The following is a 40,536-nucleotide window of genomic DNA, read 5'->3' as shown; positions in this document are numbered from 1 at the left end:
CAAGCGTAAACGGCTGAAGCCGACCTCTGGCGGCCAAGCTTTCGTTTCGCGTAGAAATATAGAGAAAGTGGGCGAAATGCTATACTCTCCTATATTTCAAGCGTAAACGGCTGAAGCCATCCTCTGGCGGCCAAGCTTTCGTTTCGCGTAGAAATATAGAGAAAGTGGGCGAAATGCTATACTCTCCTATATTTCAAGCGTAAACGGCTGAAGCCTACCTCTGTGGCAAAAGCAGTGGTTTCGCGGAGATAGATAAGCACATTTATATGTGAAACATATAAATGCTTATATATCCAAAAAGCCGAGCAGCCCCGTATCGGGGCTCTCGGCCTTTAAGCTGGGTAATGGCAGGCAACCCAGTGTTCGTTTTCGATTTCCTTCAGCTCTGGCGGCTCGCTCCTGCATAGGGCTGTAGCCGCAGGGCAGCGCGTATGAAAGCGGCAGCCCGAGGGGGGCTTGGCAGGCGAGGGAATCTCGCCGCTAATCGCTTGAATCTCACGTTTCCGGCTTGGATCAGGCCAAGGAATAGATGCGATTAGCGCTTTTGTGTAATGATGCGCCGGATGGGTAAACAGCTCCTCGCTGTCTGCAATCTCGACAAGCTGCCCCAAATACATCACGCCGATTCGGTTCGAAATATGCCTCACGACATGCAGCCCATGCGCTATAAATAGATACGTGAGTCCAAGATTTTGCTGCAAATCCTGCATTAAATTCACGATTTGTGCCTGAACGGACACGTCCAGCGCGGAAACGGCCTCATCGGCAAGCACGAAGGACGGGTTCAGCGCAATTGCTCTCGCAATGCCGATTCGCTGCCGCTGCCCGCCGGAAAACTCATGCGGATACCGTTCATGCCAAGACGGATTTAATCCGACTACGGCCAGAAGCTCCTCGATCCGCGTCTTCTTCTCCGCCGCGCTTAGCGAGGTATGGATAGCCAGCGGCTCCGCGATGATATCGCCTACCCGCCAGCGCGGATTCATTGAGCCGTATGGATCCTGGAAAATCATCTGCATATCCTTGCGTGCTTCATGCAGCTCCGATGGACGGATATCCGTCAGGCTTTGTCCCGCAAACCGCACCTTGCCTGAGGTCGCCTTCTCCAGCTGCATAATGACGCGACCCAGCGTCGACTTGCCGCTGCCCGATTCTCCGACAAGCCCGAAGGTTTCTCCTTTTCGGATCTGAAAGGATACGTCATCTACTGCGCGAATGACGGTATTGTGACGAGAAAGCAAGCTTTTGCCGAGCGGATAGTATTTGTGAAGGCCTTCGATCTCAAACAAATGGGTGATGGCGCCCCCTTCCAGGCGGTCTGCGCCAGGCGCCTCCTTTTCCTCTGCCGCTATGGCGCTTGTTTGCGGCGTTATGGGTTTTTCCCAGCTATCTGCTATCCGCTCGGCGTACCAGCAAGCTGCCTCACGTTGATTAACGGATAAGAGCGGCGGGCTTTCCTTCGCGCACTTGTCCGTGGCGTGCGCACAGCGCGGGTGAAAGCGGCAGCCTGCGGGAAGCTCGAACAAATTCGGAATACTGCCATCGATAGAGTACAGCCTGCTGCCCCGTTCGCTATCAAGCGTCGTTACGGAACGCAGCAGCCCCTGCGTATAGGGGTGATGAGGAAGCTCGAACAGCTGTGCTGCCGTTGCTTGCTCCACCACCTGCCCCGCGTACATGACGATAATGCGATCTGCCATTTCCGCCGCTATGCCCATATCATGCGTAATGAGCAGGATCGACATGTTGAACTCCGTCTTCAGCTCCTGCAGCAGCTGCAAAATCTGCGCTTGAATGGTCATATCGAGAGCGGTTGTCGGCTCATCCGCAATGAGAAGCTCGGGCCCGCAGGCGAGAGCCATCGCAATCATAGCCCGCTGCAGCATGCCGCCGGACAGCTCGCCAGGGTATTGCTTCATGCGAAGCTCCGGCTCGGGTATGCCGACGCGCGCAAGGAGATGAATAGCCCGCTCGCGCGCCTTTTCCCGATTGCCTAGCTTGTGGCCGAGCATGACTTCAATAATCTGGCTTCCGATTGTGAATACAGGATCGAAGGCCGACATCGGCTCCTGGAAAATCATCGCAATTTTTTTGCCGCGCAGCGTGCGCATGTTATTTTGGGAAGAGCGTGCCAGATCAATGCCATCCAGCTTCATCTCGCCGCTGGCAATAACGCCGTTCTCGTAATCGATCAGCCGCATGACCGACTTGGACGTAATCGTCTTGCCGCTGCCGGATTCTCCGACCAGGCATACCGTCTCGCCCGGCTTCATCGTGAGGGAGACGTCCGAGATTGCGGTCAGCCAGCCCTTCGGCGTTGCGAACTTAACCGTGAGCCGCTCGATTTCAAGCAATGATTCCAACGTATTTGCCACCTCCTTAAACCCTGCTTTTCTTCGGATCGATATGGTCCCTTAGCTTGTCGCCCATCAGATTAACGGATAATACGAGCAGTGTAATCGCTAGGCCAGGAAAGGTAGACATCCACCATGCGACAGTCAAATAACCTCTGCCTTGCGACAGGAGCGTTCCCCAGTCCGGAATTTCTTTGATAACGCCTAGCCCCAGAAAGCTAAGTCCGGAACCAACCAGTATGGATGTGCCTAGTCCGATGGTGGCCATAACGAGCAGCGGCGACCAAGCGTTCGGAAGCACATGCCGGAAAAAAATGCGCAGGCTGCCCGCTCCAACCGACCTTGCTGCCGTTATGAACGGCCTACCCTTCACGCTTATAATTTGGCCCCGAAATACTCTGGCATAACCCGGTACCGAGGATAATGCGACCGCCAGCACCACATTGAATAAGCTAGGTCCCATCGCGGCTGCAATGGCAAGGGCAAACAAGATACCCGGGATCGTCATCAAAACCTCGATAAAACCCATAATAACCGTATCGAAAATACCCCCGAGAAAGCCGGACAACGCGCCTATCGCGGCGCCGAGCACGCCTCCGACCAGAACGGATGCCAGCCCGATCAAAAGTGAATCGCGGCTGCCGTATACGACAACGCTGAACACGTCGCGGCCGTAATAATCGGTGCCGAATAAATGCGTAAAGCTAGGCGGCAGCATAATGTCGGTCATGACCATCTCCGTTGGCGAATAAGGGGCAATCTGCCCTGGGAACAATGCGCTTAAGACGATGAATAGGACAATTAATCCAGCCCCATATACGAGCAAATTGGACATATTTAGCTTGGCGTAGCTGGGTGAGAGGCGCTTTGCGGCCCTAAAACGGGGCCATGCCGTCTTGGTAAGCGCGGTTTCCTTCATTCTGCACTCTCCTTTGCTATTGTGAACGCCTGACTCTCGGATCAATGATCCGATAAGAAAGATCCACAATTAAATTGATCATGACATACATAATCGCCGAGAAAAAAACGACACCTTGCACGACCGGCAAATCCTTGGACATTAACGCGTCCGATATGACTCTGCCGATGCCTTGCCGGGAAAATACCGTCTCGATCACAACCGTTCCGGCCAACAGCTCGCCGCTCAGCACCCCGATCATCGTCAATGCCGGAATCAACGCATTGCGCAGCGCATGACGGTACATAACGAGCTTCTCCGATACGCCCTTTGCCCGCAGCGTCACGATGAACGGCTCGTTAATGACCTCCAGCATGCTGTTTCGCACGAGCCTGACCACAAAGCCGGCCCCGACTATGCCGAGTCCGACAGCCGGAAGCACGAGCGTCTTCCAGCCCTCGGAGCCCATTGCGGGAAACCAGTCCAGCGTAATGGAGAAAATAAGGATAAGTAGAATGCCCGACCAGAACGTCGGCATCGAAATGCCGAACAAACCGACAACCCTTGCCGTAATATCGATCCACCGGTCTTTGTGTATGGCGGACAAGACGCCAAGCCAAATGCCGACCGCTGCGGCAATGAAGCAGCTTGCTGCAGTCAAAGCGAGCGTTGCGGGCAAATGCTCGATGATTTTGGGCAGCACCGGCTCGTCATTTACAATGGATTTGCCGAAATCGCCATGCAGCACCTTCCAAGCATAAGAGGCAAACTGCTCGTAAAGCGGCCGATCCACGCCAAGCTGCGCCCGAAGGTTAGCGAGCACCTCCGGCGAGACGGTGCTCGGATCAACCATCGACATGACCGGATCGCCCGGCAGCAAGTATACGATAACAAATACGAGCACGAGCGAGCCGAGTATAACGAGCAAGGAGGTAAACAAACGAATACTAACCGTCTTAAGCATCACTGGCCTCCTGAACGTTATTTGCGGCTGGAGTAAAGTTGCTCTTATGAGAGCAGCAGCTTACTTCTGAATGAAAGTATCGTTGAACAGCGGGTACGCCAGCGAATCGAACTTAATGCCTTGGACCGACTTGGACGCCGCTATCGTGTAAGGGAATACGTAGACCGGAATGATGACCGCCTGATCAATAATCGCTTTCTGTACGTTTGCATACAGCTCTTGGCGCTTGGCAGCATCCTTTTCGATCAAGCCTTGATCAATCCAGCCGTCAACCTCCGCGTTTTTGAAAGCAGGCAAATTCTGTTTGCCTCCGACGCTCGCAGCTCCGGAATGGTAGAAGGAGCGAAGCGCCTCCGGATCGGAGTTCACTTGGCTATTCCCGTAGATGTCGTAGTCTGCATTCTCGAAAACAACCGTACGGACATCCTTCGTGATTTCAACCTCGACTGCGACGCCGATTTGCTTTAATTGCTGCTGGATAATGGCCGCAATATCGTTTCGTTTCTCACGGTTCGGCGAACCGTCGACATAGTGCAGGGTCAGCTGTTTGCCATCCTTCGTACGAATGCCGTCCGAGCCTTTCGCATAGCCGAGTTCATCCAGCAGCGCGTTTGCCTTGTCTAGATCCGGCTTTACGCCGCCTTCAAGCGACTTGTCATACCCAAAGGTCCCTGGGGTAAGCGGCGACCACGCCCGATCATATGTGCCCAGATATAATGTTTTGACAATGGCATCCACATCAATAGCTGCTTGCAGCGCCTGCCTTGCCTTCAATTCGTTCCACGGTGCCTTATTCTGGTTAATGAACAGGGTATACGGCAATCCCTGCGTATTCGATTTGTACAATTGGAGCTTCTCGTCCTTCTCTAACGCGAGAATATTTTGTGGAGGAATCGTTTCGCCGGCTAGAACCTGGCCGCTCTGCACGCTGCCGATCCGAGTTGCCTCCTCAGGCGCGATTTTGAACACTAATTTATCGAGATACGGCGCTTCTTGATTGGTTACCAAAGGAGGCGCCCATTTATAATCAGGATTGCGTTCTACCGTAATCTGCGAATTTTCTTCCCAGCTCACGAATTTGAACGGGCCCGTACCAACCGGATTTTTGCCAAGCTGGTCGCCGTACTTCTGCGCTGCCGCTGGAGATACGATGCTGACGAGCGCTTGGCTCAGATTGCCGAGAAAAGCATTCGAAGGCGTTTCAAGATTGAGCTTGATTGTAAATTCGTCTATGATCTCAGAGGATTGATAAGGTCTGATCAAAGCGACCGAATTGGCGGCTTTCGTCTCTGGATTAATAATGCGGTCGTAGTTGAATTTCACAGCCTCGGCATTGAATGGCGTTCCATCATGAAACTTGACGTCCTGCCGCAGCTTAAAGGTGTAGCTCTTGCCATCCTCCGAAACTACCCATTCCGTGGCGAGCCAAGGCGCTATCGTGCCGTCTGGCAGCTGCGCGACTAAATTGTCATGGATCGTCCGGATCGCGCGCACTGCCACCGCCAAGCCGCTGCGATGAGGATCAAGCGTATCCGGCGAGGTTGCAAGCGCATAGGAGAGCTCCCCTCCCTTAATGGGCGCTGCCGGCGCAGCGGTCTCCGAATTAGCCGATGGCGCAGAAGCATTCGTGTTGCCTGCTGGTTTATTCGTGCCCGCGCATCCGCTCAGTACGAGTGCCGTTATAGCGATAAGAGCAACAATCGATTTCAAGCCCGCTTTTTTTCTTTTCATTGCGATTTCTCCCCATTCTCCCTGTTTGGTTATACCGTTCCGCTTGCCTGAGCTGCCGCCGCTTCGGACGCCGCTTGCTCTTCTGATCCTGCCTGCTTGCTTCGCTGCTCCGTATATCGGTTAGCCGGAATGGGGAGTCCTAAATTGCCGCGCAGCGTATCCGACTCATATTGTTCCCGGAACAAGCCGCGCTGCTGAAGAACCGGAATGACGTGCTCGACGAACTCATCAAGACCCGTCGGTACGCCCGCTCCTATGATAAAGCCGTCGATCGCGCCCTTCTCGAACCATTCTTGAATCAAATCAGCTACCCGCTCCGGCGTTCCGATGAACGGCGTCCTAGGGGTTGCCGAGCGCAAAGCCACTTGACGCAAGGTCAGCTTCTGCTCCCGTGCTTCCCGCTTGATTTTGTCCGTCGTGCTTTGGAAACTGTTTTTGCCCAGCTCCCCAAGATCGGGAAACGCCTCGTCTAGCGGATATTGCTTGAAATCATGGTGCTCGAAAAACCTGCCCAGATTATCCAGCGCATTATCGATGCTGATGAGGTTTGCGACCGCCTCGTATTTGCGCTCCGCTTCCTCCTCCGTCTGCCCGATAATGACACCGATACCTGGGAATATAAGAATTTCGTCCGGTGATCGCCCATGCTCAGCAGCTCTTCGCTTCACGTCCTCATAGAAGGCCTTTGCCTCCTCCAACGTTTCGTGATTCGTAAATACGGCATCGGCCGAAGCACCTGCCAAATCCCTTCCGCTTTCCGAGGAGCCTGCTTGGAATACGACAGGCTGCCCCTGCCGTGACCGTCCGATGTTAAGCGGGCCTTTAACCGCAAAAAATTCGCCTTCGTGGTTCAATGCGTGCAGCTTATCCGCGTCAAAAAATTGACCTGTTTCCTTGTTGCGGACAAACGCTTCTTCCTCCCACGAATCCCATAGGCCGCGAGCTACCTTCAAATATTCAGAAGCGATTCGGTAACGTTTGCTATGGTCAGGGTGCTCTTCAAGCGTTAGTCCGTAGTTGAGCGCGGTGCCTTCCAGCGGAGATGTCACAACGTTCCAGCCGGCGCGCCCGCCGCTAATATGATCGAGAGACGAGAATTGCCTGGATACCGTGAAGGGCTGACTGTACGAGGTTGACAGCGTTCCTACTAAACCGATGTTTGAAGTAACGGCTCCTAGCGCTGACAGAATCGTAATCGGCTCAAAACGGTTCAAGAAGTGGGGATTTGATTTCTCGTTTATGAACAATCCGTCCGCTATGAACAGAAAATCGAACTTGCCTTCCTCCGCTTTTATCGCCTGCTGCTTATAAAATTGAAAATTCACACTTGCATCCGCTACAGCATCCGGATGCCTCCAGCCTGCCAGATTGCCTCCAGCCCCGTGAAGTACCGCGCCCAATCTTAATTTCTTACGCTCCGTCATCGTTTATCCGCCCCTCGTTTTGTGATTGAGACGACAAGCAAACGCGCTGCCTGCCCGCTCCATTCCATACATAATAATTCAAATAGGTTTTGTCGGTATTATGTTGAGAAGAGTCTATCATCCGCGCTCAAAGCCAGTCAATCTGCAGCGTAATAGATATATTCTATAGCAGGATACAATAATTCAATGCGCGCGTTTGCAGGGATAAGCAGGCATAGCCAAACAAGGGAACGGGCGGAGCCGTCCCCTTGCAGAGGTGCTTGCATGAAAGGATTAATGCAGCGCTTTGCGGAGCACCCATTCGATGACGCGCCATGGGAGCAGCTTTTTCATAAGAAAGATCATTCTGGCATCCGTACCGCACCTATAGCGCAGCTTAGGGTTCCGCGCTCCGCATATATGCACCACCGTGTTCGCCACATGCATAGGATTCGGAGCGTTCTTCTCCGATTTGCTGTTGAATTGATTGAATCGCTCAATCATCCTGCGATAGGGAGAATTCGGCTGGCTGCGAAAAACATGCTTGGCTGATATGCCTGTATCGTAGGTGCCTGGCTGAACGAGAACAACCGGTATCGAGAATGGCAGCAGCTCCAGGCGCAAAGCCTCGCTAAAGCCCTCGAGCGCAAATTTGGATGCCGAATAAGGTCCCGTGTTGGAAAATCCGATGATGCCGGCTCCGCTGCTTATCGTGATGATTTTCCCCTTCCCGCGGACACGCATATGGGGCAGTACGGCTTTGGTCACCTCGACCGTTCCGAAAAAATTGGTGTCGAGCTGTGCTCTCCAATCCGCCATAGGCACCTCTTCAATGACGCCCATCACCGCGTATCCAGCGTTGTTCACAAGCACATCGATATATCCCCACCGGCTGATGACGGCTTGCACCGCTTCGGCAATGTTCCCCGAATCGGTAATATCAAGCTGCATCGGTTCCACATGCCCAGCGACGCCATACTCCTTCGCTTTAGCAAGCAGATTCCCTTTCTTGCCCATATCCCTCATCGTCGCGATCACTTGATAGCCTTCTTGCGCCAAGCGAAGCGAGGTTAACAGGCCGAAGCCGCTGGAAGCTCCCGTTATAAGCGCAATGGGCCGATTGGATAATTGCCGGTCTTCTGCCATTATAAGACCCCCTCTATAGGTTAGTAGATTCATGACTGCCTCATCGTTTGTTAAATAGAGTATAACGCATGTACACGCTAAGTGATCTTACATTGTCACACCTGGCTGCTGCCGGACAAACTTTCCGTTTCGTCATTCCCTTTGAACAAAATATGACCCTTGACGCAGCATCAAGGGTAGGCGGTAATTGCGAGGATCAAAAAATGTTTCATGTTTAATATAAATGTTTAATAGTTTACTAGCGCGTTCTAACATACGACAAAACATGCTAAATTCATACATATAAAATTGGACAATCCATACAATATTTAAAAATTAAATAATATTTTTTCTAAATTAAGGGTTGTAAACACAGGGATTTTATATATAATAAATTGTGAACAAAATGTTACAGCAACAGGAAATCAAAGGAGCGAAAGCAATGGATCAATTTCAAAAACCGCCCGTACAATCTGGGGTACAGGGCTACGGCTACGATCAGCAACAGCCGATGTCCCCCGTTATTACCGTAAAAGAATGGATGATTACAACCCTCATTCTCATTATTCCGATCGTTAACATCGTGATGATGTTTGTTTGGGCGTTCGGAGAAGGCAATCCTACGAAAAAAAATTATTTCAAGGCTTCCCTGATCTGGGCCGCTATCGTGCTGGTCATATACGCGATTATTGCTATTATTCTTATTGCTGCGGCAGCATCGGGCGCGATGAGCAACTACTAACGTACATACAAGGGAAAGGGCATTCCGCGGCGAGCCATTTCGTTGCTGGATGCCCTTTTATGTTGGATTCCAATTGAGAAATCGGAATGACCGTTGGCCAGTTAATGCCGCACACAAAGAAAACACAAGCGACCGCAACCTACCTGCAAAAAAGGACTATTCCCAAGGACCGGATTCGGCCCCAAGAAATAGTCCTTTATATCCTCGCGCGCTCTCAGAGAGCAGCCAATTACTCTACGGCATTTAAACGGAACACCTTGCTCGCGTAGTCGCCGAAGAATTGCGGTGCAGCAAGACCGGCATACAAGAGCTGATCGCCGCCGAATACCGTTTCTTCGCCGTGTAGCTTGTAATCCCGATTCGGGTCAAGGCCTTTCAGGCGCAGGCGGTTCAGCTTCGGATTCGGCTCCTGAAGCACGGATACGTACACAACGAATGCTTCGCTCTTATCCTTGGACACGAACATCCATGCCGTCTCATTGCCCTCGAACGGGCTAAGCAGGCGATAGAAATCGCCGAATTGCACAAGATGGCGCACATCCTTGTACAGCGCAACCTGCTCCTTCACCGTTACCTTCTCTTCCTCCGTGAAGCGCGTCAAATCCAGCTCATAGCCGAAGTTGCCGGAGAGCGCCACGTTCCCTCTCGTCTCAAGGGAAGTGATGCGTCCAACCTGGTGGTTAGGCACCGCGGACACATGCGCGCCCATCGCGCTTACCGGATAAACGATGCTTGTTCCGTATTGAATTTTAAGGCGGGATACCGCATCTGAATTATCGCTCGTCCAGGTTTGCGGCATATAATACAGCATGCCTGCATCGAAACGTCCTCCGCCGCCCGAGCAGCTCTCGAATAAAATATGCGGGAAAGCAGAAGTAATCTGCTCTAACACCGTGTATAGTCCGAGCATGTAGCGGTGAGCCGTCTCGCGTTGACGCTCTGCCGGGAGCAGCGCTGAGCCGATTTCCGTCATATTGCGGTTCATATCCCACTTCACGTACGTGATCGGCGCGCTTGAGAGAATGTCTGAAACGGACTTCACGATGTATTGCTGAACGTCTTCGCGGGAGAGATCGAGAATAAGCTGCTTTCTCGCTTGCGTCCGTCTGCGGCCTTCAATGTGCAAGCACCAATCCGGATGCGCTTTGTAAAGCTCGCTCACGGGCGAAATCATCTCAGGCTCAAACCACAAGCCGAACTGCATATCGAGCCGTTTCACGCGGCTAACCAAATCCTCAAGCCCATTCGGAAGCTTGTTGCGGTCTACGAACCAATCCCCAAGCGAGGTGTCGTCGTTGTCGCGTTTGCCGAACCAACCGTCATCAAGCACGAACAGCTCGATGCCGAGCTCTTGCCCCGCGCGTGCGATATCTTCAATTTTGTCCGCATTGAAATTGAAATAGGTCGCTTCCCAGTTGTTCACGAGAATCGGACGCGTCTGATCGCGGAAAGTTCCGCGGATGAGGCGGGAACGGTAAAGGTCATGGAAGCTGCGCGACATTCCGCCGAGCCCATGCTCGGAGTGGACCATAACCGCTTCTGGGGTCTGGAATTGTTCGCCTGGCTCAAGTCTCCAGTTGAAATCAAAGGGATTAATCCCGATAAACAAGCGAGCAGCATGGAATTGATCCACTTCGACGCCTGCCGTGAAGTTGCCGCTATATACAAGATTCACTCCGTACACATCGCCGTGATCCTCCGTTGAACCTTCCGATAGCAAAGCAACAAACGGATTTTGCATATGGCTGCTCGAGCCTCTGCGGCTTTCAATGGATTGCAGGCCCGGTTCAAGCTTGCGCTTGTGAATATGGCGTTCGCGAATCCATGCGCCGGATAGCTGAAGCATTTCGAAACGGTCATGCGCGAAATCAAGGCTAAGGCTGAACGCGCGCTGAAGCTCGAGTACGCCAGTCCCATTGTTTACGATTTTTGCCGAACGGGCAATCGCATCGAATTGTTCAAATACCGTGTAAGATAAAATAACGGATAGTCCAATCAGTTCGTCCTTCAGCGTAATTTCAAGCGTTTGAGCTTCATCGTCGCTCTCCGCGTACGTTGCTGGCAATCCTTCCAGTGCCGGCTTGCCGTTAACGATCCGGTAAGAATCGTAACGAAGATCCGTTACCGTCGTTCCATTCGGAAGCTTGACTTGAAAGGCAGGCATACGGAAATCCGAATTGCCGTAGGCCGGATATTCGTGAGGAAGCGTATCGAGTGACAGCTCCAGCTGGTCAATCTCGGTGCTCGGCGTGAAGGAAGCCCTCTCTTTCAGCTCCAATAGGCGCTCCAGCTGTACGCTTCTAACTTTTTTGCCCCAATAGATATGAGCCGGGTAGCCTGCTTTGGTTATATGAATCACATAACTAGTATCCTTCGATTGCAAATGGAACAATGAACGCTCTTGATCATACAGAATAGTCAAAATCAATAACCTCCCAAGTAATGTATATGCTAGTTTCCATGCTCGCTCTTTGCGCTGCCGCAGCTTTCCCTGACAATCAGCGTCGTATTGATCGTCATATGAACGGCTGCTTCCCTGCCTTCAATCCGCTCCAGCAGCAGCTGTACCGCAGATCTTCCCATATGCTCCGTATGTGCGCGTACTGTCGTAAGCGGCGGATTGAGATAAGCGGAGATTTCGATATCGTCAAAGCCGACGATAGCCATATCCTCAGGCACGCGAAGACCATGCTCATGCAAGGCCCGCAATGCGCCGACTGCCATTGGATCACTAGCTACGAAGCAAGCGGTTGGACGCGATTCGCTCTGAAGCAAACGATGCATGGCCTCGTACCCGCTGTTCGATGACCAATAGGACTTCATCACGTAGCTTTCTTCGTAAATGCCGCTCTCTCTCATGATCCGCTCGAAAAAAATCCGGCGTGGCTCTTCAACCTCTGCCGCTTCGTACTGACGGCTCAACCGATGGACATAATCACTGCCTCCGATGTAGCCGATCCGTTCATGTCCGAGCTGAGTGAGATGCTTGATAACCGCTCTTGTCGCTTGCTCGAAATGCAGCTTAACCGTATCATAATCATCCAGCTCTCCTGAATGATTGACGAAGACGAGCCGGTTCGCGCTGCCGTAGATCTGGTTGACATCATGGTCGTCAATCGAGCCAACGACGATCAAACCGTCGAGCTCATGGACAGACTGGATGTCGACCTTGCTGTTGCCGCGAAGCACCTTGATTATGCTGATGCCAAGCTCCTCGCAGCGCGTTTCGATACCTTTGCGGATGGAAGAGAAATAAGGGTCCTCATGCTCATCCTCCAGCGTTGACCACATCAGCAAGCCGATCTGCTGACGGGAAAGCTGTTCGTCTTTTTTCATTCTTCGCAGCCTGGACGGCTTATATTGCAGCTGCTCGGCAATGCTAAATATACGAGTCCGCGTTTCCTCGCTGACTGCGAGGCTTGTATCATTGTTCAACACCCTTGATACCGTAGCGGCTGAAACGCCTGCCTCCTGCGCAATATCCTTTATCGTCGCCATGCCACGCTCCATTTTTAGTTAATAAATTTACTAAATAACAATGTCAGTTTAACAGAAAGCGGCGAAGTCCACAAGCATCCTGCAACTTTTAACGGAAACTCACGTCTGAGTGGGTAATACGACGGTAACCATCAACCATTACGGAGGGATAGTATTATGAAGAAACTCGTCATAACCTGTGTTCTGATGCTGTTAACTGCGTGTAATATGAATGCGGACCAAACGGTTCACAATAGCCCTACCCCCTCGCCAAAGGCGAGTGCTGCCGCAAAGCCAAGCGAGCAAAACCCGCCACAGGCGGCAGCCCCAGAAGAAGCCGCAGCAGCAATCCTCTCGGCGCTCAAGGAGAAGAACCTCGATAGCCTCGCAGCCTATATCCATCCAGATAAAGGCTTATTATTCTCTCCTTACGCCTATATCGATACGGCTTCAGCCAAAGTATTTCCAGCCGCCGAGCTGCCTGCTCTGACAGATCCAACCGTCTACCGCTTTGGCGACTATGACGGCTCAGGAGAGCCTATTGATCTCACCTTCAAGCAATATTATGACAAGTTCGTATATGACAAGGACTTTCTCCATGCAGAGAAGGTAGGCGCGGATCAGATCATTGGAAGCGGCAATATGAAGGTCAATATCAAGGAGGTATTTCCTGAAAGCTATGTCATGGATTATCACTTCACCGGCTTTGACTCCCAGTATGAAGGCATGGATTGGGAAAGCCTCATTCTCGTTCTCGAGGAATGGAACGGGTCTTGGTACGCAAGCGCTATTGTCCACTCCCAGTGGACAACCTAAAGAACAAATGTGTGCTTACAGCTCACTCAATAAGGTTACTTGGCTGCTGTTAGAACATATAGGCGCTTACAGCCACCCTTCAATCTCACTGCTACGCCAATGTGGCTCCATAAGAACAAATGTGTGCTTACAGCTCACTCAATAAGGTTACTTGGCTGTTGTTAGATCATATAGGTGCTTACAGCTACCCTTCAATCTCACTGCTACGCCAATCTGGCTCCATAAGAACAAATGTGTTTTTACAGCTCACTCTATAAGGTTACCTGGCTGCTGTTAGAACATATTGTGCTTACAGAGCTACCCTTCAATGCTCGCTGCTACGCTAATTTGGCTCCATAAGAACACAAGTGCGCTTACAGTCCACTCAATAGGGTTACTTGGCTGCTGTTAGAACATATAGGTGCTTATAGCTACCCTTCAATGCTCACTACTACGCCAATCTGGCTCCATAAGAACGCCTGTGTGCTAACAGCTCACTCAATAGGGTTACTTGGCTGCTGTTAGAACATATAGGTGCTTACAGCTACCCTTCAATGCTCACTGCTACGCCAATTTGGCTCCATAAGAACACAAGTGCGCTTACAGTCCACTCAATAGGGTTACTTGACTGCTGTTAGAACATATAGGTGCTTACAGCTACCCTTCAATGCTCACTGCTACGCCAATTTGACTCCTCATGCATGCACGTGTGCTTGCTCACAGCTACTGGCTTTGCATAATTTCCTAAACAATAAAATAAGACTGCCTCCGTCCTATGAGAGGCAGTCACCTTTAGAAATCTTTTCGCCGCATGATTAACAGCCCCGCCGCCAGCAGCGCTGCTACATATACCGCACTATATATTAATAAAGAATTGGATGCAGCCCCGTTTACCGAAAAATAGCTAAGCTCGCTGTTCAAGTCGTAGAGCCCGCTAAGCTCCGAAATGGAGAATAACTCGCTCAGCATCCGCTGCTGTAGCGCATCTGCCGGCATCGCTAGCTTAATTAAACCGGTAAGCGTCTCCAGCGTTTCCATTCCGTTTATTTGCAGTCGCCCGGTTGTCGTAAACTTTCCAATCATGCTGCCGAGCCAGCCCATTCCGTACAGCATCGTCATCCAAATCCCATTGCCTAGCGGACTAATATAACAGGAGCCAACCATCGTTAAGGAAACAAGCAACGGGATAACAGCGAGAAACAAAGCAAGCGATGGAAGCAGCGCTTCCATGCGAAAGAAGACGCCGGTATGTATCCAGCAGATGACATGAAGTGAACCAAACAGCAAGCCCGCATAAATCGCAACGTAACTAACAAACCCGAGCCATCTGCCCATAAACCATTTCCATCGCTTGATCGGCCTCGCCAGCACCGACTGAAGCACCCCGGTCTCCGCCTCTCCCGTAATCGCTGCGACGGAGCTGAATATCGCAAGAAACGCAACAGCAAACGCACCGAAAAAAAAGCCGAACGTCAAAATCATCGCGCTGCGAGTAAAATTCTCAAGCAGGCTCAGCGATGTAACCACATGCACTTCACCGCCCGCAATCGCACCCGCCAAAAACCAATAAGCGATCCAAAACAGGATCGTCATAATGAGCGTCATTAATGTCACGCGCTTGCGAATAAGCTCTTTCCATGTTAATCCCCAAACCGCGATCATCTGCGCTCCCCCCTATGCTCCAAGCCCGTAACCGCCTGCATGAACCACTCATCCAGCCTGGACTGCGTTTTCCCGACCTCGTAGATGGTAATCCCCAGCTCGATTAGCAAATAATTGATCAATCCGATCTGCTCGTCATCCTCCAGCTCGAGCTCAATCCATACCGTTCCGTCTCCAGCTTCCGTTTCCGAGACAGCGGCGGCCGTACCCAGCATCAGGTGAATCCGCTCAGCCGCAACGGGTGAATATCCATTAACGCGCAATCGCCAATTCGACTGCTGCCTGAGCACCTCGCTGACCTTGCCTTCCAATAACACTTCGCCATTATTAAGCAGGGCAACCTTGTCGCACAGCTGCTCCACATCCTCCAGCAAATGCGAATTCAAAAATATCGTCTTGCCTTGCCCTCTCAGCCTGGCAAGCAGCTCCCTTACCTCATACCGGCCAACGGGATCGAGCGCGGAAGCCGGCTCGTCAAGAAATACGATATCCGGATCGCCGAGAAGCGCGCATGCAAGTCCAAGCCGCTGCTGCATCCCCTTCGAATAACCCTTAAGCCGATCGCGCCCCCTGCTGCCGATGCCTACTTCATCGAGCAGCAGGTGAATCCGCCGCTTTGCCGCAGCCTTATCCAGCTCGCACAGCTTCGCATGAAAAGCGAGCACCTCTTCGCCGGTCAACCAATCCGGATACCGAAAAAGCTCAGGCAAATAGCCTAATCTCCGCCTTGCTTCAATGGTTCCGGAAGCATGGCCATAGATTTGAGCTTTGCCTGAGGTTGGTTTGATTAGTCCCGTCAGCATTTTGACAATCGTGCTTTTCCCCGCTCCGTTAGGTCCGAGGAAGCCAAAGGCTTCCCCTTCTCTAATGGTTAACGTTACGCCATGACAGCCGCGGCCATCGCCGTAATCCTTCGTTAACTGATTGGTTTCGATCGCAATGCCGCTCATGGATGAATCAGCTCCGACACAATCGCGGCGATTTGCTGTTTGTCCTTATAGCCGATGAAGTACGCATTCGTGACCAAGCCGTCCTGCAGCCATATGGCGTTCATGCCGGTTTGGCCTTCGTTTGGCACTTCCAAATAAACGTCAACTCCTTTGACGGAAATCTTTTCTGCTGCCTGATTCGAAATAACCGGCATAGGAAGCTCGCCATTCTCCAGATTGACAGCCTGTTGAAGCGAGCTGCGCAAATGCTCGGGAAGCGCCGGGAAACGAATAATCGCTTCATACGCATCCTTCACGCCGACGGACGAATCCACATCAATGCTCGGCGCTTTCATATAGGAGACGTGCACGCTTTGATTCGCATTTGTTTCTTCCATCTGGCGGTAAGCTATGTTTACCGCTTGCCCCATTTGAAAGGTTATGGCCTTTCCGTCCACTGATTCGGGTAGCAGCTTATCCGCCCCGAGGCGTCTCATCGCTCCGTTGATTTCTTCTACGTTCAGCCTGAAAACAAATGTTTGAGCTGCCGTAGAGGAAATGTCTATCTGCTGATCCTCCGAAAGGTTAATCGCCGGGATCGGAAAACCTAGCTTTTCAGCTGCTTGCTCGGCAGTCAGTGCGCCATAGCTGCCTTCTGACTTCCTCTCGAAGCTGCCGAACCGGTTATTTTGCTCCAGTGCCTCGCCTTCGCCAACAAAACTGTGCATCAGTGATTCCAAATCATTTTCGTTGACGACCATCACGTTATCCATGCGGAACGTATTCAGCCAAGCAGCGAGCGCCTCATTCGTCGTCGGCAGCGCGATCATAACCGTAATAAAGGCGGCAGCGCATGCGGCGACCGTTTTCCCCTTATTTCTTCGCAGCCAGCGATTGACCGTTCCGTTCCTACTCGGCTTGCCAGTCGATTCATTCCGAGAAGCATGCGCCCTTCCAAGCGGTACGTTATTCGTTTGAGAATGAAGCTTGGCTTCGTCGCCCACGGCACGAGGCTCGCGTGAGGCATGAGCCGGGAAGAGGATTGTTTCCTTTGAATGCTCCGCAGCGCTGCTTGATGCCTGTGCTTCCCATTGCTGCCAAAGCGGGGACTGCTCCGCATGCTGCAATTTCCCCTCCAGCCGCGCCCATGCGGCAGACAGCTGTTCCTGCTCTTTCTTATTCAAATCTTCATTACTTGTCATTCTGCACTCCTCCTAAAAGGTTTTTACCTTAGCCGTGCTACTCGTGCGAATAAATGCTGTCCGCATGCTGCGCATGCCGCTTCAGCCGCTCTCCTGCCCTTCGCAGCATGGTTCCTACCTGAGGCTGGCGCAATTGCAGCTGCTCCGCAATCTCGGCATAGCTATATCCTTCGTAACGGAGCAGCAGCATCTGCTTATCGCGTTCGGGCAGCGTGTCCAGCCAGCCGCGAAGCCGCTCCTGCTCATCCTTGTCGAGCGCTTGCTGCTCGCCTGAGAGCATCGCTTGCGGCTCTGCCAGCATGCTTTGCTCTTGTTTCTGATTCAATGCGCGTTCCCGCGCCTTCTTATCCATATAATCATAGGCAAGCCTCGTTAATACACGATGAAGCCACGCCCCAATTGCATCCGGGTTGTCTGGAGGATTGCGATAAAGCCTTAAAAAGGTTTCCTGCGCAAGATCCTCGGCTGCTGCTTCATCGCGAATAAGAGCAAGCAGTTTTCTCCTAACCGTAGGATAGTGCTGATTAAATTGCTCGCGAAACAATTCCGGCGCCGAATGTTCCATTCCATTTACCTCCTCACCTTTTCGTGCTCAAGCTATAAGGAAGACGATGCTTTTGCGCATTTTGTAACAGCTTCCGCCTAAAACTATTTTATCAAACGATTTGCAAGCCTGTATCCATAGAAAAACCGCCCCCATTCGAAATGAGAGGCGGCGACGTATCAGCCATTTTTATTATGCTCCATATATATCTGTGCGAACCTTTCCGCTGGCACTGGCGGGCTGTAAATATAGCCTTGTATGGCGTCGCATTGATGTCCGCAAATGATATCCAGCTCTTCCTGCGTTTCCACGCCTTCCGTTACCACGTTTAAATTCAAATTATGGGCAATGACGATGACCGATTTGAAGATCATCTGTTTTTTGAAATCGTCAACGATGCCGCTAATGAATGATTTGTCCAGCTTCAGCGTATGCAGCGGGATGTTCTGCAGGTAGCTGAGCGAAGAGTACCCGGTACCGAAATCATCAAGCGACAGCTTGACGCCAAGCTGATTAAGCTCGTGCAGGATAATGAGGGTATGCTCGGCGTTGTCCATGAATATCGACTCGGTAATTTCCAGCTCAAGCTGTTCCGGCCGAACGCCTGCTTCCGCTAGGATGCGCTCGATCGTATGAACGATTTGCTTCTGCTGAAACTGAATCATCGACATGTTCACGCTCACTGAGAGCTGCGGCAGCCCCATTCGTTCCCATTCCTTCATCTGTTGGCAGGCCGTAGAAAGCACCCATTCACCTAGAGGAATAATGAATCCCGTCTTCTCGGCGATCGGGATGAAATCCAGCGGTGAAACCATGCCGAGCTCCGGATGGCTCCAGCGGATCAATGCCTCTGCCCCATAAATCCGGCCGGACGCAACCTCTACTTTGGGCTGATAATAAAGCATGAACTGCCCTAGCTCCAGCGCTTGTGACATGGAGCTCTCGAGCAGCTGCTCCCGCTTCGTCACGTCATTCATAGATGCCGTGTATACCTTGCTCGTATTATGTTCTTTCTTCGCTACATACATCGCGATATCGGCTTCTTTAATGAGCCGATCTGCCGCAGCTGGCGTCCATTCATGCTGTATGCTGATTCCGATGCTCGCCGTGATGTAGAACATACGGTCCTTCAACTGAATCGGCGCTGATACCGTCTTCAATATCGCATCGGCCGTATGCGCTGCTAAGTGCAGGTGCGGTACGTCCTCCAGCAGTGCGATATACTCATCCCCGCCAAAACGGAATACGCGGCCTGATGCGCCGACCGCCTGCACAATTCGATCAGCCATCTGCACGAGCAGCTGGTCTCCCATCGCATGATCGAGCGTATCGTTAATCATTTTGAAGCGGTCGAGATCAATGAAAAGCAGTGCGTAATGGCCGTCTTGATGCCGGCTTTTGGCCGATTGCTCATCCATATAGCAGTGATAGGCGTAGCGGTTAGGCAAGCCGGTCAATAAATCATGGGTTGATTGGTACTCGATGACCTGCTCGGCTTCCTTGCGCTGCTTCAGCATATGATTGAAATGGAGCGCCATAAACTCAAACTCGTCATTCGTATGTATGTTCAGCTGCTGCTCTCCGCTCCCGGCCGCGAATGCCGAGGTTGCCTGCACCACCTTCTGGATATTGACCAAAATGATTTTGCGAACGAGGAACGCCATGGCCGCTGCCATAAAGAGCAGCGCAACGCTTGTAATTAAAACAGACTCCCATAGGCTGCTATAAAAATTGGACAGCATGTTTTTCTTGGGTATGACGGTCTCGATATGCCAAAGCACATTGTGGATAAGAATCGGATAAAACATGCGCAGCACCGTTCCGCTCTCTACCCGGTCGGACGTATAGGCGATACGCGATGACGTTCCCTTCATCGCTTCAAGCTCATCGCCAGTCGACCAGAGCTGATAAGGCGTATTAATGAGCGAAGCACTTCTTCCATTCGTCAAATAACGGTTCTCCGTCGTAACAATAGTGGCGTAGCCGCCGAGGGGATGAAACTTTTCGATTTGCTTCTGCAGCGAAGCCAGCGAGATATCTGCCCCCACGATGCCTAAAAACCGGCCTTGCTCGTCCAGCAGCGGCAGTACGAGCGATGTCATCCATGTCGACTGTCCGTTAATCTCATAGGGATACGGCTCTAAAAGAGTGAATGACTTCGTCACTTTGGGAAGCTGATAGAACACTCCCTTTTCTTTATCCTCGTAATGTTCTGTTGCGAATACGTTTATCGATTCATTCTCACGGACGACATAAGGAATAAAACGGCCCGTTGCGTCATCATAGCTGTTCTTATTTCTATTATAAGCGTCATTGCCATCGAAGGCGTTCGGCTCCCATAACGTGTATACGCCTAGCAGCTCAGGATTATCCGCAAGAACCTCCTTCAGCAAGGTTATCGCATTTTCCCGATTGTGGGACTGATTCTTCTTGAGCTCGAGCAAGCAGGCTTCGAGCGTTTCGAGCATAGTCGTCGTTTGATCCATCGTTCTAGCGAAAGGATAAATATAAGCCATTGATTCTGTTTGTGCTTGAAGCTCGCTTTCGCGAAGATTGGAGTGATATAGCTTAAAGAGGTGGGCGGATACCAGAAGTCCGAACGAGAGAAGTACAAGAAGGCCAAATGAATATATTAGTTTCTGTGCAATGCTTAGCCTAATCTTCCTCATAATATATGTCAGCCCCTTGTTGTCTGAGAAAGCAAAATCGACGAAATTTGCCAATTTATGATGTGGTTCTAGTATACTTGACAATTCGGAGCAAACACAATGAAAAATTAGGATATTTACCCTATATATTTCGACATAAAACTACTAAATCCCCCATATTTCGATTTAACAAGAGTCCTCTGAACCGATTCCATTTCAAATTATGAGGTAATTTATTCCACTGTAATTTTCGATTTCTGTTTCCCTGTTCAAGCATGTGAATCGGCACAGGAAAAAGAGGCCTTGCCTGTTGGCTAGCCCCTTTAACTGACGCTTAGTATTCACCGCCAAAACGTAAGCTATAACGCGATGCAAATCGGCTTATACTTGACTTTGCTTGTCCTTCTGCTGCTTTTCGTTATTCTCTTGGTTCCCGCGTTCATGGTCCTCAAGGCGGTGCGGACGTTTTCCTTTGCCGCCATGCAGCTTGTAAAGCTCCTCGCGCAGCTGGTCAGACGTCTTGCCCTCCGTTTGGATGCCATGCTCTTTGGCAATATCGCGCAAATGCTCAAGCCTCTTGGCTTGATGCTCTGCCTTAAAGGCTTCCCATTTGTCCTTATTGGCAATCTTCGCTGCCTCGACTTCCTTCTTCAGCTGCTCGGCGGTTTTACCTTCGGCTTGTATGCCGAAGTAGGTTGCTATTTCCTTCAGCTTCTCCAGCCGATAAGCTTCAAAGTCCTTGCGCGTCATTTTCCCTTTGCCATGCTTATGCTCCTGATCCATATCGGATTCTTTGGGATGCTGAGCCATCAATAATCCAGTCGGCAAAGCCGTTAGCGACTTTGCAGCCCAAACGGGAGCGGCCGAAAACAGAACAGCCAGCGACACAATTGGAATGAACCATTTTTTAAACATACTGCAGCCACACCTTTCCATTGCAATCGTGATGCAAGGACTGCGGAAGTCCCCTCTGGATTATTTTGCCCAAGCAAGCACGCGGATAGACATGAATGCAACACATTTCGACAGATTACTACAGAAGCTCGCTAGGTTCAGAACCAGCTTCCAGCTCAAGCTGCTTCAGCTCGTTCAGCAGCCACTCCTTGGAGAAATGTTCCCCGATAAATACAGCTACGTCGTTGACATGGCCCTGCGGATCAATTCTCATAAAATCGGATTCCTTATAGGCGTACTGGAATAGAAAACGGCTAGGCGCATCCGTGAATGTCACGATGCCTTTGGCCCGATAGATGTTTGCAGGCAGCCGCTGGAGCAAAGCCTCAAAGGCTTCGCTATTCACTGGTTTCTGCCAATAATGCGTCACGACCATGACATGGTCATGCGAATGGTGCTGTTTGGCATGATGATGGTCATGATGGTTCTCATCGTGGTGGCCATAATGATCATCATGATGGTGGTCAGCCGTACATCCATTAACCGAGCAAGCAGTTCCCTCGTTAATGGTTATGCCCTCAACCGCATGGTTGCTTGGCGCGGCTGAGCTATGCTCGGCCGCATCCAGCCAGCTCCAATCGTCGATGGCGCAGCGAACGGTCGCGATGATCTGCGCATGAGCGTTAAGATCCCGGAGCTGCTGCTGGGCTTCAACAAGCTGCTCCGGCTCCAGCCTATCTACTTTGTTGAGAAGCAACACAGTCGCACAGCGTATTTGATCCAGCATGAGCTTGAACGTGCGGCCTTTGCCGTCCCTGCTTCGGGCAAGCAGCTCGGGCCCGTCTACGACCGTAACGACGCTTCGCAGATCAATGGCTTGGTACATGGCTGCTTCCGTTACCCCGTCCAGCGTCTCCATGGGATTCGCCGCTCCCGTTGATTCAATAAATATGACGTCCGGCTGATGTTCCTTGACGAGCATGCTGATCTCTACCCCAAGATCGCCGCGCATCGTGCAGCATATGCACCCGCTTAGCATCTCGGCCATCGGCACCTCGTCGCCTACCAGCTGACCGTCAAGATTAATATCGCCAAGCTCATTCATGATTACAGCCGGCTTTTTGCCCTGTGCCGTATAATAATCAAGCAAACGTCTAAGCAGCGTCGTCTTCCCGCTCCCAAGAAAGCCTGACAACAAATGGATCGGTATATGCTTTTCATGCTTCGTCATCGCAAAGTCTCCTGTATGTCTGTATTTTGAGAAAATCATAATTGCTCCTATTATATCGTAATAGTTACGCTCTTTCATCTTTTAAATACAGGGGTCGTATGCTCCACTTCTATTATAATACGACTTCGCGCTCCTCTACGCACAATTAACTGCATACCGTACGCGTCCCAGCTTAAAAAGTTTAAAAACATCCTATCATACTTTTTTTTAGGTTAACAGATTTTTTGTTTGATTTCTTGGGCGAGTCATAGTACCATGTGTGCAATAAGACTGCAAGGCGAACTGGAGAGTGATCCCAAGGTGGAATCGATATCGCAAGAAATGCTATTTTTCACAGAGATGGCCAAAGGCATAACCGCCCAGTTCGGCGACAACTGCGAGGTTGTCGTGCATGACTGGTCAAAGCCCGTTGACAGCACGATCGTCGCGATCGAGAACGGGCATGTCACAGGGCGCAAAGTGGGCGATCCCGGCACGAATCTCGGTCTGGAAATCATGCGCGGAACGTCTGAAGGCGACAACCGCCATAACTACGTGACGCAAACGAAGGACGGGCGGATTCTCCGCTCGACCTCCATGTATGTAAAAAACAATGCCGGCACGGTCATCGGCGCGCTGTGCATCAATTTCGACATTACCGATCTGATGGTGGCCGAGAAAACGCTGCAATCCCTTACGGCAAGCGGCCTACAACCGATCCGCGAATCGTTCGTTAGCAATGTGAACGATCTGCTTGATACGCTCATCCAGGAAGCGCAGGAGACGGTCGGCAAACCTCCGGCAGCGATGAGCAAAGATGAGAAAATTAAAATAATCCAGCTGCTCGACCAAAAAGGAGCTTTCCTCATTAAGAAGTCCGGCGAGAAGATTTGCAGCTATTTAAGTATTTCCAAGTTTACGTTGTATAGCTATTTGGAGGAATCAAAGGGGGCTGAAATCGAAGGAGGTGCGTTCGAGTGAGCAAACTGCTGGCTATTCCTTTGTACAACGGGCGCGAGGTAGAAACGCCTTGCGTCATCGTCAACCGTGCAATTGTCGATGCCAACGTTGCAAGAATGGCGGAAGCTGTGGCGAGCCGCGGCGTAAAGCTGCGGCCTCATGCCAAAACCCATAAGCTGCCGGAAATGGCCGCTCGGCAGCTCGCCGCGGGTGCCGTAGGCATTACCGTTGCCAAAATTTCCGAGGCCGAAGTTATGGCGAGTGCAGGAATCCGTGATATATTCGTCGCTTATCCGCTAATTGCTCTCTCCAAGCTGGAGCGTGCGGCTAAGCTAAGCAAGTCCGGCGTGCGCCTTATTATCGGCGTAGACAGCCTTGAAGGTGCGCTGCGCATTTCCGAGACTGCCGTGCGAGAGGGCATTGAGCTGGAGGTAAGGCTTGAGCTGGATACTGGCTTGCAGCGGACTGGAGTCGCCATAGGGAAAGCGGTGGCCGCTGCCAAGCAGATTTCCGTGCTTCCCGGCGTTAAGCTAAGCGGAATCTTCACTTATCGAGGTGCTTTGCTAAACGGCACTTCAACGCTCGATGTCCGAGGAGCCGGACACGAGGAAGGCCGATTGATGGCGGCGGCGGCCACTGCCATTCGGACTGCCGGCGTCCATATCCAAGACGTGAGCGTCGGCTCCTCGCCGACAGCCGTATTTGCAGCAGAGATCGAAGGCGTAACGGAGGTGCGACCCGGCACCTATATCTATCAAGACCGAATGCAGGCCGCGTTCGGCATCAGTACGCTGGAGCAATGCGCAGGCACCGTACTTGCCACTGTTGTGAGCCGTCCCGCGGACGACCTGATCGTCATCGACGGCGGCAGCAAAACCTTCGCCACTGACGTACAGCCAGGCAATGCCCCTTTGTATTTGAAGGGCTTCGGCCACATCGTTAACGATTCGAATGCCGTGCTGGAGCGGATGAACGAAGAGCATGGCATGATACGGGTATCGCCAGATTCCGCCTATGAGGTCGGCGACGTCATCCGAATTATTCCAAACCATATCTGCAGCACGATTAACTTACACAGCTTCGTCTACGTCGAGGAATCATCCGGACAGCTGCGCAAAGCACCTGTAGCGGCGCGCGGCATGCTTGAATAACACATAGGTGGCGGACACGGCACAGGCTTTATATTTACCCATTCAAACTATAAGGAGCTGTTTTCATTATGTCTTTGATCGAGAAACGTCTTGCCGAGCTTGGCATCATCCTGCCGGAAACGACTAAACCTAAATTTTCTTATCTCCCGGTTAACCAGACTGGCAATCTCATCTATACCTCGGGGTTTGATTGCCGGATTGACGGCGTGCTTATGTACGAGGGTAAAATTGGTTCCGATCTCACCATTGAACAAGGTCAAGAAGCTGCGCGCCAGGTTGTCATCAACTTGCTTGCAGCAATGAAAACGCATCTTGGCGACCTCGACCGCGTCGTCAAAATCGTTAAAATTCTCGGCTTCATCAACAGCGCTCCCGGCTTTGGCGATCAGCCTTACGTACTGAACGGCGCATCCGATCTGTTGATTGAAGTATTCGGCGAGAACGGTCGCCACGCCCGCTCAGCAATCGGAACTAGCGATCTTCCGTTCCATACGCCGGTTGAGATCGAGCTTATCGCCGAGGTTCGCGAATAGCTGCTGGCATGCAAAACCCCCAAGGCTCAGGCACTTGGGGGCATTTATGCTATTTCAATTAGTGGAAACACCATCATGCCGATTTACAAGTAAGCTTTTTTTCCTAGCACCAAGCGCGGGAAATAATGACAAGCAGAATGAAGAGGACCAGAATAACTCCCAGACTTGAGAATGCTCCGCCAACTACAGGACCGCAATTTGCGCCTGCAACCGGGTAAACGGGGCCACAGTGTCCTGGACCTACGTTTGCACCTGCTACTCCATAGCTCATTTGTTCATCTCCTTTTTGTTAAGGTACAGTATCCTATGATTTTCAGAGGAAAACGTATAGGCGATTAAACAAAATGTGCTCTTGCTCATTTTCCGGTCCCGCCCACACCTTTTTGGGATCAATGAAAGCGGCCTGAAGAAATTGGCTGGTCGAGACGCACGCAACACTATAACCGCCCCAAGCACTGATGCGCTTGGGGCGGTTATTTATGCTTTCAGATAATGGGATAACGTTTTTAGAGGTTTATTGTTGCGGTAATGATTTGTTGATTACAACCAAGAACGAGAAATTATGACAAGTAGGATAAACAGAACGAGGATAAATCCAATGTTCGAGAACCCACCGCCGCAGTTATTGCCTACGCCTGCAACCGGGTAAGGTGCGCAGTGTCCTGGACCTACATTTGCTCCTGCTACTCCATAGCTCATTTGGCCATCTCCTTTTTGTTAACTTACACAGTATCCTATGATTTCAGGACAAAAGCGTATGGGCTTTTGGCGGAAATGAGCAGATGCCTAATGAGCGTCATTTTCGCGAAAGGAGGATCGTATTCAACCATGCAAGCTCCGAAAGCGTTAATTCGCCTTGCTCCGCTTTCTCTTTCCACCTTGCATCTTGGATCAGCTTTTGATCCGTGAAACGAGTCAACGTGTCCACTAGAACCCGGTGCTCACTGCTGGAGAGTACCAAATCTGTTTTACTATGGCTATTTTGCATTTGCATGCGCTCCGTCACCTTGCTTTTAAAAGCAAACCATCCTGTCCACTTCCCGCTGTCGTACATTAATCGCGGGCAAGTCTTCCCGCTCCAATCATAATGGCGATAAAGCCGTTCCGTGTCCCAGCCGTATATATTCAGCAGTTTTGCAATGAGTTCAACGGCATTATTTATCGTTTTCGCGTAGTCCCCGCTCTCACATAACTCAATGCCGACCGACGTTCGATTACCGCTTGCCATACCGTTTCCGTCGCCAGCATGCCATGCGTGTTCATTAAGCGGAAGACATTCAATAGCCTCGTGCTCGTCCACAACGATATGATAGGATGCAGTCCGGTTATTGGAAAGATTGGTGAGCCACGCTCTTTCGTTTTTTGCCGTGCTAGCCGGGTTGCCTGTGTTGTGGATGGTGATGGATTGGGGAAGCATCAATATGCCTGGGCGACGGTTAAATGAAGTATTTTTCGGAATATGATCCATCTTGTAATTATCGATTCCCACTCCCCCCCTCCTCGTCTGCCCCTCGCTGAATCGCTCGTTCTACTTTTGCCTTTAACTCGCTTTCAATATGCTTGATGACCATATCCGGTATCCATTTCTCCCAGCCTGCCCGGTAGGCATTGGCCGTAAGCGACTGCCAGATATGATAGACCAAACCTAACGTAATCGCATAAAACAAAAGCCCCGGCGTTCCTAGCATCATATCCAACAAGTTTGCTAGAAAAGGAAAAGCGAGTAAAAATACGGTTCGCAAAATGCCATGACGGCCATACTCGGAGCTGTAGGTTTCGTCTCTTAACGACGCTGCGATGCCGGTGATCCAGTCCATTACGATTGCAGCAGCTAATAGTGTGATGGGAATTAACCGACCTTCGCCGTAAATAAAGTCAATCCATGGGGCGGCTGCCGCTCCTACGCCTGCCGCTAGCGTTTTGGTTGGGGTTATATCGATGGAGAAAATTTGTTTGAGCATATGTCTTCTCCTTTCATGAGCATGAAATGAAATCACTTAAATCCCTAAATAATTATCTTTTATGATCAAATTATTATATTGGTTCGAAGACCATCTACATAATTTGTACTTCCATTCCATAAAACATCAATATAAGTTGATAAATCATTGCTTAACCCGATAACATATGCCGTATTTGTACTTTGCACATTTCCATTTGCATCTCTAAATTTATCGTAACCGAGCCACCTTAACCCATTTGCTGATATTTTACTTGTACGAATCGTCGTTGCTGAGAAACTGTTATACTTGGTTGCAACTCCATTTACAAAAGCGTAATACAATTTATCAAGACCGGTATTTTGTATTGTAAACGCGGCGTTCTGATTGTCCTTAGCAACATCATAGTCTATTAAGTCATAACCAGCAGGTGCTTGATAGAAAATAGTTCGAACGTTTCCATTACTTGTATCGGTTACATATATAGTACCTGGAGCAGAATATTGAGAATCGTAAACGTAACGACCATCGCCGCTGCACTTAATTGCATTCAAGATTATGTTAGTGAAGGTTGCAGATATAACCAACCATGTGCCTGCCACTACATCTAAGCGATATATTTTTGTTCTTTGGCAATTAGTCGTGAAAACGTATCTACCATCGGCAGTACAGGAAATTCCTCCTGAACCGTTATCAGTTCCTCCCCAATCAGGAACATTCCAAGAAGTTGTCCCACCGGAACTATTTCTACGTAGAAAAATAACAGGAACCCCATTATACATACAATATGCATAGAAAAAATCCCCATCGGCATTTGTACAAATTGCAGATGTGTTTTGAGGGATCATATTCGGAATCTCATTAATTCCACTTGTTGGCGTATACATATATGCCTTCCCACCCCACATATAATAAACAATGGATGCATCATAGCTGGTGCATGCAAAATTGCTATGATCGGGTCTATAACTTAAATAATTTTTAATCGATGTTTGAGTAAATATTACACCTGAATAATTACTTGAAACTGTTCTAGCGGTACCCGTGAGACCAAATAAGGTTTCTCCATTCTTAATATTTTTTGATATAAAATCAGGGTCAGTTAACGCAATTTCTGAACCAGATGGATAGTATCCGGATACCGGACGAACATATAAAGTCCCCATCCCGTCTTGTGCAGTACTCGAAGCTGAAGTAACGCCAATCCTATTTGGCATTACACCGCCAGCATCATAAAGCAAACCTGCGGAAAATTTCTTACCCACTAACACATCTGCTGCGTTGGCAGTTCCCGGAACTAGAATTTGTGCCATTGGCTAAACCCCCATTATTGAAGCTGAAGCTTCTACTTGATTTGAAGCGCTAGATGTTATTTTAATGGCTATTGCGGTTCCAGTAACTGCATTAATATAGCATGGTAGCAGACTATAACTACCCGAATTAGTAGCTTGAGCGTTTAATAATATTGTCGATTGGGCTCCGGTTAAATCCGCATAGGTTATCTTGATTGTAAGGGTAGCAGCTGACAAAACTCGTAAATATACTCCTATTAAAAAATTCCCTTTTGATACCGGAGAAAATGTTAATATTGTCGTTTCCAAATTAGTGGATATCAATAATCCATCTAATTGTGCTTTTCTTGAAATACCTAATCCATCTGTTGACGTTTTTACAAAAGCAGTTGTAGCAAGTTGAGTCGTATTCGTACCAACCGCAGCTGTCGGAGCTATAGGCACGCCAGTAAGGATCGGAGATGCCAAAGGAGCTTTTTCCGAATTTAGCTGCTCTATCGTTTTCACAGGAGCCGTATACCAGTCTGCTTTCCCTGTTATGGCCCTAATCATAGCCCCAATTCTTGAGAAAAGATTGGACGGAGTGTCCGAATCAGTCGTTCCCAGCGCAATTGCATCATTAACAGTGCGGTTACCTAGCTTGATATCAGTCACTGCCCCGGAAGCAATCGCGGTAACAGCCGTGCCTTCCGCGGCTATTACTTCTCCTGTCAATGCAGGCAATCTTGCTGCTGCAAGCGTACCCGCACTAATATCGCTAGCGCTATGCGTATGAACGGAAGGGGCTATCGTTGCCGGCTTATTCCCCACTTCACTCCAATCTACGACGCCCCAAGCAGCGCTGCCTGCGGAAGATCCCGCTTTTAACACCTTACCCTGGCTCGTCGTTCCAGTTAGTGGCACATGCAAATTACCATCACCCGCAGGATGCACATAAGCGTTCGCGCCCGCAGCCACACCTGCTAATTTCGCCTTCTCAGCAGTAGTAAAATCATTCGTCGATAACTGCTTACCGGCTTCCTTATCTACCTTACCGGCGACTGCCGTGTCCAAAATATCTGCGTTAGCGTTAAAATCCATAATATCGACAACATCCGTGCCTTCCGGCTTTTTCAATCCTAAATTCCCAGTCGTTAGCATATGGTCACACTCCCTCGTAAACTCTTAGTTCGCTCCATGTCTTGCTTTTGGCTAAATTCCAAGATAATTCTTTTATCTGCTCCCATACCGAATAGGTGTATTTCAAGCTGTAAGCCAAATGAGCCGGTTTAACATCCTCCAGCATTTGAATAAATCCTGACATGTTTGGCGGAATACCTTTCGTTCCTACAAATACAACCTCAAACCGGCTTTCCGCAGGATATTCCACAACGTTCACTTCTCCACCCGAAAAAGCCATGGCTGTTTGAATAACTTTGACTTTCGTCGTCGTACCAGCACCTCGTAATTTGGCGATCACGCTCTCGCGTCGACGGACATACGGCAAAGAGGAGTCACTGGACAAGCCCATCATTTTTTCCCAGCGATCTAATCCCCAGCTTGAGGATTCAACAAAATATTGATCCAAAGTGTCCTCAGACGCAGTCGATTGCTTCCCAATCTCTTCACCAAGACGTCCTTGAATCATGAGCATCTCCAGCACTTGGTGATAATAAGCTGGCAAATAGCTCATTAAATCGATTTCCACTTGGATAGATTCCTCATCACCTTCATTCTCTTCCACGTGCGCTTGAGTCCCACTTAACGTTAAACCGAATGTCACATCCTACACCTCCAGCTCCACTAGCCCTGCAACAGGCACTTCATCAATTTCCAAGCCAACATTGGCGCCTCCGCCATTTAGCAAAAGCCCGTCATAATCAATAACGCCAGGAATACCAAGAAGCAGAGTTCCCAGCTTCGCGACGCTAACATAGTTGATTTGGAAAGCCGTATCTTCTAAATAAACGCGCACTGCGTTCGTAAATGTCTCATTGATCTGTTGGATCGTAAAACCTGCAGCAAGCGTTACCTTTGCTTCAATATGAATGGGTACGCTAGAAGCAGAAACGACCGAAACCTCTGCTCCGATGGGTCTATGTTCGTTCAAATAGGCAAGTACTGATTGCTGCAGCAATACGCTTGCAGGCTGCTTGTCTGCATTTACGATAACGACCTTTACCGTACCAGGACCATCCCAAAGCGGCATTACACGCGCTCCGCCTACGCCTGCAACCGACATCGTCCACCTCATATAGTCTGACACATTGCCGCTTGTTCCCGGATTTTGCACCTCCGCCAAAAATCGGGCTCGCAGCTGTTCATCCGATTCTTCATCTTCGCCGGGCACGAGCACTTCAGAAAGCTCCGCTCGAGAAAGTGAACTGATATAATCAATCGGGAGCATATCACCGAATTGCTGATTCCCTACTGCTCCTTCAAGCTCGCTTTCAAGCACGAATGTACCGATGCTCACTCTATCTCTTACGATAAAATTGACCATGCTCAGCGAATAGCGGCTTCCGATAGGCACGTCGAAAGCCGCTCCGCCCGCTCCATAAAATTTCCCCAGCCGCTTCGCACGCGTAGCTGCTTGTCTGATAATGCCGAAATCAGCAGTTCTTCTGCTCAAATACTCTCCGCTCGAGGTATCTGCAAATGCTAAATTCATGCTTACATCGAGCTCGGCATAAAGCTCCGATAACGCTGCGGCTGCAGGAGCAAGCGCATCATAAATAATGCTCCCCTCCCGCTTGTCCACGTCGCCTGTCACCCGATCTAGCATTTGCTGCAGCAAGTGACTATAAGTCATCTGTTCATACACGCTCCATGACCTCCTCTCCAAAGCTTCCGAATTCCGAGTCAACGGTAAACCGAATGCTTGCGAAATCCTCAGTGACTTCGAACTGAAAATCCGTCACGCCGCTCACGCGTTCATCCTGCATGATAGCCTCCCGAATTCTCCGCTCCATCTCGGAGCGTACAAAGGACGGAGCCTCGCCAATCAGTCCCTGCAGCTCAGCTCCGTAATCCGAGCTATAAATAAAAAAATCATAGCGTTCTGTTTGCAAAATTTTAAACACCGCTTGTTTTACCGCATCTAGGCTGTCGGTCATGCCAACAATCCGATTGTTCATCCAATCCAACTTATAAGTCACGCTTGTCTCGGCGCGCGCATTCTCCACAGCATCCGTCAATCTTGCTCCTTGGGGAATCATGGCTTAACCACCTTGTCCAGCATCACAAATTGCTGCCCGCCTTGCACCCGGAGCATGAGCACGGTATCACCTGCTTCAAGGCCGCTCCGAATCAGCAGCTTCTCCGTAGAAAGCAGCGTGGTCTCAAATCGCATAAGACTTTCAGGAACAATTAAAAAATCCTCCGATAAGGTAAAACGTTGATCCACGTTTACCTCCAGAGGATTTGTTTTCGTTACTTTTCCGACCATCACAGCCATCGGATTGCCGGCGGTATGAGCCGCTGCGCCTGCTTTTTTGATTGTGTCCAACAATGCCATTAAATCACCCTCAATTCCAGTTTCATCGTGTGTATATCCGCGTCGAATTTATGCGTACACTCATCAACGAGAAAATACTGATTGATATCCAGCTCTTCAATAATGATCGGTACATAGCTGCCCGCCCTCACCCGCAGATCACCGATCGCATCAATGCTGATGCTGCGGCTCTCACGGTTTTTCAAAGTCATGAGCTGGCCAAGCTGCTCTCTAATCTGTGCTTCATTCATTTTCTCGTCTGCCTGCTTATACAATTGCAAACGTCCCCACTTCGCGATATTCGCGCTGTCCTGTATGATGTGAATATCTCGCTTACCTGTTACCTTATTGTCCTGATACATCTTGATTCTGTTATACGTTTCTCCGTCAATCGAACGCTTTAGCCCATAATCATATAGAAGACTATAATTACCGATGACAAAATCAACCTTCATGTCCTGGATGTTCCGAACGGAAAGCTTGCCGAAATCATCAAATAGCATAAAGCTTCCGCCTTTATGGACTAACGTCAAATCAAGAGCCTTGCATATGATATCCATCAGCTTCTGATTATCCTCGATCATCGACGGAATTTTATATTCCGTATCGGCAAGCAGCCCCGTCTTCAGTTCGTAATCATCTGCGATTTGCTTTACGACTTGCCCTGCGGTTACGTCCCTAAAGACATAAGTATCATTCGTAAGCAAATACCGAAGCTGATCATAGGCTTTGATGGACACGCTCTCGTCCCTGCCAGAATTAATCTCGAAGATGTAGCCATAAAAGACTGCCAATCCATCCTTGCGAAGCGTGACGATATCACCGTTGTTCACTTCAAACAAAGCGCTTTGGAACAAGCTCCCTTTAATAAACGTCAAATCAAGGCTCGATGCCGCCCCGATCCGTTTCGTCTTGTATGTGAGGGATGGTACTAGGCTGGTGATATCCCAAACCTTTCCATTGCGGTTATCAATCAATATTTCCAGCATCTTATCACCCCGGCAGCTTGAGCAGCATGCCAATCGGCAGCTGCCTCAGCTGCGAATCCTTTATGCCGTTCAGCTTCTGAATTTCTTTCCATCGTCCTTCATTTCCAAGCTTTAGCCTAGCCACTTTAATGAGGGAATCTCCGGCGACCAGTTTGTAAGTCTTAGGTGTCGTTTTATCCGAAGGCCTAGGCTGTGCCTTGACGCTTGCTTTGTCATTTTTGACAATGACGGGCCTAGCTCCGTAGAAAGCATACTCCTTTAGTGAGATGCTATACTCGATATCACCAGATCCGGCGACTTCCTTCCATTCGAATTTCTCTATGCTCATGGGCAAGTTAATATCGAAGGTTTCACCCGTATAAATAAAGCGAATCGGCTGCTTCCGCTCCAGCCAATCCTTAATTACGATAATATAAAAGACGGGATCCACCCACGTTTTGCTAACAATGAACGGATACGCCTCCGCAGGAAAAAAACTATCAAATGAAATGCTGGTTAGCTTATGGCCTTGGATTACATTGATTTCGCCTAGTCCGGATACTTCGTACGCTTTGCCGCCTGCGGCATCGCCTATCTTGATTTCCGGAGGATTGACGGGAAGCTGTACATTTTGCTTCTGATTGCCATAGCTCAGCCAGATGCTATGATCATGATTTCGACACGTAATCATACACTGTACGTCCTTTCCGCAGACGAGGCGATCTCCTCATTGAGGGAGCGCTCGATCCGTCCAATGATGGTATCGATATCGTAGCCGTTGTTGATATCGCCGGTTTGCACGCTGACCGTAGGCTGCAGGGATACAAAATTCTGAATATTTTTCATCTCAGCCAGTTCACGCATCGTCTTCAAATCCTCGCTCGAAATATCAACGGTTTCGTTGATCGATCCGACTTCCTCTACTCGGTTAATGTTTGGGGCAGCCCCGCCAAAACCGATGCCTGCTGGTTCGTCGGCATTAACAAAACCAGATTCTTTGTTTAGATCAAAGATCATGTTATCTTTAAAACTTCCAACTTTGTCCATAAGCCCTGTTCCAAAATCGCTCCCTTTGCTGAAAGCATCGCCTAAATTAGTCTGTGCCATTTTATATTTTGAGAAATCCACTACATTCTTCTCACTCTTTGGTGCAAACTGATCGATTTGGCTCGTATCAAACTTTCCAATCACGTCAAATTCGGTACCCGTTATTTTATTTACTTTATCGAGTACCCAATTCAGACCGTCTATAAAAGTGTCAATCATATTCCCAAAGTAGCCAACAGCATTTTTAACAAGATCATAAAATAACTTTTGAATGGCATAAACCGGGTCAATAAAAATGTTAACCAGAAATTCCGCAACGGACAAAATAATGTTCCATAGTAAAGCGAAGCTATTTTGCAGTGCTGCGAATAGTCCGGCAAACAATCCTGAAACAAAACCTACAACCTGTTCCACGGTTCCTCCGAAATATAGAAACAACCCAACTAAAGATCCAATAATTGCAATAACAAGCAAGATTGGCCACAAGAGCAGCAGCCATGCGCCAACTTGGGTTAAGACAGGCGCCACCATTGCCCATAATGCAGTGATTATCGTTGGTAGAAATACAGCGCCTGCCATCATTAGAATAGAAGCAATAAGCGGCCAATTATTTAAAAACTGGCTGAACATCCAAAGAGCTCCCTCTCCTACTGCAGCAAGCATACTAGCTACGAATGTCAGACCTTCTCCAAATAACGTAAAAAAGGCTTGGAATTTCTCACCTGCAACGAGCTCATTTAACTTCTCAAGCAGTGGCGACATCGCTGCAACCGCACCCATTCCTGCACCCGCAAAGCCAGATTTGATCATATTTTGCAAATTTGCGATCTGATTAGCTGGGCTGGCGCCGACCGTTACTAGCGCTTCTGCCCCTAAATTCGCTTTTTCCCTCATCGCATCCAACGCATTGAGAAAGCCGTCCATATCCATTGCTTCTTCAAAGCCAACGCCTTTGAACGCATCTTCGTTTATTTGGAAAGAATCCATTAAAGCAGAGTAGTCGCCTTCCATGGCCGATTTTATCGCATCTGCCGCATCCTCAGAGCTTCCTCCGCTAGAACTCAAGGTAGAGAGTTCCATGGCCATATTCGTCATACGGTTAAGTTGATCTGTGTTCTGTGCAGCAGGCATGAGGGACAAAGCCGTTTTTATCCCTTCGTTCACGTCCACGCCGTTCCTTACCGCATTTCCCCTAATATTCTGATAGAGCGGTTCACCAACCTCAGCCCCTCCGGATCGCGCAAAGAGTAACGCTTTAGACTGATGCTCCTCCAACGCTCCTGTTATGGCCATCGTGATCATTTGCTTAATCTTCTCGCCAGCGCCTAATATAGCAGAATGCCACATGTCTGCTCCTTGCTGAGCCGCATCAACGAGCGCTTCGGGTACAGGTGACGCTTCTTCCGGAGCTAGCGGAGCTGCATTGTTATCTTGCAGCAGCGTTCTAAGGGCAATAATTAGCTCGACCCCGTTCGCAGCGGCGCCCAAGCCATCTTCAAGATTACCTAGAAAACCTTGTCTTCCCCTTCTTCCACCAGTGTCTTCAGAATCATTTGAACCTTCTGGATCAGCAGGATCTGCTGGCGCGGGAGGAGCAGGAGGAGGTGTTGCAGCTTCACTAAATTTTTTAACCGATTCTGTAAAAGCATTCATCGATGTTGTTGCTTTCGTTAGCTCAACATCCAAATGATTAGCTTCTACACTCATTTTTTCAAAAGCCTCTACCAGCTTTTTGCCTTGCTTGGTCGCTTCAATAAAACTGTTATTTAATAAAATCATAAACCGATAAAAGGCTTCAGCAGAACCACTCGTTCTAGCACCTTCATCTTCAATAACAGCTGGGGAATTACTTGCCATCCTTCCACCCCCTACGCACGGGCAAGAGCGCTCCCTTATGAGAGCGCTGCCCGTCCTTATTTTCGTTTTGCCTTGGCACGCTGCTTCTTCTCGTTCTCGATGCGAACATCGATCATCGCGTAGATTGCCGCTTTTTCCCGCCGGGTCATGCCCATCAGCACATGCGGCAGAATACGAAGTTCATGGAGGGCGTAGTAAGCATAGTTCGCTTCCCCATCGCCCTCTTTAATTAGTTTTTTACTTCATCGGCCAAATCGTTCAGGCTTTGATTGAAGCCGTTAATTTCCTGGACGCGCTGAACGAGCGAGGCATATTCGCCTGGCAGCAGCATTTTGCGCAAAAGGTTCTCGGCACCTAGCATGCCATACGATTTCTGCAAATCCGCATCCTTTAGATTGGGAAACTGAATGCTGCTCACGACGAGCTTAGCGAGGTATTCATCCGTGTTCGTCTCGGGAACAAAAGCGCCGTTTTTCCCCTTTACCTTGCGTGTAGAGGACTTCCGGCACTCCTCGTTCTCGGCTTCCGTCATGCTGCGCAGCTCCCATGCTACGGCTTGTCCTTCGGCATCCTTGAACCGATCGGATACGATAAACGACTGTGTCGATTCGACTGCCGCATTTTGCGCGAAAAATACACTTAAATCACTCATTGCTTATTGCCTCCATTTCGAATCTATAGTAAATTAACCCAGTGAAAGTGCCGTAAAGTGGTCTTGAATATCTACGCCTTCAAAGGTAAATTCAATCTCTTCCTCAAGCGCTTCGCTCTCTGTATCCAGCTTCCCGATAATGACTTTGTTGAGATTGACTTTGTTCAGCACGACGGTTTGTTTGCCCGTAGCGGATGCCGAATCCTCATTCATGATGACGATGTCAAAATAAGCATCGACGCCCGTTTTCACATAATCAAGCATCATTTGGCGGAATTTCGACGTTACATAATAGATGGTCATCGTGCCCGTTCCCGACCACCCCGTTGCTTTGTGCTGCATGCCCCGGTTGCCGAGCGTTTTGATTTCCGCCTTCTGCTTCTCGATGCTGGCCTCCAGCGTTTTCACGTAAAACATTTCTTCCTGCGAGTTGTTAATGACCGTAAAAGCCCGACCTTCGCGTCCTGAAATCGTATCTCCTGCGTTCAAAAATGCCATATTACTTCACCGTCACTTTCATATATACTTTTTCTACGCTATCCACGGGTTGAATATGAACGTCAATCACAAGGCTATCGGAATCCGTGCCGGCAAGCACCGACAAATCAACCTGGGAGTCAAAGTTTTGAATCGCGCCGAGCGCCTGCAAGCTATTCAAATATTTCGTGCACTCATTGCGGAAAAGACTGCGGCCATCCGCGTTATTGTCTACTTTTCCGATATAGAAGCCCTCGAAAATCCGCTTAAAGTCATTTGCGATGCCGTCCAGCACGCGAATCACGCGGTTTTTCGAGAACGCTTTTCCTTTTTCCAGCGTATAACCGGTAAACGTATTGATATCCTGCTCGACAATGACACGTCCCGCACTTACCGTGAACACAAGCTCGCCAGCTTGAAGCGCAGCAGCCGTCTGCGAATTCGTATAGCGAATATCCGCATCGATTGCCTCCTCATAGGCTTGATACGTCAACGATTCATTAATCGCTGCGCCAGCCGTTGCCGCGGCAACCCATACCGTCGCTTTTTGAGCGTCGATAACGGTGCCGTCAGCCAGCTTCACGCCGTTTTTGACGCTAATGACGCCTTCATGGTCGGCAGACGGATAGTTCGCCAGCACGACCTGAATTTTGCGGCCTTCCTCCTCGCGCAATCGGCGGGCAAAGGAAGCATAGACCGCCTTCAATGCAGCATCACCGGATGCTAGCGCAACCGTATTAAAATCATGCAGCTCAATCTGGGTCAAATAATCGGAATAGTCCTGATTCGTAACCGTACCGTTGGCTCCGCCTGCTAGCGGAACGCCTGCAGCCAGAGTCAATGCCCCCGTACCGCCAAAGTCAACTAAAGCATTTCCGCTTAGTGCTGCAATGTTCGCCACCGTCTGCCTATCCATCTCCGTATCGCCAGCATAAGTAATCACATCGAACAGTTCTTCGTCATCGACGTTCTGCTGCACGGCTACCTTGATATCATTGCCTCGAACGCCGCCAAATTTAGCTGTACACGTCAAGCTGCCAGCAGCCGCTGCTGCCTTTGTTCCTTCATTCAAACGATAAAGGAGCAGCGTTTTCGCCTTTTTGAGCGCTTCACGCACCAGCAAAAGCTCAGGAGCGCTCACATCGTAACCGAGCAAGGCGCTAAGGTCATCGCCTGCTTGGATCGCAATCACCGTTTTTGATTTTCCCCAATTCAGTGTCAACGCCGCTGCCACCGTTCCGCGCTCGCCAATGCTGCCCACCGTTTGCTTCTCGCCTACCAAATTAATATAAACGCCGGGGCGCACTTTATTTTGAGATGTATAAGTTCCTCCTGCCATGATCTACATGACCTCCTTTTTCAAATAGGCTGTTATCCGAGATAACGCTTGTTCATGGGTGCAGCTGTCTTGATCGTTCAATACCGCTGTGAGCACGTCCTTCTGAGAGGGCGTATACCGCCTTGCCGCCAGCAATTGCCGCTTGTTGAAGCTCGCATTCTTCCCAGCTTCCTGCCGTTCCTTTTCCTTCATTCCATTCATCCTCCGGCTTCTTTCATCGATTAAAGCGGCTAATTCATCCTATGATCAGCCTTACCGCCTGCAGCAACTCGCCTATGCACTTACATTTGAACCACCTCCTTTGCTCGGGCAAAACAAAAGGGACGATCGGAATGTTTCTCCGCTCGTCCCCGGTTATGATCTCTTGCACAATATCATAATATCACGGTTAGTTGAGCGAAAACGGACATTAGCCGGACAGAAAGCGGACAACTTCGGCAAGCGCCTTTTGCTTCCATCTGCGGAACGTGCGATCAACGATTCCAAGCTCCGAAGCAACGAACTCAGTAGGCTTTCCTTCTATATAACGCAATCTCAGCAGCCGGGCATAATCAGGCTCATATCCTTCCAGCGCTTCAAGCGCTTCGTCCATGCTCCGCAATTCCTTTTCGATATCCTGAAGCTCGCTTATTTTATCGATGACGCCCATATAGCCTTCAAAACCATTAGAACCTGAGCGCGACTCCAATACCTTCTCGATCTTTTGTTCCAGTTCGCGCAGCAGCTTCTCGTCACCCGGGCTTGCGGCTGCCCTGCTTTTCATAACCTCGCTAAGCTGCGCACGGGTTCCTAATGGGTACTTCTTTAAATTCGCGTGTGCCGCCGTTTCGATCCGCTGCTCATGCTCGTCCAAATACATATAGGAAGGAAGCTTGCGCAGCTGCCGGTGCAGCTCCTGCAGATCGTCATCCTCCGACATGCTGCTTAAGCGAATCCCAGGTCCGACTGCTGTGCCTTCTAGCTGTTTTTTTCTTGCCTTGAGCCTTTTATAAGAAGTTAATTGGTCAATAATCCGTTGTTCTTCCTTCATTTTTGTCCCTCCCGAGGATGAAATCATGATTGAGTATTTAAAATACCATCAATGATAAAAAAATATCGTCCAATAGTGGTATTGACAATACTCTCGACAAAAAATATACTTGATTTACGTATTTTAACTAGCAAATTTCCTTATGGGATAGATAATATAAGCTGTCGTCTGATAAATCTCATTGTATTAGGTATTTTAATTACCGTCAAGTATTTAAAATACCTAATTCGATAAATGGAGGGTATTTAAAATGTCATTAGGAGCTAGAATTAAACAACTGCGCACGGAACGCGGGTTAACACAGCAGGATGTCGCCACCCAGCTCGAGATGGGCAGATCTAATTTGGGACATATCGAGAATGACCGCGTAACGCCAACAAGCGAGGACTTACAGAAGCTGGCTGATATTCTCCAAACGACAACCGATTATTTGCTAGGACGCGATGCGGCGGTTGCCGCCATACCCGAATGGGCGACGTATAAGGATAAACGCGATTTCAAGAAGCTGCTGGAAGAGGACGGAGAAATTATGTTCGATGGCGTGCCGATGAGCCCCGTCGACCGTCAACGCGTGATGGATGTATTAACCGGACTGTTCTGGGAAGCCAAGCAGATGAATAAACACAAAAAAAAGTCCGACTCGGCAGGCGATGCTCCTGATGATGCCAAAGGGTAGGTGTTGCTATGGATAAAATGATCGTAAAGCTCATTCGAAAATTCAAGACCAACGATCCCTTTACCATCGCTCAGGGTATTGGCATCCATATCCGTTATGCGGATCTAGGGGAAGGGACAAGAGGCCTTTATTTCAAAAAGCTGCGGCGGCGCTTTATCGTCATCCACGATAAGCTTCCGGAGGATTGGTGCCGGTTCGTCTGTGCCCATGAGCTTGGACATGATCGGCTTCATCCGGGCTTCAACCGCTTTTGGCTCGATGAGCAATCGTTTTTCAACGCGGGGAAGTACGAGCGTCAAGCGAACAAATTTGCGGTCCGTCTGCTGACTTCCGGTGATGCTCCCGCTGCCAGCGACACGCTTGCGGAGCTGTTGATGCGCAATGGCGTGCCCGCCGAAATGGAAAAGTTTTATTTCTAAAACAAAAACGACAACTTTTCAAGCAAAAAAACAGCCTGAAACTGTAAAAGGGCTCTAGCTCGGCAGCATCAGCCGCAGAACTAGAGCCCTTTTCTATTAATTTCTATTAAATCGCCCAATTTCCGTTTCGGAATATCGGTTC

General features: G+C 49.7%; 41 protein-coding genes (1 of these 41 running past the window's edge). 7 read left to right on the top strand and 34 right to left on the bottom strand.

What is annotated here, in order from left to right; translation table 11 throughout:
* Positions 1-332: 332 nt before the first annotated feature.
* The 6 genes from AC0YN3_RS27455 to AC0YN3_RS27430 form a co-directional block, all read right to left on the bottom strand.
* Positions 333-2,363 (bottom strand): ABC transporter ATP-binding protein, encoded by a 2,031-nt coding sequence (locus tag AC0YN3_RS27455; RefSeq protein WP_475778094.1) that lies wholly within the window; start codon positions 2,361-2,363, stop codon positions 333-335.
* 16 nt (positions 2,364-2,379) lie between these two features.
* Positions 2,380-3,273 carry an ABC transporter permease gene (locus tag AC0YN3_RS27450; RefSeq protein ID WP_475778093.1) on the bottom strand — a complete coding sequence of 298 codons (894 nt, stop codon included), beginning with the start codon at positions 3,271-3,273 and terminating at the stop codon, positions 2,380-2,382.
* A gap of 16 nt (positions 3,274-3,289) precedes the next feature.
* On the bottom strand, positions 3,290-4,216 hold the full coding sequence (locus tag AC0YN3_RS27445) for an ABC transporter permease (protein ID WP_475778092.1): 927 nt from the start codon (positions 4,214-4,216) through the stop codon (positions 3,290-3,292).
* A gap of 60 nt (positions 4,217-4,276) precedes the next feature.
* The gene (locus AC0YN3_RS27440) at positions 4,277-5,947 is read right to left on the bottom strand and encodes an ABC transporter substrate-binding protein (protein WP_475778091.1); all 1,671 of its coding nucleotides are present in this window, start codon (positions 5,945-5,947) and stop codon (positions 4,277-4,279) included.
* Between the two features lie 29 nt (positions 5,948-5,976).
* The gene (locus AC0YN3_RS27435; RefSeq protein WP_475778090.1) at positions 5,977-7,371 is read right to left on the bottom strand and encodes an LLM class flavin-dependent oxidoreductase; all 1,395 of its coding nucleotides are present in this window, start codon (positions 7,369-7,371) and stop codon (positions 5,977-5,979) included.
* A gap of 273 nt (positions 7,372-7,644) precedes the next feature.
* Positions 7,645-8,496, bottom strand: a complete 852-nt coding sequence (locus AC0YN3_RS27430; RefSeq protein WP_475778089.1) for an SDR family oxidoreductase — start codon at positions 8,494-8,496, stop codon at positions 7,645-7,647.
* A 421-nt stretch (positions 8,497-8,917) separates the two neighbouring features.
* Here AC0YN3_RS27430 and AC0YN3_RS27425 point away from each other — a divergent pair, with 421 nt between their 5' ends.
* The gene (locus tag AC0YN3_RS27425) at positions 8,918-9,217 is read left to right on the top strand and encodes a hypothetical protein (RefSeq protein ID WP_475778088.1); all 300 of its coding nucleotides are present in this window, start codon (positions 8,918-8,920) and stop codon (positions 9,215-9,217) included.
* 229 nt (positions 9,218-9,446) lie between these two features.
* Here the strand turns inward: AC0YN3_RS27425 and AC0YN3_RS27420 are convergent, their stop codons facing one another.
* Together AC0YN3_RS27420 and AC0YN3_RS27415 are read right to left on the bottom strand one after the other, a co-directional pair.
* Complete coding sequence (locus AC0YN3_RS27420) at positions 9,447-11,639, bottom strand: alpha-galactosidase (protein WP_475778087.1); 2,193 nt, start codon at positions 11,637-11,639, stop codon at positions 9,447-9,449.
* 29 nt (positions 11,640-11,668) lie between these two features.
* Positions 11,669-12,715, bottom strand: coding sequence for a LacI family DNA-binding transcriptional regulator (locus AC0YN3_RS27415; protein ID WP_475778086.1), 1,047 nt, complete (start codon positions 12,713-12,715; stop codon positions 11,669-11,671).
* 156 nt (positions 12,716-12,871) lie between these two features.
* Between AC0YN3_RS27415 and AC0YN3_RS27410 the strand changes: the two genes are divergently transcribed.
* Positions 12,872-13,510: a hypothetical protein gene (locus AC0YN3_RS27410; RefSeq protein WP_475778085.1), complete on the top strand. Its 639-nt coding sequence runs from the start codon at positions 12,872-12,874 to the stop codon at positions 13,508-13,510.
* Between the two features lie 771 nt (positions 13,511-14,281).
* Here the strand turns inward: AC0YN3_RS27410 and AC0YN3_RS27405 are convergent.
* The 7 genes from AC0YN3_RS27405 to AC0YN3_RS27375 all read right to left on the bottom strand — a co-directional run bounded on the left by AC0YN3_RS27405 (position 14,282) and on the right by AC0YN3_RS27375 (position 22,599).
* Positions 14,282-15,151 (bottom strand): ABC transporter permease subunit, encoded by an 870-nt coding sequence (locus AC0YN3_RS27405; protein WP_475778084.1) that lies wholly within the window; start codon positions 15,149-15,151, stop codon positions 14,282-14,284.
* Positions 15,148-16,101 (bottom strand): ABC transporter ATP-binding protein, encoded by a 954-nt coding sequence (locus AC0YN3_RS27400; protein ID WP_475778083.1) that lies wholly within the window; start codon positions 16,099-16,101, stop codon positions 15,148-15,150. Before AC0YN3_RS27400 ends, AC0YN3_RS27405 begins: the two co-directional genes overlap by 4 nt.
* Positions 16,098-17,282, bottom strand: a complete 1,185-nt coding sequence (locus AC0YN3_RS27395) for a hypothetical protein (protein ID WP_475778082.1) — start codon at positions 17,280-17,282, stop codon at positions 16,098-16,100. Before AC0YN3_RS27395 ends, AC0YN3_RS27400 begins: the two co-directional genes overlap by 4 nt.
* Positions 17,283-17,319: 37 nt before the next feature.
* Entirely contained in the window at positions 17,320-17,847 is a 528-nt protein-coding gene (locus AC0YN3_RS27390; protein ID WP_475778081.1) for a sigma-70 family RNA polymerase sigma factor, read from the bottom strand.
* 158 nt (positions 17,848-18,005) lie between these two features.
* A complete protein-coding gene (locus AC0YN3_RS27385; protein ID WP_475778080.1) occupies positions 18,006-20,495 on the bottom strand; it encodes an EAL domain-containing protein in 2,490 nt (829 codons plus the stop codon).
* A 360-nt stretch (positions 20,496-20,855) separates the two neighbouring features.
* A complete protein-coding gene (locus tag AC0YN3_RS27380) occupies positions 20,856-21,389 on the bottom strand; it encodes a hypothetical protein (protein ID WP_475778079.1) in 534 nt (177 codons plus the stop codon).
* Positions 21,390-21,507: 118 nt separating this feature from the next.
* Complete coding sequence (locus tag AC0YN3_RS27375; protein WP_475778078.1) at positions 21,508-22,599, bottom strand: CobW family GTP-binding protein; 1,092 nt, start codon at positions 22,597-22,599, stop codon at positions 21,508-21,510.
* 300 nt (positions 22,600-22,899) lie between these two features.
* Between AC0YN3_RS27375 and AC0YN3_RS27370 the strand changes: the two genes are divergently transcribed.
* The 3 genes from AC0YN3_RS27370 (at position 22,900) to AC0YN3_RS27360 (ending at position 25,222) form a co-directional block, all read left to right on the top strand.
* A complete protein-coding gene (locus tag AC0YN3_RS27370) occupies positions 22,900-23,559 on the top strand; it encodes a helix-turn-helix transcriptional regulator (RefSeq protein WP_475778097.1) in 660 nt (219 codons plus the stop codon).
* Positions 23,556-24,689 (top strand): alanine racemase, encoded by a 1,134-nt coding sequence (locus AC0YN3_RS27365; RefSeq protein WP_475778077.1) that lies wholly within the window; start codon positions 23,556-23,558, stop codon positions 24,687-24,689. Before AC0YN3_RS27370 ends, AC0YN3_RS27365 begins: the two co-directional genes overlap by 4 nt.
* Before the next feature lie 68 nt (positions 24,690-24,757).
* On the top strand, positions 24,758-25,222 hold the full coding sequence (locus AC0YN3_RS27360; RefSeq protein ID WP_475778076.1) for a RidA family protein: 465 nt from the start codon (positions 24,758-24,760) through the stop codon (positions 25,220-25,222).
* Between the two features lie 103 nt (positions 25,223-25,325).
* On the opposite strand, the gene AC0YN3_RS27355 is transcribed toward AC0YN3_RS27360, so the two are convergent.
* The 18 genes from AC0YN3_RS27355 to AC0YN3_RS27270 form a co-directional block, all read right to left on the bottom strand.
* Positions 25,326-25,493, bottom strand: coding sequence for a hypothetical protein (locus AC0YN3_RS27355; protein ID WP_171056382.1), 168 nt, complete (start codon positions 25,491-25,493; stop codon positions 25,326-25,328).
* 269 nt (positions 25,494-25,762) lie between these two features.
* Positions 25,763-25,921, bottom strand: coding sequence for a hypothetical protein (locus tag AC0YN3_RS27350; protein ID WP_183562566.1), 159 nt, complete (start codon positions 25,919-25,921; stop codon positions 25,763-25,765).
* Between the two features lie 97 nt (positions 25,922-26,018).
* Complete coding sequence (locus AC0YN3_RS27345) at positions 26,019-26,711, bottom strand: peptidoglycan recognition protein family protein (RefSeq protein ID WP_475778075.1); 693 nt, start codon at positions 26,709-26,711, stop codon at positions 26,019-26,021.
* The gene (locus AC0YN3_RS27340; RefSeq protein ID WP_475778074.1) at positions 26,698-27,183 is read right to left on the bottom strand and encodes a phage holin family protein; all 486 of its coding nucleotides are present in this window, start codon (positions 27,181-27,183) and stop codon (positions 26,698-26,700) included. The genes AC0YN3_RS27345 and AC0YN3_RS27340 overlap by 14 nt, the downstream gene beginning before the upstream one ends.
* A gap of 65 nt (positions 27,184-27,248) precedes the next feature.
* Positions 27,249-28,475 carry an SMP-30/gluconolactonase/LRE family protein gene (locus tag AC0YN3_RS27335; protein ID WP_475778073.1) on the bottom strand — a complete coding sequence of 409 codons (1,227 nt, stop codon included), beginning with the start codon at positions 28,473-28,475 and terminating at the stop codon, positions 27,249-27,251.
* A gap of 3 nt (positions 28,476-28,478) precedes the next feature.
* Positions 28,479-29,570 carry a hypothetical protein gene (locus tag AC0YN3_RS27330; RefSeq protein WP_475778072.1) on the bottom strand — a complete coding sequence of 364 codons (1,092 nt, stop codon included), beginning with the start codon at positions 29,568-29,570 and terminating at the stop codon, positions 28,479-28,481.
* Positions 29,571-29,598: 28 nt separating this feature from the next.
* Positions 29,599-30,216 (bottom strand): putative phage tail protein, encoded by a 618-nt coding sequence (locus AC0YN3_RS27325; protein WP_475778071.1) that lies wholly within the window; start codon positions 30,214-30,216, stop codon positions 29,599-29,601.
* Between the two features lie 3 nt (positions 30,217-30,219).
* Positions 30,220-31,257 (bottom strand): baseplate J/gp47 family protein, encoded by a 1,038-nt coding sequence (locus tag AC0YN3_RS27320; RefSeq protein ID WP_475778070.1) that lies wholly within the window; start codon positions 31,255-31,257, stop codon positions 30,220-30,222.
* Entirely contained in the window at positions 31,250-31,651 is a 402-nt protein-coding gene (locus AC0YN3_RS27315) for a DUF2634 domain-containing protein (RefSeq protein ID WP_475778069.1), read from the bottom strand. Before AC0YN3_RS27315 ends, AC0YN3_RS27320 begins: the two co-directional genes overlap by 8 nt.
* Positions 31,648-31,950, bottom strand: coding sequence for a DUF2577 domain-containing protein (locus AC0YN3_RS27310; protein ID WP_475778068.1), 303 nt, complete (start codon positions 31,948-31,950; stop codon positions 31,648-31,650). The genes AC0YN3_RS27315 and AC0YN3_RS27310 overlap by 4 nt, the downstream gene beginning before the upstream one ends.
* Entirely contained in the window at positions 31,950-32,918 is a 969-nt protein-coding gene (locus AC0YN3_RS27305) for an XkdQ/YqbQ family protein (protein WP_475778067.1), read from the bottom strand. Before AC0YN3_RS27305 ends, AC0YN3_RS27310 begins: the two co-directional genes overlap by 1 nt.
* A gap of 4 nt (positions 32,919-32,922) precedes the next feature.
* Positions 32,923-33,588, bottom strand: coding sequence for a LysM peptidoglycan-binding domain-containing protein (locus AC0YN3_RS27300; protein WP_475778066.1), 666 nt, complete (start codon positions 33,586-33,588; stop codon positions 32,923-32,925).
* On the bottom strand, positions 33,585-35,801 hold the full coding sequence (locus AC0YN3_RS27295) for a hypothetical protein (RefSeq protein WP_475778065.1): 2,217 nt from the start codon (positions 35,799-35,801) through the stop codon (positions 33,585-33,587). The genes AC0YN3_RS27300 and AC0YN3_RS27295 overlap by 4 nt, the downstream gene beginning before the upstream one ends.
* Positions 35,802-36,030: 229 nt before the next feature.
* Entirely contained in the window at positions 36,031-36,453 is a 423-nt protein-coding gene (locus tag AC0YN3_RS27290; protein ID WP_475778064.1) for a phage tail assembly chaperone, read from the bottom strand.
* Positions 36,454-36,486: 33 nt separating this feature from the next.
* Positions 36,487-36,951 carry a phage tail tube protein gene (locus AC0YN3_RS27285; protein WP_475778063.1) on the bottom strand — a complete coding sequence of 155 codons (465 nt, stop codon included), beginning with the start codon at positions 36,949-36,951 and terminating at the stop codon, positions 36,487-36,489.
* Between the two features lies 1 nt (position 36,952).
* Positions 36,953-38,269: a phage tail sheath family protein gene (locus AC0YN3_RS27280; RefSeq protein ID WP_475778062.1), complete on the bottom strand. Its 1,317-nt coding sequence runs from the start codon at positions 38,267-38,269 to the stop codon at positions 36,953-36,955.
* A gap of 3 nt (positions 38,270-38,272) precedes the next feature.
* A complete protein-coding gene (locus AC0YN3_RS27275; protein ID WP_475778061.1) occupies positions 38,273-38,461 on the bottom strand; it encodes a hypothetical protein in 189 nt (62 codons plus the stop codon).
* A gap of 217 nt (positions 38,462-38,678) precedes the next feature.
* Positions 38,679-39,299 carry an ECF-type sigma factor gene (locus AC0YN3_RS27270; RefSeq protein ID WP_475778060.1) on the bottom strand — a complete coding sequence of 207 codons (621 nt, stop codon included), beginning with the start codon at positions 39,297-39,299 and terminating at the stop codon, positions 38,679-38,681.
* A gap of 250 nt (positions 39,300-39,549) precedes the next feature.
* Here AC0YN3_RS27270 and AC0YN3_RS27265 point away from each other — a divergent pair, with 250 nt between their 5' ends.
* Together AC0YN3_RS27265 and AC0YN3_RS27260 are read left to right on the top strand one after the other, a co-directional pair.
* Positions 39,550-39,975: a helix-turn-helix domain-containing protein gene (locus AC0YN3_RS27265; protein WP_475778059.1), complete on the top strand. Its 426-nt coding sequence runs from the start codon at positions 39,550-39,552 to the stop codon at positions 39,973-39,975.
* A gap of 8 nt (positions 39,976-39,983) precedes the next feature.
* Positions 39,984-40,394 (top strand): ImmA/IrrE family metallo-endopeptidase, encoded by a 411-nt coding sequence (locus AC0YN3_RS27260; RefSeq protein WP_475778058.1) that lies wholly within the window; start codon positions 39,984-39,986, stop codon positions 40,392-40,394.
* 106 nt (positions 40,395-40,500) lie between these two features.
* Here AC0YN3_RS27260 and AC0YN3_RS27255 read toward each other — a convergent pair whose 3' ends face one another.
* Positions 40,501-40,536, bottom strand: partial view of an aminopeptidase gene (locus AC0YN3_RS27255; RefSeq protein WP_475778057.1) — the end only. The gene runs 1,197 nt beyond the window's last position; only the last 36 of its 1,233 coding nucleotides appear in the window; its start codon lies off the right edge, out of view; it ends in the stop codon at positions 40,501-40,503.

The sequence above is a fragment of the Paenibacillus sp. J22R232 genome (assembly GCF_056269165.1).
The sequence above is the reverse complement of the archived record's forward strand: the minus strand, read 5'-3'. Positions and strand labels throughout refer to the sequence as shown.

Bases quoted from the DNA above. Each gene is read 5' to 3' on its own strand.
- AC0YN3_RS27295 (WP_475778065.1), bottom strand. From the start codon at position 35,801: ATGGCAAGTAATTCCCCAGCTGTTATTGAAGATGAAGGTGCTAGAACG.
- AC0YN3_RS27280 (WP_475778062.1), bottom strand. From the start codon at position 38,269: ATGGCAGGAGGAACTTATACATCTCAAAATAAAGTGCGCCCCGGCGTT.
- AC0YN3_RS27430 (WP_475778089.1), bottom strand. From the start codon at position 8,496: ATGGCAGAAGACCGGCAATTATCCAATCGGCCCATTGCGCTTATAACG.
- AC0YN3_RS27385 (WP_475778080.1), bottom strand. From the start codon at position 20,495: ATGAGGAAGATTAGGCTAAGCATTGCACAGAAACTAATATATTCATTT.
- AC0YN3_RS27340 (WP_475778074.1), bottom strand. From the start codon at position 27,183: ATGCTCAAACAAATTTTCTCCATCGATATAACCCCAACCAAAACGCTA.
- AC0YN3_RS27285 (WP_475778063.1), bottom strand. From the start codon at position 36,951: ATGGCATTTTTGAACGCAGGAGATACGATTTCAGGACGCGAAGGTCGG.
- AC0YN3_RS27260 (WP_475778058.1), top strand. From the start codon at position 39,984: ATGGATAAAATGATCGTAAAGCTCATTCGAAAATTCAAGACCAACGAT.
- AC0YN3_RS27375 (WP_475778078.1), bottom strand. From the start codon at position 22,599: ATGACGAAGCATGAAAAGCATATACCGATCCATTTGTTGTCAGGCTTT.
- AC0YN3_RS27290 (WP_475778064.1), bottom strand. From the start codon at position 36,453: ATGAGTGATTTAAGTGTATTTTTCGCGCAAAATGCGGCAGTCGAATCG.
- AC0YN3_RS27335 (WP_475778073.1), bottom strand. From the start codon at position 28,475: ATGGCACAAATTCTAGTTCCGGGAACTGCCAACGCAGCAGATGTGTTA.
- AC0YN3_RS27315 (WP_475778069.1), bottom strand. From the start codon at position 31,651: ATGATTCCCCAAGGAGCAAGATTGACGGATGCTGTGGAGAATGCGCGC.
- AC0YN3_RS27410 (WP_475778085.1), top strand. From the start codon at position 12,872: ATGAAGAAACTCGTCATAACCTGTGTTCTGATGCTGTTAACTGCGTGT.
- AC0YN3_RS27310 (WP_475778068.1), bottom strand. From the start codon at position 31,950: ATGGCATTGTTGGACACAATCAAAAAAGCAGGCGCAGCGGCTCATACC.
- AC0YN3_RS27390 (WP_475778081.1), bottom strand. From the start codon at position 17,847: ATGGAACATTCGGCGCCGGAATTGTTTCGCGAGCAATTTAATCAGCAC.
- AC0YN3_RS27440 (WP_475778091.1), bottom strand. From the start codon at position 5,947: ATGAAAAGAAAAAAAGCGGGCTTGAAATCGATTGTTGCTCTTATCGCT.
- AC0YN3_RS27415 (WP_475778086.1), bottom strand. From the start codon at position 12,715: ATGGCGACGATAAAGGATATTGCGCAGGAGGCAGGCGTTTCAGCCGCT.
- AC0YN3_RS27355 (WP_171056382.1), bottom strand. From the start codon at position 25,493: ATGAGCTATGGAGTAGCAGGTGCAAACGTAGGTCCAGGACACTGTGGC.
- AC0YN3_RS27300 (WP_475778066.1), bottom strand. From the start codon at position 33,588: ATGATTACGTGTCGAAATCATGATCATAGCATCTGGCTGAGCTATGGC.
- AC0YN3_RS27450 (WP_475778093.1), bottom strand. From the start codon at position 3,273: ATGAAGGAAACCGCGCTTACCAAGACGGCATGGCCCCGTTTTAGGGCC.
- AC0YN3_RS27380 (WP_475778079.1), bottom strand. From the start codon at position 21,389: ATGTTTAAAAAATGGTTCATTCCAATTGTGTCGCTGGCTGTTCTGTTT.
- AC0YN3_RS27425 (WP_475778088.1), top strand. From the start codon at position 8,918: ATGGATCAATTTCAAAAACCGCCCGTACAATCTGGGGTACAGGGCTAC.
- AC0YN3_RS27350 (WP_183562566.1), bottom strand. From the start codon at position 25,921: ATGAGCTATGGAGTAGCAGGAGCAAATGTAGGTCCAGGACACTGCGCA.
- AC0YN3_RS27270 (WP_475778060.1), bottom strand. From the start codon at position 39,299: ATGAAGGAAGAACAACGGATTATTGACCAATTAACTTCTTATAAAAGG.
- AC0YN3_RS27275 (WP_475778061.1), bottom strand. From the start codon at position 38,461: ATGAAGGAAAAGGAACGGCAGGAAGCTGGGAAGAATGCGAGCTTCAAC.
- AC0YN3_RS27400 (WP_475778083.1), bottom strand. From the start codon at position 16,101: ATGAGCGGCATTGCGATCGAAACCAATCAGTTAACGAAGGATTACGGC.
- AC0YN3_RS27445 (WP_475778092.1), bottom strand. From the start codon at position 4,216: ATGCTTAAGACGGTTAGTATTCGTTTGTTTACCTCCTTGCTCGTTATA.
- AC0YN3_RS27265 (WP_475778059.1), top strand. From the start codon at position 39,550: ATGTCATTAGGAGCTAGAATTAAACAACTGCGCACGGAACGCGGGTTA.
- AC0YN3_RS27360 (WP_475778076.1), top strand. From the start codon at position 24,758: ATGTCTTTGATCGAGAAACGTCTTGCCGAGCTTGGCATCATCCTGCCG.
- AC0YN3_RS27395 (WP_475778082.1), bottom strand. From the start codon at position 17,282: ATGACAAGTAATGAAGATTTGAATAAGAAAGAGCAGGAACAGCTGTCT.
- AC0YN3_RS27405 (WP_475778084.1), bottom strand. From the start codon at position 15,151: ATGATCGCGGTTTGGGGATTAACATGGAAAGAGCTTATTCGCAAGCGC.
- AC0YN3_RS27435 (WP_475778090.1), bottom strand. From the start codon at position 7,371: ATGACGGAGCGTAAGAAATTAAGATTGGGCGCGGTACTTCACGGGGCT.
- AC0YN3_RS27305 (WP_475778067.1), bottom strand. From the start codon at position 32,918: ATGCTGGAAATATTGATTGATAACCGCAATGGAAAGGTTTGGGATATC.